The following is a 57671-nucleotide window of genomic DNA, read 5'->3' on the forward strand; positions in this document are numbered from 1 at the left end:
GTTCGCCTTCTTGCACCGCTGACGCGAGAAGACCGACTCTTTCTCTTGGAACAACTCAAGGTCTGGGCGGCAAAACTGCGGGCTCGATAAGCCTTTTTTCTTGGTCGGTGTCACTATCGACGTTCCAACGGCTTCAAGTTTGCTGTTTCGTGGCCGTTAACGGATTTAGATATCTGGAAGCTCCAGATTTTTGGATTTGAAATTCGCGCGTAAGGATAAAGCTCGCGCACGCAATCTGGTCAAGTTCTTCAGATTGTCGTAGAAAAGTCAGCCCGCTCCCATTGATTTAAATGGCGAATTGATAACTATGCCCCCCAGCCTAAATTCTGTTTTTAGATTCGGAAAAATGTCAAACTATTATTCCGAAATCGGATTGGTTGTCATCTTTCATCTATTGGTCGAGCGAGCAGTCGATAAATTTTTGTTGGATGGAGGAGAGACTCGCGACCTAAATAAGTTTGCCGTGAAAATCGCCGAAGCAAAGAAAATACATTCTGGTGGCGAGGATTGGATTTGGGCGGCCGCTGAGTTGCTGAACAAAGGACGGAATCGAGCTGTTCACGTTTTGATTGATACAGATGTCGAATGTCCCACCGAGGCGGCAGGCTATTTGCAGAATTTTGTCGACCTAGTGAGAAATCATCTTGACGTGGAGGCATGGGTTGGTCCAGCGCTTAAGCTCAATGGCTGTTTTCCTAGGGCAGCATTTGCATACTTCGCCTTTTTGGCTGATAGGGTGAAACTGCATGAAGATGCCGGACCCTCTCTGCTTCGTGGTTTTACGGGGGCGGGTGAGACTCCAGCGCTTGATTCTTGGCAATTGCTTTTTCAAGAGTAGGAACTAAATCTTTCGGCTATCGGTAAGCGCCTCGCCTTCAGTATGCTGTCGATGGCTTGGCTATACATTATGCGGCGCGATGAAAAAAAGAGACCAGTGGCGGTGACCACTGGCCTCAAGGTTACTACGCCGTCAATCCCGTATCGGTTTCGAGAGCGATGTCTCACAGCCGCATGCTAGCGAAACCTGTCGCGAACACACCTCCGGGCTCATGTGCCGAGGAAGGCTTTGACGGCAAGGCGCTTTTCACCGGATGGGGGGAGATGCAGGCAAGACGCTAAAGAATTCGGATTGTTGACCGTATACCGATATACCCCCCTAACAAGGCAGCGAACCGGTTGACGACCATCTGATGAACGCCGCAATTCTCAAAATCGAAGATTTAACAAAGGAAGAAAGGGCCGCTATTGCAAAGGCGTCAATCCTACAACCATCGGTCCCGGATGGACACCTGTACGTGTACGCCGCTGATGTGCGGCGGTTATCAGAATGGTATGCGTCCAGATGCGTCTCACTGCCATGTCGCCTATTGAGAAACATATTGCAGTTTCCCGATGAACTTTGCTCGGGAGACTTCCTTCGAAGCCTCGCGCGAGAACATAAGGCGACGACGATTTTCTATCTGTGCGTCGCAGCGGTTGGGCTATTCGTCGCAGTTTGCCTCTTTGTAAAGAAAGATGCGAACCCCGCCAACTTCTTTGAGGCCTTCGGAACACTCGCACTATTTTTCGGGGCATTTTGGACTGCAACGGGAGTTACCCTTTCTGCACGCGAGTCGCAAAAGCTCGTGTCATCTGATGACCAGACGCTGGACCACGGCGAGGCATTAAAGATTCTTGCAAGCGCTGCACGTGCCGCCTCCGGTCGGGCCTGGAATGGTGTGTTCCTCCTTGGGCTTGGTACATTCCTTATACTTGTCAAAATTCTAATTGCACATGATGGGTAAGTGTCATTTTAAAAATTCATACCACATTATGAAAATAAAGGAAACTGCCAATAGGTAGAGCGGAGCGTTGCTGAATTCTTTGTTCCACCGCCTCGTAAATTCGACTTCTTTGAAATCCTCTTCCGTCCAGTTGCGTGTTAGCCATGTACGCCTCCTTGCCGGAGAGGAAGTTGGGCACCGTTCTTTATCGGTTTCTTGATTGTCGGCCATGGTGAACTCCTCGTCGAATTGGTATGAATGGGGCGCCCCAGATTCTGCTGGGCATCCGTTTCGCCGAGCGCCTCTGGTTACCGAATGCGATGTATAGCGGAGGAATTTTATCCGCCTCGATGGATGCGCTTTTGGCGCAGTTGTTGGCTCGACTCGGCGCGTAGCCGAGCGCGGTTTTTTTTTCGGCGAGGGAAATCGTGAGCAGGCGAACAGGTCATGTTTTTTCATTGATTGTCATCGTGCTTTTCGTGTGCTCGCTCGGGGACTACATTGCGTACAGTTGGGGCACGCAGCTTGGACCACCCAGACGGCAAGCATGCGGTCCGACACCGACACCAGGGACAGCGGCTCACGCATACTTCAGGGTTAGCGGCGGGAGATACGGTGTGTTTAACGCAGACGCGAATATCATCATCCCTGAGAACATTTGGCCGAAGACGAGAATCTCCTCCACTTCCGCTTGGCTCGACCTGATGTATGCCTCCAAGGGAGGCTCCACATTGCCTGGATTCCCCATCCCGATACAAAACATCCGTAAGGTGAGCATTCCCGGTCAACCTGACTACTACCAACTGGACATTGAATCTAGGCCGATTGGAGGTGGACCGGGACTACGTGATTTTCCTCTAGACCACTATGACGTTGGTTTGGCGTCGCCGGCGCTCACTGTAGAGGGCATGGATGGCAAGGTATACCGCATCCCTTTAGGTTTCGACGTTCAATTTGAGGGCGACACCGGATGGGATGCGCGGTTGGAGTTCGGAATGCCACATGTGCCAATGTTTGTCGGCGTTCCACGTGTCGACGACCAACGCCCACGCAGCGGTCGAGAGGCATGCGGATTAGTCATTTCTCGCAGCTATTGGCAGATAGGTCTCGCGGCCTCGCTCATCCTTCTTCTATCCAGTCCTGTCTTCTATGTTTGGCGACGGCCCGGCGAGACGTCGGGACTCGAGCTGATTGCTGCCATGACTGGCTTGGGCGCGATACGATGCTATCTCTTGGGCTCTCCATCCTCTATCGGAGACCTCTTGCCGTTTGATTTTTATTTTGCGCTCATCGTCGGTGCCGTCGCACTCATTCCACTCTTGCGCTCTGACAGAGGTAAGGGGGCGTGAGGGCTTTTTGTTGTGGCGTGATACTCGCGACAAAGGTAAAGACGCTGCACGCTGAGAGATGACGCGCAGCATTGGCATTGCTAGTCACGAATGCACTCGACGGGGGAAGAGACCACGTATGTTTCAAGAAGGCTTTTACGAGAGCGGCTGCGCACTGACGCCCGAACACGCGCGGCAATTGGTCTTGCTGCGAAACGCCTATGACTATCCTCGTGCATATATGCGAAAAACGAGGACCCCGACGCGCTACCCTCTGGCGCCGGGACTTTGGGCTGAGCCGGTTTATCCGTCGGCGGGTGAGGTCACAGACCGCGTTCTCGACCGATATCATTCCATGCTCCTAAACTCGAAGGACCCCGTAAACAACCTGCTGGGAACCACGTCGGTCATTTTTTGGGGCTTCTTCACCATGGGTGGCCGAGCGCCTCTACGCGCAGAGAATCACCTCACGGGCTTTAAATCGAAGCCAGCGACGACCTCTCAAGCCGCCGGGCTGGCACTTGCGGCGGTCCGTGCAGAGCCGGACTCGGGAAAGGCTCTTGGCCATCTCGCGCCGCTTGCGGTACTAGGGCAGATGCCCTTTGCCAGCAAGGTGGTCGCGCATAGTCGTCCATGGCTTGCAGGTGTGATGGACAACCAGCTACACGATGGTCTTCGCTCTGCCCCGTGGGCGAGGGCAACACCGTTCATCGGCATCATTGGGCCGGTCGACGTTGTTCGCTATCAAGTTCGGTACGAGCAGTGGTGCAAATTTCTGGTTGCGTTGGCGGACCAACTCAACGCGGGCGTCGCGGGCTGCCGTCCGTGGGGATGGACCGAGAACGGTCGGTGTCATCGCTGGCGAGCAATCGATATCGAGCGTGCGCTCTTTCAATATTACAGATGGAAAAAGAGCAGCCCGGCAAGCTTGGCAAAATTGCTTGGGCGAACGCCAGAGCCGCTGCCGCCGGTCGAGGTATGAAAGTCCACCTTCCTTGGCGGAATCCGAGGGCGTTTTGGCGTTAGTGAATCAATGAACCGGAAAGGCATGCACTACAACAACCCGTGCGTCACTCACGTTGCTGTCGAACCGCTTTCGCGCTTGGCTCCGTGGTGCCAAAAACTCGTACAGAGGAAGTACGCGATAGACGCATGGCGCTCCGGACTCGGGCGGCCGACCGAAATTGACGAGTTCGCAAAATCCTTCCCGGACCAATGGGTGCGCAGTTGGCAAACGGTGGACCCGTGGAGCTTCGTCCGTGTCGTCCTCCCCTTCTTCGACGTTGCTGAACGCGAGAACAAGGGTGGAGGCAAAGAGAATGGGCTTCTATGGTTGGAACCGTCCGTCGTCGTCGGAGATAGCGGCGGATGGCGGGTTACCGACCTTGATGAGCGCGAACGTGTCAAAGCGTTGGAGTGCTGCGAACGACAAGTCGCTCTCTATCTCGAGACCGGGGAATGGTCATCCCACGTAGGAGGAACTCGAGGTTGGGACTCGCATCCACAAAGCATGCATATCGCACCGCTCGGGCTATATCTAGCGCACGAAGGGAAGAATCGGGTTGCGCTGTATCAGCAGTTTGAGTTGCCTATGCCGACTGCGGTTTGGGCAAACCAATACATTGAGCGAGACAGACTTACTCTTATCCGAACCGACAATGGCTGGGCGGTGCAGCTTGACCGACACGAGACCCGCACAATTCGCTATTGTGCGGACATCATTGTTCCCATGTTGACCGAGTATGGAGTTGAAACGATAGAAGCTCGGCCACGGCAATCAACCGCTGTCGGCTTCTGGCGCCGAATACTGGCGGGCTTCACGGAGCAGTAGCCTGATTGCGCACGGCGACTCGTTACATCATCAGTGACTGCATGATTGAGCGGTCAAGGTGTGGGGCTTGAAATGTCGTTATCCCAGGAATTCTCGTCCTCGTCGCTTGTAGCAAGGAGGCGTGTGACGGTCGGCGTCAGTTGCGACCAGAGGATGCGATAGAGCTCATAAACGGCATTATTCTCGATAGTCTTATCGAAATACGCAGTAAACTCGACAAACTGGGTCAGGTCAGCGCACGGCCAAACGAAATTGTCCAATTCGTCATCTTCCCCAGCAGACGTGACGACGACTTTTATCGGGTGGCTCGCCGTGCCTCCCTTATGTACGGTCGAAAGCGCGTTAAGATAGGCTGCCATCTCATGAAGACGTAGACCGAGTTCTCGGCGATTCCACAGCAGGTCGGACGCGGCAATTGGCTCTGCTGCGGCGGCACCATGCGCGACAGCATCGTAGTAAGTCCGGGTCGTCAGGATGACCCGATGTACCGGAAGAAATCCAGAGGGACCCGAGTTGCTGGCAGAGTCCACGAGTGGGTACAGGAAGTGATGACCGCGCCTCGACAGTTCGAGAAGCAAACGGTCCTCTTCGTTCTCGGGGTCGACTGACGTTAGGCAGGCATATACGAATTTTTTCTTTTCTGACTGCAGCGCCGCTTCCGACGCCTTCAGCTCTAGCAGAAAGAACCTTTTTTCTACGGACGTCAGAACGTCGCCACTCGCGCTCTCGGCATTGCCATCTAGCTTGGCAAGCAGCGCTGGGGGTGCAGGCAAATCGTCCACTTTCGCTCGAATTGCGACTTTGTCCGCATCTGTCATCGCCTTTCCGTAGCGCCGCATCTCATCAAGTACCGCCTTGTTCTTTCTTATCCACTGTAGGTCGCGCAGCGCCACGATTAGTGAGTCTTCCCATGGATGGGAAACAGGCGCAGATTTTGTCTTCGATTCGGATGCCATGCTTGGTCGTGAGATATGTGGCGGCATCGCCTCACGATGCCTCTGAGTGGCCTGCGTTCGCCGCAGGCGGTCGGGACTTAGCGGAACTATAAAAACAGCGAGGATGCGATATTCCCTGCAAGCGCTCCTTGCATTGACTCGAGCGGCTGAGCTTGTTGCCGCCACTCCTCAAAAAGTAAATTTGCGTCCGGCGCGGACTTTGTCCGCCCCATTAACGACGTGAGTACGCAGCGCCGCAGCTTGACTAGGTTTTATCAATGTTTTTCCCATAAATGTTTGCATCTAGTAGTGCCGACACACATCCCCGTTCTGCTCAAAACCTGCGTCGCAAAACCATCCGTGACCGGGGGCATCGAGATGGGCATGAGGGAGCACGATAAGATTGCTACATGCACCACCTCGTTCGGCGTATCCGGGGTTGCACTGCCAGTCATATCCATTCGGCTCGTAGTGCGCGTTGACTGGTATCTTCGCCTTCGGCGGAAATGTGCCGTCAGTAGCCGACGCTGTGCAGCCGATACGGCCGACGCCAGGTGGACAATCGCCACGTCGGGTGGACGCCTGTCGTATCGCCTGAAACGTCGCAACAGGTTCGGGGGAGGAGCCGCGAGCCATCGGCGACGACTCAGTATGTGAAATGCTCTCATGCCATGGCATAACGGTCACGATGAGCACCGGCCAATCTTGAGTTCCTCTCAGCGCGGGCTGATGCGCTGCGTTCGCGCGATGTTAGACTACCAGCGATACCGCTCGTAAGAAAGACAGAAGGTATGACAAACATGGACATGGCCTCGCCAGTTAGCGGACGGTACTGGGCACCGCGTGGGCAATCTATCCAAATCGACGAGCATGGATACACGGTGTTCGCCGGCGGGAAATGGCGTGAATACTACAACGCTCATATAAAGCAGACGCCCGAGCTCCATGAGACGTCGGACGTTATCATCCTCCTCGGCGAACCTGGCTCCGGCAAGTCTTTTGAACTCAATCTTCTTCGGAATATTGCGCAAGCCAAGGCGAGTCGGCAGGTGCTAAGTCTGGACCTGGGAAAGTACCCCGACGCGGTGCTTCTAGACACAGCGCTACGCCGCCTGTTGCAAGGCTGCATGAGCACGGGGATTCCTTCGGTTCTCTTTCTCGATGCACTGGATGAATCTCGAGTCAACATAAAGTGCGCAGAAACAATACTGGAAGATGTGTTTCGTGACGTCTCTCCTGGCGCGCTTCAGCTAGTTATCACCTGCCGTACGCCAGCGTGGCCGAGTTCGTTCGAAGAGTTCCTACAAGCGCATTGGGACGGTTCGAGAGCATCTCCACTTTCCGTCTTTGAAATCGCCCCGCACTCTCGACAGCAGGTTTCTAGACGTTTGAAAGAAGAAGGAATCGACGAGGACAGATTCTTCGCAGCCCTTGACAGTTCTGGCGCGCACGGCCTCGCTCTGCAGCCGTTGGGACTCAAACTCTTGATGTCTCAGTTCGAAGAAGGCTCCAGATTCGCCTCTAGCAGGTGGGAGCTATATGAGCGTGGGTGCGCAGCCCTTCTGAAGGAAAGTAGCAAGCGCCGCGTGGAGGGGCGGAGTCTCTCACTTTCAAATGTGCAGTCTCGAATGCAACTCGCCGGGCTGCTAGCGACACATGCTTTGCTAACAAATCACGCGGACATGGTGCTGGACAGCACAGGCGACTTTACGCCGGAAGGCGCGTTGTATTTGGACGTCGCTCGCTTACTGAACCTTCCGCTTGCCTCCGCCGGAGGCGACTGGTATGCGTCAGCTGAGCAGTATGCGGAAACGCTACAGTCTGGGGTGTTTGCAGTAAAGGAGGACGGCGTGTTCGTTTTTTCACACAGAACATACGCCGAGTTTCTCGCCGCACATTTCATCTCGTCGCTCGGCGCGCCAGCCAAACAAATAACGACTCTTCTCAGTTTGGCAGATGGCTCGGGACGGCTAGTACCGCAGCTCATGGAGCTTTCTGCTTGGCTGGGTCATGCCAATCCACAAGTGCTCGCGTTAGTGCTGCGTGCCGAACCTTCGATGGTGTTTGACAGCAGCGTGTCACTCGTAGACGAAGAGGACATTGCTGCTGTCTTCGACGAACTGACAACCCTTGTCGAGCAGCACAAGTTCCCCATATACGACCGCCGACTAATCCGCGCATACAACAAGCTACGTCATCCAACTTTGCGCGACAAGCTGCACAGCATACTTGCTGACCGTTCACGCGTCGGTGCGCTGCGCCAGTTTGCAGCAGATATAGCCCACGTGTGCGAACTGGTTGACGACATTCCGGAACTGCTCAGCATAGCGCTGGACCCAAGCGAGAACTATGAAGTGCGTCAAAGCGCAGCTAGTGCCGTGCATGATGGCGGGGCCGAGACGTCGAAACTGGCCTTGCTACCTCTTATGGTGGGCGACCACCCGGAAGACCCTGACGACGAATTGAGAGGTATCGCATTACTTTGCGCGCTGGAAGCTGGTGTGCCCGTGTGCGACATCATTGGTCATCTCACCAAGGAGCGACGCTTGAACTTCACGGGGATGTACGCATTGGCTCTGCGTCGCCTCGAGAACGCGGACCTTCAGCCTCCTGACGTAGCACCGCTCCTATCTTGGTTGGAGACACAGCTCTGCAAGGAGTGTTTGGACGCTGCATGGGAAGACTTTGTAGTCCACATGTTCAGCAAGGCAGCGTTCGCTGTTATGTCGTTTGACGAGGGATGGGATACCTTCGGAAAAGTTGCCTGGTTGGCAATGTCGAACAACCATAGACTTTCAACATCACGGGAAACGCGGGGCTTCGACAACGGCCTCGAGCTCCAGACGCATCCTGAAAGACGCTTAAGACTGCTCGATTCTATCCTAGATGCCGCAGAAGGGGACCCGCGCATCGCCGCTGGCCAATTGCTCTACGGGACCGGCTTGCTCACGGATGCGGATGCGCAGTCCGTTACGGATGCCTACCAGCGAGAGGCGGGCAACGCCGTAAAAAAGCAAATACTAGCAAACCTAACTCTCTGGTACGTTTTCGACAACGATGTTGTCCGCGAGTGGTTGCTTAACTTGGCGGGACCGAACGCCGAAAATCGGGACTCCCTATTGGCCGAAGTCGCCGCCGAGCACATCGACTCGGTGCCTCTGGATTCTCCGAGAGCCGACAGCCTGAAAAAATCGCTAGCTTTACGGCTCCAACACAGTATGCCTCCTGTGCCAGACGTGGGCAAAAGTCGGTCAGTAGACCTCCTGTTAGCCGCCATGACAGGAGCTGAGAACGGGGACACGTGGCAGTGGGTCAATATCCTCTCATACCTCCGTTATGACGGTGATTTCGAGTACTACCTCTTTCCCTTCCTAGAAGTAACGAAATCGCCGCTGTGGCCAACACTTGACGCTGGTGTTCAGTCACGGCTAGCTCGCATTGCATTCTCATACCTACGCGACATGGGACCCGCAGCTACCCTCGCGTCAAACGAAACAAACAACTTTGAAGACGCTGGCATCGCAGCGCTGGTCTTCCTGCACTCGACCGGACATGGCAACTCTGATGCATTCGATGAACTGGTCGTAAAGTGGGTTCGAGGTCTCGCGCGATACTTGCCGGAAGAGCAGCCTCGCTCGATTATCAATGAGCTACTCCGGCGAGCGTTCGCCATAGCGGAAGCCGCTGTGCTAGAGATGCTATCGGAAACTTGTGAGCGGTATTTGTTAGGCGGTGGCCTTCCCCGCTTGCCGGATTTCGCTACCGGCTTCATGCCCGAGCCACTTCTTCGCGTACTTGAAGCGATGCTACCTGGCATGCAAAGTGAGCAAGCCTTCCTAGTACTCGTCTCGTTCCTCATTGAACAAAATAGCCGACGTGCAATCGAGAGTCTGCTTCAGCGCGTCCAATCGTCGACAGACCTGGCGGCCGCGCCTGCTGTCAAGTTAATGGCACTGCTTGCTAAGCACGCCCCCGACCAACTGATTGAACATGTCTGGGATAGACTACGAGCACTTCCGGATGCGATGACGCAGTTGGCGGCTGAAATGCAAATCATTGTGGCCGGACAGGATGTACCTCTGCTACGTGTTAACGCAGCTGTCACTGAGCAGTTCTTTGAAATTCTCGAGGAGCGGTATCCAACGTCGACTGATGTGAAGACTAACGGCATCGTTACGGCCCGGCACCATATCCAGGATTTCAGAACTTGTTGCATTATCAACTTGCGCGACCGAGCGGACGCAGCGAGTATTTCAGCGCTCGAGAGAATCTCTGCGCGGCATCCGCAGCTACCCTGGATTGCACGAATGGTATATGAGGCGGAACAGAAGGCTGCCCGTGACTCCTGGCTCCCCTATGAAGTGTCCGAGGTCGCTGCCGCTTTGGGCATCTCGGCCGGTCACGTTATTAGAACCGAAACTGAGTTGCACGATGCCGTCCTCGGTGAACTTCATCTGATTGCTGCTAAGGTCTCGGCAATCTCGGCGTTGCCGGCCGTCTACCACTTGTGGGACGAAACGTCTCAGCGCCCAAAGCACGAGCCACGATTGTGCGATTGGATTGCGAGCGAGCTAAAGGACCGCCTATCGAACAAAGGTGCCATCGTAAATCGTGAAGTCCAAGTGAGGTCGCATAATCCGAAGGGCATGGGCGAGCGAACCGATATTCTCATTGAACTATCCACACCTGTGAAGGCCGGCAAGCGCCAAAGCATTCTTCGGCTTGTAATTGAGGTCAAAGGTTGCTGGAATGCGGAGTTGCTAACTGCTCCGGCCACACAATTGCGCGATAACTACATGAAAGCATACGACGCTACCTTCGGCATCTACCTCGTCATGTGGTTCATGTGTAATAGATGGACTAAGGACGACCATAGAAAATCGGACACGCGACGACTCGTTCCCGGCGAGACGTTCGAAGCATGCGTCAATGCCGTCGCTGATGCCTGCAGTACTGCTTCGGTTGACGCAGCGTCAATAACTCCGTTTGTCATTGACTGCGCGTACTAGACCGCGACGTCGCGCATCCGAGTTGGCTGGCCGCCAATCACCTCAGTAAGCACCGCTGAGCTGCGGCGTCGAGAACACGCCCTGTCCGATACACAGTCGGCGCAGGGCTTGCGTTGCATCGAATGAAAGGAGCGACCATGAAACGAGCCGTCGAAATCGCTGACTTTGTTCTCAAGCTGCTCTCTTGCATCGCCATCTTGTGCGCCGGCGCATGGGCGCTGTGGGTCTTCTGGCTCGGTGGTTCTACCGATTGGCAGGACAACATCACGCTGGAAACCCAAGTACTCCCGTACCACAACGACCTCCGACTGCTAGTTGTCCACGCGAAATCAAAAAATCCTAGGACTGCGGCATTCGAGCTGGACGCTAGCAACCACGACTCTTATCAGCTTCGTATTCATAGGCTAGCCCCCGACGCGAAACTGGGCACTGTCTTCCATGAAGACGAAGGGCAACTGCTCGCGAGCGTTGACCTTCTGCAACTTGCTGGAGGTAGCTACGAGTTCCTGCCAAACGCGGAAATGGATGATATGCAAACGGTTGTCGTCCGTGCTGGCGATACGGTATCCGTTATCGCTGAAATGAAGATTCACACCGGCAAGCGCGACGAACACGGTCAACCTGACATCGACGCCAACTCCACATCGACAGTGGTTCATGTCGTACCGTAGCCTCGTCACGGCGAACTGCGCCGGCGATGCCACTAGCGTGGCATTATCGGAGTCAGTCAGGACCCCGTGGCTTTGTCCTCATTTTCTTGTCATTCGGCTAGCAGTCGGACGAGCGGTACAGTTGAGTCGTCGCGTTACGTTCCATCCTCGGTCTCGCCCGTCAGGGCAACATTTCCGACCAATAGGTAATGTTGTCGCTAAGCGAGGCCAACATCTACTTGGAGTAGGCCTCGTTCAGGAAATGCTGTCGTCGTTTGAAGTCGAAAGTTTCTCTCGTGCTTATCGCGCAGGGGGCATAGGTCTTACAACACGGAGGCTCACGCCTTACGCTCAAACTCCCAGAGAGCAGGCTGCGAACGGTATGCATCTGACCGGTCCGGAGCGAACACTTCCGGCATGCGCTCACCCTGACGGACCATCACGCCCGGCACATTATGTCCTTCGGCCTTCCATACGCCGGTTTCTGGGCAGACGTGGCCCGTACGCACCGTCTTCGGTCCGCTGTCCCGATGTACCGGCGTGTTAGCCTCCTCTGCTTCGAAGTTGCGTGCGAAATCGGCGAGGTCCTTCGGATACAGCACGTGGTCGCGGAAAGCGCTGTCATCCAGCTTCAGCAAGTAGGCGGCTGCGGCAGCTTCAATTGCCCAATACCCGACGTACGCCCCTTTGCCGCCCTTCTTGGCTTCGAGGTGACCATCGTGCCAAGGTGCGTTGGACATTCCCGGGTACCAGGCCTCAAGGTATTCGTTGATGTCGGTGATGCACTCGTCTTTTGTCTCTCGATAAAAGGAGAACACGAGAGGGCGATAAGGGACATCATGGAACCAACTGTCCACGTCGACGCGTCCTTTGAACTCGTACGACAACAGGTCCTCGTACAGCGTATCTTGTCCGCGATAGGCGGGGTCGAACATGTCGACTATGCGGGGCAGCAGGTCACGTCGGTGCATGAGATAGCAACAGCCAATCAACTGCATGACGTTCTCGTAGTCGCCGATGACGCTAAATGCGAGCGGCGGCTGCTCAGCATCTTCTTCCAACAGCCGCTTGGCTTTGGCATACTGCTCGAAGGCGTCGACAACCGTTTCGAGTTCGAGACGCAGTAGCCCAATGTCTGCTCCGCCCGTATACATAAGCAAAAACTGGCGGTAGCAATAGGACGAGAGATACAGAAACGTCGTCGCCTTACGTTCATTCTCGGTCTCGCCTGCCGGGGCAACATTTTCCGACCAGTACGTAACGTTGTCGCTCAACGAGGTCAGCAGCCACTTGAAGTAATCCTCGCCCAGGAAATGCTGTCGTCGTTTCGAATCAAATTCATTGCTCATTTCTGGCTGGGTTCCTGGAACGAGCGCGCGAAGTCCACAAGGTCCTTGGGATAGACGATGTGTTCGCGCAGCAAAGTGTCGTCGAGTTCAAGGATGTAGGCCAATGCCGCTGCCTCGATAGCCCAGTAACCGAAATGCAGGCCCCACTCGTTCGATAGGTTGAGATGACTGTCGTGCCATGACACGTCCGACATCGAGGCATACCACTGGTCCAGGTACGCGTTCATGTCGGTAAGGCGCCCGTCATCGTCCTCACCGTAGATGCTATTCAAGCAGTCGAGATAGGACTCGTGTATGCACGTGTCGACGTCGATGCGTCCCTTTATGGCGTAGGCCAACAGGTCCTCATAGAGTCCGTCCTTGCCCTCGTAAAACGGGTCTTCCATGGCTGCAATTCGTGGCAGCAGGTCGCGCCGATGCAGCAGATGACCTAACCCGATAAGCTGGACCGTCCTCTCGTAGTCTTCCAGTTCGCTCAATCGCAACGGCGGCCAACCGGGGCGGTGCACCGCCGCCTGACGCTGCGCATACTCTTCGTAGGCGGCGACAACTCCCTCGACCTCCTCACGCAACTCCGCAATGGGCTCACCGGCTGTGTACCGCAGCAACATTAACTCAAAACGGCTCTGGGCCCTTCTTGCGGCAGCGTGCGCCTGCTTCTCTTCTTCAGTGCCATTCTTTGGCAACTGCGTTGACCACCGCACGAGGGCTTCGCGGTGGTAGCCTGACCAAAAGTCGTAGTAGGCCTCGCTGATAAAGCGCTGGCGGCGTCGGTGCGAAAACTCGTCCATTACTCAAGCCTTGCGTTCGAACTCCCAAAGTGCTGACTGCGGACGATATGCACCGCTCTTGTCCGGTGCGAAGACCTCGGGCATGCGCTCACCCTGTTGCACCAGCACGCCGGGGACGTTGTGCCCCTGCGCCTTCCAGATGCCAGTTTCTGGGCATGTCTGCCCGGTTCGCACCGCCTGGAGCCCCATGGCGACTTCCGATGACTTCGAAGGCTCTTTGAAGGTCCTCGCAAATTCGACGAGGTCCTTCGGGTAAACGATGTGCTCCTGCAGTGACGTGTCATCCAGCTCGAGCAGGTAGACGAGAGCAGCGGCCTCGATGGCCCAGTAGCCGAAATAGAGGCCGCGCTCCTCCGAAAGGTCGAGGTGGCTATCGTGCCAGTCGAGGCCACTCATGGACGAGTACCAGTTCTCGAGGTAGGAATTGAGGTCGGTCAGGCTCTCCTCATCTGAATCCCCGTACACGCTGTTGATACAATCGCGATAGGACTCATGGAACCAGTCATCAACATCGGTTCGACCTTCGAGACTGTAGGCCAGGAGGTCTTCATACAGCGTGTCTTGGGCCCGATAGGACGGGTCCTCTAATGCGGCGATGCGAGGCAACAGGTCTCGCCTGTGCAGCAGGTAGCAAAGCCCGATGAGCTGCATCGCGCGCTCATAATCCTTGAGTTCTCCGAGAAGAAAGGGTGGCCAGTTCGGGCTCTCGAACTCCAGGCTCTGGAACTTGGCGTACTCCTCGTAGTCGGCCAGTATGTGGTCAAGCTCACTGCGCAGCGGTGCAATAGGCTCGCCCGCCGTGTATCGAAGCAGCAGCAGCTCAAAGCGGTTATCGGCCCGGCGCGACGCCGCAATTGCACGCTTCGAATTTTCCGTTCCATTGGCTGGCAAATTTTTTGACCACGTGTCGATGGAGCCAGTGAGGAAATCCGAAAGCCATTTGAAGTATTGCTCGCTGATGAACCGTTGACGTCTGCGAGTCGAAAAATCATCCATTCCTTACGCCCTTCCATATTTCGCGTCCAATCGACGCTGCTTTTCCTTAGCGGCTTCAGCGACTTCCAATTCCGTGTAGTGTAGGGGAATTTCGTGGTTCGGGTGGTCGTGTTCTTTACCCGTCAGCAGCGCCTCTTCGTGCTGAATTGCACTCGGCAGGTAAAACGGCACATAGAGAATGTGCCGAGCATAGCCCTGCAAGAGAATGGTGTTCGACATGGGCGGGCCAACAGCGGCGTCCAGGCTCTGATTCACCCACACGTCGGTCATTTGCGCAATTTTCTTGCCCTTTGACCGTGTCTTCCCATCGGCCTTTCCATCCGTGGCTGGAGGAGCGGGTTCGGTTCCCGAAGAGGGAGTCGGCCCAGTTTTCGACGGCCCTTTTCGACCGCCTCCCTTCTTGCCGCCGGCTTTGGGCGGAGCGGGTGTGGCGCCGTCATCGTCGAGGGGCGGCTCCAGCAATTCTTCGGGTCGAGGAAGCACCGTGTCGACTACTCGCGTCGCCTCGCCAAGCTTCGAGACCATGCTCGGCTTGTCGTCCTTGTTCTTTGGCGCCGTCCTTACCCTCGATGACTTGGCTTCGACAATCGCAAAGGGCTTCCCGTGATTGTTCATCGGCGTCGCGCGCCAGACTCCGTCGATACCCTGCCCGTGGGCCTTGGGAGCAAAGAGCTTGTTGAGCTGCCCTCCTTCGTTCAGCTTGCCGGGAACCGTGGTATCCGGCTTCTTCGACCAACGGCCGAGTGCGCCCTGGTCATGCTTTGTCCACCCCGAGCCCCACTTCATGTGCTCGTAGCAGTAATAGTCGGCGATGTGCTCGCCGAGCAGCCCTGTGAGTTTATTCGTAATGTCGGTGACGGCCAGTTTGGCATTCACCACGCCCGTCGACGGCGCGGAGGTCGACCGGTTGTGGCCCTGCTCCGACTCGACACCCACCTTCCCCGGTTTCTCGGTCTCTTTGCGCAGAGCGACCGAGCCCTCCGCCGACGAGTTGGGTTGCCTCTTCCGCCAGTGCATCAGCTTGCGCTCGACGAACTGCGTCAGCCAGAAAGGTAAATTGGTTTCGACGAATCCGAGCGCCTGACTGAAAGTCGCCTGTCCCGCCGGCGGCATCTCGCGGTATACCCAGGACTTCTCGATGTGTTCGCGAGACTCGGTCAGCAGCTTCTTCAGACCAGATGCATCAAAGAGTTTGTCGACCAGTTCTTCGGGACTGGTCGGACAGTGCGCGCGCTGGAGCACGAGCCGCAGAATATCGAACAGCAGCGGCCCGTAGATTTCGGACTTGTGGTTGACAAGCCGGAAGGTCCGCTTGACCCCGGCCCCGACCACGGGCACCCAGCCCACGACCGCGAACACGAGGTCGATGCCCGTTTCGATGCGGGTCATCTCGTCGGCGCTATTGCGCGCATTCCACACGTTCAAGACGCTTTCCGAAGTGTCGTAGATGTTCTGCGCGACATAAAAAAGCGGAACCGCATTGACGGCCATCTGCAGACCAATCTGCTCGACCGCGTCTTCAATGGCTTGCTGGTCGGTGTTGTTCATTTGAGGTCGGGGCGGCCGGAAAATTGGTTAAACAGACTGGCGAGGTTTTCCTCGGTGATGCCCTGATGGCCGGCCGCCTGCAGTTCCTTCAGCACATCGTCCTGCTCGAGCGCTTTCGCCGCCGGCAAGGGCTGCCGCACGAATGGCCGCGTATCTTCGCCGAAGAAGGCCTTTGCGGTGCCGTCGGGCACGTCGCGCAGCACGGCGTGCCCGTTTGCATCCAGCTTGCCAGTAAGGGTTGTGCCATTGTCGAAGACGACCTTGTAGGGCGCGCCGGGCACGGGCTTCAGCCTGTCGTCCGTGAGGTTCAGCTCGAGCTTGTTGTGCAGGTCGCCCTTCGGCAGCGCGGGCAGGTCGTAGGGGGTACTCGTGGGGCCGGCGAACGCATGCTGCGCCCCCTTGATGTCTATCTTGCCAGGAGCGTGAATCTCGATATTGCCGCCTTGAATGCGGATGTATGCTCCACCGGAGGTCAGCAGGATGCCCTGGCTTGCCGCGACTTCGACCTTATCGCTGGCAGAAAGGACCTTCACCGTCTTCTGCGCAGTCACCTCGATGTCGTCCGACTGCGCCTGGATTTCCACCTTGCCCTTCGCAGCGAAGAGCTTCATTCCAGCGTTCTGGACGAACAGGCTGATGCGCTCCACTACGCTCACGAGGAGCGACTTGCCGGTAGCGACATGCGTGCTCTGGCCGCTGACCACGTTGACCTGTTCGTCCGCGCTCAGGTGCACTGACTGCTGCGTCGACAGCGCGATGCCCGCCGGGCTGGCAGCCAGGAGAATGGGGGTTTTGAACGCGTTGGCCGAGCCAGTGCCGCCACCCGCAGTGCGCCCACTGCTTGCTTGGCCTTGCCCCTGGACGCTGTCGGTCGTGGCGTCCGTCAAAGCCTTGAGCGCGTCTTGGCCCGCTTTCAGGCTTTCGGCCTGGTGCTGAGTGCTAACATCGGAAAGCGACTCGACCAGGTTGTGTGCGCCGGCGAGTTGCTGCTGGGCCTGTTGGACCTCGAGCTGTTGGTTCGCCGCGCCCGAACCAGGATGTGTCGTGAGGAAAAGCCCCCGATTGGCACGAATGGCGCCGTAGGCGTCAGTGCGAAGGTCGAAGCCGCTGCCCAGGTAGTTGCCGCGAACGTTACCGTCCTGGGCAATCAGGTATCCCAGATGCAGCATAGAGCTACCTTGCGACGAGAAGAGCTGCAACCGGTTCTGGCCCGTCGCGTCGTCCATCACCAGTTGGTTGTAGCCTCCACCGCCATACTCCTTCGAGCTGAAACCCGACAGCAGGCCGTTCGAATGCCATTGAGGCTTGGTCGCGCCGTTGTATACGCGCCCAGTCACTACCGGACGGTCACAGTCGCCGCCCAGCCACGAGACGATGACTTCTTCTCCGATACGCGGAACATGGACGCCGCCATAGCCAGCACCAGAATCGGAGTGGACCACGCGCACCCAGCATGATGCACGCTCGCCATCATTCAGTCGGTCCCAGTGGAATCGCACCTTGATGCGATTCAGGTTGTCGGTGTAGACCTCCTCGCCTTCGGGCCCAACGACCGTTGCCGTCTGCAGATGCATGACCGGCTTATGGTGCTCCAGAGGGCTGCGGAACGGTACAGCGCGTCGTTGCGCTTCGAATTGAACCAGGAAAAATCCTTCGCTGCCGTCCCCATGCGGCACCCGAAAGGCGTCGCCGTCGCCTGCATACGCTGCGCGGACGTCGTTGAGTTCGCGTTTCAGGCTATGGGGGAATTCGGTGGCGACATTCGAGACAGGGAGGTTGTTCTCGATGTACCACGTTGCCTCGATAATCAGAAACTGGCGGTCCTCCTCGCTATCGAGGTCATGTTGTGGATGGTCTGCGAGTTGGAACCATCGCCCGGCGTCCGCACCTCGTAACGCGCCCGCTCCGTGGAAGCGCTTCGCGCGCGATTCCCATTCCTCCACGCGGACTTGCGAAAGCTGGTCGCCACGCGCCTGCTCGCCAAATGTATACGCCCCCGTGTACTCGTACACTTCGGTCTGCTGCGGCAGGTCGCCCTGATTGCCGACCGTCGGCACGCTGGTGCCCTTCGAGTTCGCCACAGACGACGGTGACTTGTAATCGTACGTGGTGGTGGTGAGGGACGAACTTTGCAATGTCCGGGTCCCGCTCCACTGCACCAGCGCGTCTGCCTCGCCGTTCGTCTCGGCTCTGTAAAACGATACGTGCTCCGGCGACAGCGACGTCAGCGAGAATGCGTCGTCGGTGACCACGAGAGTGTGAGACTTGCCGTCCGGAGCCTGCTCGAACCAACCGAACAGGCCTTCGCTTTCCATAATACGGTGGACAAAGGTCCAGTCATCTTCATACTGGATACAGAAAGAGCGCTTCGGGAGTTCGTTTCTCAAGGCTAAGCGGAACGCCCCTCGTGCCTGCGGATGCTGATTGAACACGTCCACCAGAATCTCATCCGAGCTGCGGTCTTGCCAGATGCGAGCGTCCTTCCGAAATCGCAGAAAGTGGAGCCATGAAGTGAAAGCTATTTGATAGCTTACCAAGCCGCCATCCGCTCCGAGCCGCCTCGCGGTGTGCACGTAGCCATGGCGAGGGAGATGCGAGCCGTCCGACTGCTGAATCCGGAGGGTGACCGGCTGTGCAATAAGGGATTTCAGCTCGACAGTATCTGAGGTCGACACGACGTCAACCACAAACTCGAAATGCCGGCCAAGGCGCGACTGGCCCACTGCCCGTTGTGGCAGAAGCACGTTGCTACCGAGCGGCGTGTCCAGCGTCAGGAGTCGGTCCTGCTGAAATATCGCCCCGGTGACGCGTGTGATTACGTCTGGCCCTCTCATATGCTTTCTTCTATGGCTGCGCAATATTACGCACGCGCGATTTTACAAAATGCGCACGAAATCGACTACCATACAATGTAAAACATCGCAAATCGCGTCGTTCGATGACGAGGATGCAAGGCTAGGTTGCTAATACAACACACCTGTTATAAATGCCAGACTCGAAATTATCCCGTCAAGAGTGAATTACAAAGTAAACGATAAATGAGATGAGCCCTGGAAGAAAGCGCAGCATTGGGGCTATGAAGATGTTATCGATGGGCCCGTGAAGTTCCTATGCTTTCCGCTCCAGTTCCCACAGTGCAGACTGGAACCGCTCAGGCAGTGCTGATGACTAGCGTCGTCGCTTCCGAAATGGACTCAGTTTCCGAGTACCACGCCCGGCGCGGTAGGGAGCTTCAGATTGAAGACCCCGCAGTCCCGTCAATGGCGCGCAGGCTCACAAGCGCTAATCCGAGCAATGTACCTCTCAAGTTGCGAGGGCGGATGCCGATAACTGGATACCTAGGTCGGCTAACTTGAAAATGGAGGCAATGAATGTCTGACGTGGAAAGCAGCAACCAAGGCGGGATGAGTCTGATTCGGGCTCTTGGCATCTATATCGCATGCTTCTTTGGTTTGCTCCTGCTGTTCAGCATTACGCACAACGTTCACGAGGTCCCGAGGTGGATTGGTATCATTGGTTACGTTGTCGAAGGAATATTCCTCAGCCGCGTCGTTTTGAGACGACTGATTGAATGGCACCCTATGTATAACACCATCAGTAACGTAGCCTCTGCGAAGCTGTCAACCATCGCCTTCTGGCCCATCAGCTACCCGATTCTTTTCTTCAAGCTGTTTGTTACGAAGCACCTGTAAGATTGCTTGATGGACTCCGCAGATGGTTTAGTAGCTGGTGCTCAGTAAGGTCGTCGTCAAACCTGATTTGGGGGTTCAGTCAGCCCTACGGATATCTGCTCAGAATCGAGCCGATACTGAGCAAAATCTCAGGGAGACCACCGCGCCAAGTCCCACGTGGCCGACTGTGCAGAACAGTTGCCGGCGCAGAACCTGGCATCGAAATCAATTTCGAGCAGCGCCAACTGCGAGGCTGCTCGATTCGACGTTATCGGGCGCTGCGAAGGCCAGCGCTTATGCGGTAGCGGGTGTAGTAGCCGACGCCTCGGCCGCCTGCACCGGCTCGACCGCGCCCGCCACGTTCTTGGTCGCTATTTTCCTCGCTTTCTTTGCCACGAGCTTCTTCGCCGTCCCCGTCTTGGCGACTGGGGTGCCTTTCTTTGCCGCTACTTTCTTGGCAGCTACCTTCTTGCTGGAAACCTTTTTAGCTGCTGCTGTCTTTTTTGCCGCTTTTGCCTTCGGCTCTGCGGCGGTTACATCTGCTTTCGCAATCAGGAATTTGGAGCGGTCCTTGACGTCCGCAAGCCAAGCCGGCGCGCGGCCTCGACCACTCCACGTTGCTCCAGTTTTCGGGTCACGGTATAGAGGCGGTAGCGAGCCCTGCAAATGGCTGCCGTCCATTGCGGACTTCTTGGCGGCGGAGGTCACCTTGGGCGACACGTCGCCAATCAAAAACTTACTCCGGTCCTTGGCATTCGCAATCCATCCCGGCGCGCGGCCATGACCGGTCCACGTCGCCCCGGTCTTGGGGTCGCGGTATTTCGCTACCGAAGTGGTGGGCTTTGCAGCAGCTTTGATGCCGGTTCTCCGGCCACGCTGTTTTCCGCCAACATGCGCTTCGATGTCGGCCGTCGTAATTCCATGCTTCTCCATCAGCCCACGGATTTTTTCCAACACTTCGGTCGACTTCTTCGCGACCAACGCTTCGGCCTGAGCCTGTAGCCTTTCGATTCGTGTTTGTATGCTCTGTAGCGTAGCCATAGCCTCAACCCTCCAAAAGAATATTCGCACTATGCCACACACGCTTTCCACAACGCCAGAGCAACAATGGCGGTTTGGTACTCCCATGAACAACGTATAGCCACGCTCGTGTGTTTGGATGGGTTGTCCGCGCGGAGCCCAGTAGCGTCCGTTCTCTGTCAAAGCGATTCCCATATTGGTCTCGGGTGCTCCCCCGCGTTCACGGTACTAAGACGCAGACTGCGACGCAATCAAATAGTGCGCGTAAGCATCGCCAAATCGCTCGTAGTCGGCAGTACCGTGAGTCATCCCCACAAGCATTGCATCGCGATATCGGCTGCTATTCGCTGTACCCTCGCCAAGCCTGTCCAGGCTCGCGCAGCATACGGCCATCGTCTGGATTGCTTCTCGTTCGCGTTGTTCATCCATCCGGTTACCATGCTCCAGTGCCGTGACTTCGGTGTACACGGACCAAAGTCGCCTCGAGAAATCCTGCGAGGAAGAACTCGACTGGCCTGCGGCTAGTGCGATTAGCAGCGCCAACCGCTGAATAGGCGTCGAGTCTCCAGCATCGGTTCGCAGCTTTGCCTTGCCAAGCCATAAGCCGACTATTGCAGATATTACTTTGAGGTCGTTCGCCTTATTGGCCGCGAGGTCGGAAAGGAGCGACGCCGCGTGAGCTGTGATGTCCTGATATGACTTTCTTATGTTCCAAATCCCCTCGAAAATCGCCGCGCATTTCTCTACGACTCTGATTGCATCGATTGCACTGCTGACATCTGCGGCTTCGCCTGCGGTGGGAGGAATGCTCGCGAGCAAATAGCGAGGTGTAACAGCAATCCCTACGTTCCACGAACAAAGAAGACCGATTTTTTCGCTTACTTGTTGCGGCGTCAGCAACTCCATCTCGTCGGCGACAGCGAGCAGGTCAAGCGTGCAAAAGCCGCGAGCAGCCTCTTCCGAGTCGGTTGCATAGATTCGGAAAAACGCGTCGTCGGAGTAGACCCAGTACTTACCCGACCGTGCGATGTCACGCACGTCATCGGCAAGCATTCGCCCCATGGGACCGGCATCTTCAATGTGGCTCTGATGTACTGGTTGCTGAATGTTTCCGAATCTTTGCTTCAGGGCTTCAACCAATCGTGCAAAGCGTGGTCGGGCCAGCGAGCCGATGATTGGAGAGGCGCACCGCTGCATTTCAAGCAGCGTTGCCTGACTGACCGCTACTGTAGGGAACACCTCAAAGAGGACATCAAGCAAATCCAGGTCTTGGAGGACAAATAGTGCGGTGAAGTCCAAGATGGGCACCACGGATACCGTATCGCGGCGGGTGCGTGGTGACCAGGGGGCTGCAACCATTGGCAGATGGTACTGCTGCGCGTCCTTTTTCGCGCGCTTTCCAATCTCCCAAAGTTCGCCTACATCGCGAACATTCACGAGTATGGCTCGCGGGCGCCAGATGTACGGAATCGGCAATTCTCCGCGACTGAGTTCGTTCTCGACCTTCAGTTGCCAGGCTCGTCTTTCTTCGAAGTCTCCCAGTACTTCGCGTAGCATGCGTTGGAGGTCACCAGCTGTGGCATTTTGTGGCAAGTTTCCGCGTCGGAGAAGCCGAGATTCGGGCCAGCGGTCGGTAAAAGCCGTCATCCGATTTTGGAACTCCGCTATCCGTTCCGGTGGCGACGATGCACCATCGTTGCGGAGCGTCGCCGCAAGGAACGTCGAAAGGAATTGCCCTTCAGCTTCTTCGTCATTCTGGTCGACGAGGCGACCAATCTCCCAGGCAACTTCCACCGCCCTTGAGCTCCCAGGTTCTCTTGCATGAAGCAAGTTGAACAGGAGTCGCAAGCAATCTATGCGACGTGTCGTTTCGGCTTCCTCCGTGAGAAGCTGCTCCGCGAGTTGGAGCGCTTCGTCTGTGAACCCGCATCGAGTAACAATGTTGACGTATGTGTCGACCGTCAGCCTGTCTGATGAGTGGCTAACTAGCAGCTTGCGCAATTCTGCCAGTGCCTCTGGGGTCCGACCTAGTTTGTCGAGCGCAAGGGCGCGGATGGCAAAGAAGCGACCAACGTGGGGGAACTTGGCTGTTGCCCTGTCGGCTAGGTTAAGTAGCTCGTTCCATCTCGACAGCGTGGCATAGGCCTGGGCGAGAAGGCCTTCCCCTTCAATGGATAGCTGTTGGAATTCCTGAATTCGGGCGGCGACGGTGACGCAAACTTCCGCCTCGTCCTGCTCGCTTGCGTCAAGGACGTGAAAGAGTTGCAGCGCTATGGTTCTAGGCCTGCCTTGTACCTCATAGTCGGATATCAACTGCTCCAGGGCTCCATCCCTTCCAAGGACGTTGCGGCCGGTGGCGCGGAAGTACCGGAGGACGGCTACGTGGGGGCCCCATGCCGGATTGCTTTCTAGTATTTCAACGAGCGCGTGTGCGCGGTCAGCTAAAAAGAGAACGTCTGCCGATAGAATGCCCAGCGCGAGTGAGACGGGATAGAGTTCATGGTCAATGGGCAAGCCATCGCAAGCGGCCTCCGCCGCTTCGAGACAAAGGCGATGCCTCTTCGCTTGATGCAAAACGCCAATTCTTCGAAACGTACGCGGCGCGGATTCCGGCTGACGGGCGTTCGCCTTTAGTGCGACATCGTAATCCTCGACTTGGATAGCCAATGTTTCGAGGGCCCACTGCACCATAGGCAAATGCGGCCGGGTGGCTGCCGCTTCTTTGGCAGCATCGAGGGTTTCCGCCGCGCGCCCAAGCATGACTGCAGCGGCGCACCACACGTCAGCGAGAATTTCGACGTTGTTTGGCCAACCGGCTTGTCGGAGCAACGCCACGCTTGCCAGCACATCATCCCAGACGGTCTGCAATTGTGCGACATCGAGGTCAGCGGGCCCGGTTGCAGATGCAATGACAATTTCCGATTCTCCGGGTGCGTCCTGCGTCGCATGTATCGCCAGCATGAAGTTGGCGCGAGCTCGAAGTACGTGATACAGCTGCGCGCTCCGTGAGTCGTGCAGTTCGCTCGACAGACCTTCATTGCAAATTCTCGCGACTTCGTCGTGCTTCCCCTGCATTCCGGCGACAATGGCGAGAGTCTTGAGTGCGTCACTGCGAGGCAGTACGTTCAATATGCGGTAAGCACTATCAAAGTCGCCCTCAGTTGCGGTGAGGCGGGCCAGCATCGTTTTTATTTCGACGGTATCTGCCAGCAAGCGCGTTTTCAGGTCCGATAGGTCGAGTGGCTTTCCCGGCCGAAAACGAAGTACAAGCTCGGCTTCCACCCACGCTGTCAAATGTCGTGGCATGTCTCCCGAGTATTCACAGGCACGGGCGTAGTCCGCAGAAGCTTGGATTTCCTCAGACCTGCGCGAGTGGGCTCCCCCCCGGCAATACCAATATTCCGCCTTTTCGAGGGACGTCATCTTTTCGAGATTAGGTTCCAAGTCGTCCAAGATGACCACGGCCTTGTCTACCGACCCTGTCGACAGGTGCCTGCTTGCCTCATCTAGCTTGCCGGCAAATGAATCGCGGGGGGCCGCCGGCCAAGGCGTGGTCGCAGGTGCTGCCATTACTTGCAGCAATGTGCCACTGTACTGGGAGAGCCCTGTGGAGACGTTCTCCAGCAGGCTGGCGCGCTCGTCTGGCGATATTGACGGTAGTTTGTCCTCGACTACCCCATCCATAGCGACAGCGACTTTGTGAAGGCGGACGTGAGTCTCCAGGTCCGAGCGTAGGTCTACCTCCTCGGTTAGGCGGTTGCCGACGGGAACGCGAACGACGAGGCTATCTGTTCCGGAGCTATCTCGGCCTTCTTCTCGAAACCGCTTCAGCTCGTCGTGTATCCACACGTAAAATGCAGGACAGGCGGTAGTGCGCTCGAGGTCTACGCTGAGGTCGCAAAACACGAGAAGAATCGGGTCGGCGACGCGGGCATAGTAGTTGACCGTGCTTCTACTCAGAGATATCGAGTAGAACTCCCTCGTTGCGTTCAGGGTCGGCGATTCACTTCCCTTTAGTTGTACCCGGAAGATACCAACGTAGTTGCCTTCGGCTACAAGCTGAACTTGGTAGTCAAATCCAACGTCGTCGGTGCCTTCAAGCGAGTGAGGGCGCCAACTGTCGGGGTGATGTGCGGAGAAGCATTTGTTCGCACGATGGCCGATGCGTTGGCTGTCGTTTTCCTTCGGAAGGACTGCGTCGTCTGACATGGTTTCTCGCAGATTGGTTTTTTGTGGCGCGACCGCGCGGATGTCATTTCGGCGCTACAAGTTCTAAGGCAAAGCGCCGGAAGGTCGCAAGCTCAAAACCGGGCTCGTCCCCAACTCGAATCAATGGACAACGCGCTGCCGCATGAAGGACGTTTTTGGGTACGAGCGCGACGTCGGGCTCATTGGATTTCTCCATCCATACCGCAAGTGCGCCATCTTCAATGAGACGGCTCAGCGCGGTCATACGAGTCATTGCGGTATGCGCGCGGTGTGCTGAATCAGGTTTCCCTTTAAAGACTCGGATTGAAGCGAACGTCGCTGCCTCCCAGCCCGGCTCCTGACCGTCGCGACGTGCGCGCGCGACCTCCTCCCGGAGGGCAATCAAGTCGGTGACCGTTATCTCGACCGAGTTGAACCTTGCGAGATATTCGTCGTCAATCGCGCTCCACGGTTGGCCGTCATTGCCGTTTCCACGAGTCGTCGGCGGCCCGAGGCTCTCGATTTCCTTTCTGTCCCAGAAGGACAAGTGCCCGACCATGGCCAGTCGCTCGCGGAGGACGGGAAGGTCCGAAACGAAGCGCTTCCCGATGGTCACGCAAAGCCGAAGCCCTGCTGATTCGGCTTCGGAAAGGACAGTCTGCAGCGCTTCAACTTCCGCAGACCGGCGATGCAGCACCGTCAACTTCTCAAGGCAGCGTTGAGCTAGCGGCGCGATTTCCGCAATACCGGACACAGACAGATGCAGATGGTCGAAATTCCGCATCCAGAGTGCGATTTCTTCGCCGTCTTTCACTGGCATCCAAACCGGCTTGCGTGAGTCAAAGTACAGGTCGTTAGCCGAGGAAAGCCGCAGCGATTCTGACAGCTTGAGCACGGCGTCGCGTGGCGCTTCCTCGGTTTGCATCACGGCATTCCACTCGACAAGACCCATGCCAGCCATCGACGCCGCTTGCTCCTCCGAAATGTTGCGGGCCGCGAGCACTGCTTTTAGCCGTTCGGTATCGATGCCATCCTTGTCGAATCGTCCTTCCTCTTCCTCCTCCCGACGTCGGGACAAAAACCAGGAGAAATCTTCGTCGTTGAAGCGATAAAACGCCTCCAACCGGCGCCACATGCGCTGAAGAGGTGTGTCGTCTATCGGCGCCACTTCGTCGTTATCCGCAGGTACCCAAAACACCTGATATCGTCGCGTTATGACGGGAAGCCGCAGCAACGATTCGGCCTCAAGCACAAATTCGTTGTCTCGCTCGCATGCAGCAAGAACATCGGACTCACGACCATCAGCTAGTGGTTCGCCATCTTTGAGAAGACGGAGGCGGGCTCCGTCTTGGAGAAAAATCTTCGTTGCTCCGTCGAGCCATCCCCGGAACTGGCCTTCAATAACACGTCGAACCCGTTCCACGGCACTTAGGACGTCATCGTTCCCGATTGCTGCAGCGGAGCCGTCCCGATTCTTGCAGGCCAAAATGTAACGTGCGCCGGGCTGTGGTTCTCCGATGAAGACAAATTCAAGGTAGTCAGCGTTATACAAGACGTTTGCGTACGGGGACTCTTTGGCGCCGGCGAGGTCCCCGACCAACCGTGTGCAGATGTCAGCCGTTGCATCAGTGCTTTTGCGATGCCGCTTCACCTTGGGTGTAATAGCGGGTGCATCGAATGTGTACTGGGCAACTACCCATTCGAGCTTGGGTCGAGAAACGTGTCCATCGAACCCGTCCATAAGCGCGAGGGCCTTTAGACAGGACGTGTGTTTGAGCTCTATATTCCGACCAGCCAGCGCGGCTTTCAGAAAGCGTGCGGCTGGTTCTTTGGCAGCCCGCATCGAGCCGCAAATCTCGAGCGCAGTCTCGAGTGAGAGCGAATGTTTTGCCTGAGCAAGAAAAGACACCAAGGCAGAGGCTTGTGCCTCCAAAGGAATGGCAATACGGGAAGACATACAAGTCTCCGGTCAGCAGAGCCATTATCGACGGTGTGCATTGCCGGGCTCCGGGACGGAAACTCGGTATTGAGGTACTGCGGAATCTGCCTTTGCCGTACTCCCCGAGGAGGGAGTGCACACGCTGACGGGCGGCAACTAGCCCATTGAATGAACACTACGAAGATTGGCAGGCACTGTCAAGTCCCTTGAATGGCGTGACCTGTTTCAGGTTGACATGATTGCGGGTGTCAGCTTTTCGTAATTCGCGATGTACGTGGGCAGTAGGCCGGTCGCTGATGCGGTGGACGCTAGAAGGTACTCCCAGCTATATTGGCAATCGGGTCGCACGCTCCGGACGGTCATAACGGAGCAGCGAGGAGAACCAGGCGCAAAGGGGATAGTTGCAAGCCCACAATTTCGGCGAAGCGACATGGCCGTCTTGCTGCCGACAATGCCATGAGAGAGTCTGCGATGCGTCCAATGCCGACGCTGCTTACCGACGAGCCGTCAAACGTTGACGAGTTGGGCGGTGCACATGCGAAGATTGCAAACACCATAACCACCGTAATTCGGACATCTCCCGGCGGGCAGACGATACGGCTCGACGGCACTTGGGGGGCGGGGAAGTCGACGGTCATAAAGATGGTCGCCGAGTACTTCGACAACGTCCAGCCAGCGATGGTAGACGAGGCAGAATCCGGCCCGACTGATGTCGCTGTATTTCAATACGACGCATGGGTGCATGTCGGAGACCCGCTTCGCCGCGCGTTTCTCTCCGCACTTGTTGGAAAGCTTGCCGATAAGGGCTGGCTAGGAGAGCCCAATGGGCAGGCAAGCGTATCCCTTTGGAAAACCAGGCTGGATGGGTTGAGTCGACGGCTAAAAACGACATCGCGGAAAACGACGCCGTTCTTTTCCACCACGGCAAAAGTTCTCTTGTCAGCGCTTGCAGCACTGGGAATCGCTGCGCCGCTGATGTCCGAACTTGAAAAGCGTCTTGTACGCGACCTCCACACAGCCCCGCTATTCGCTTCAATAGTAGCCGTGGGAGTCATGGCTTTCGCGCTGATTCACCTGCTCTCTAATGAGGCGATGGGCGTCATAGTCAGGCGTAACTCGGATGAGGAAACGGTTGAGGTCCGAGACGAACCTGAGCCGACGTCTATCGAGTTCCAGGACGCATTCAGCGAACTGATGAGAGCCGTTCTCTTACACGATGCTCGCCGGTTGGTCATCGTTGTGGATAACCTGGACCGCATCGACTCAGCAGACACAAAAGCAGTGTGGGCGCTGCTGCGTTCTTTCCTAGACAATCCGCAGTTCAAGTCGCGAGACTGGTTTAGTCGTTTGTGGGTCATCGTGCCCGTGGTGGACGAACGCCGAGTGCTACAGTCATCGGTGCCGGGCTTATCCCAAACCGTGGATGCGCAAGCCGGATGGCCCTCATTTCTTGAAAAGGTCTTTCAGCTTCGCTTCACGCTGCCACCACCAATGCTTCACTCGTGGAAGAGCTACTTCAGCACCAAGCTGTGTGCGGCATTTGGTGAAGACCTGCTTGGCGACTACGACGAGATTTTACGGCTATATGAAGATAGAGAACTGCGCCCAAATGGAAATGTGACACCGCGCGGAATCGTGTCGTTCATAAACGAACTCGTGGTACTCAAGTTGGAATGGGGCGACAAAGTCGCACTTTCTACATTGGCGGCCTACATTCTCTCGGCGAACGGCTTCATAAGCGAGGGTTGCTCCCCCCCCAAAGCGGTGAGTCGCATCCTGCATGATGACTCCCTGGTCGACACGTTTTCGATGTTGCACCATCGCGCCGCAAGCAGGGAGGAAACATCCTACATCTCAGTCCGGCCTCGGCTCGAGGCTGCGATGGACAGTGCAGATAGTGAAACCATACGTAGGCTCTTTAAAGAAAGCCCCGCGTTCGGGTACGTTCTCGATGCATACATTCGCCAAGACATTGCAGGTCTCGACGGACAGCAGCCACGCCTTCTGCAAGCAGTGAGAGCCCTACGACCGTTTATAGTCGAGCAGGACCTCATATCACCGGGTACTGCGTCTCACTTCCGCCGCGTGGCGCTGGAGACAATGGGCGCGACCAAGAACTTGCAGCTCTTCAATGTGAATCTGGCGCCGGGATTGCAGGCGTTACTCGACATATCAGTTTCGCGCGACAACGCGACTGCACTGATTGTTGATATGCTGAGAAATATCGACCGGTCAGCGGCGGACCAGGCGGGCGCCTTGGATAAGCAAATCTCCGATGGCTGGACAACATGGATATCTGTGCTCCAAGGCGTGCTGTCACTCCAGTCGGTGCGCGAAGCTATGATGGTCGAAGGGTTCGAGCGAATCGTGCTGCCAATTGGTGCGCAACTTTGGGCGCGCGTGTGTGTCGAGTTACCCAGAACTGTGCGCACGTCAGTATTAAATTCGTGCACGTGCAGAGGTGGCGAGGACGCGCAGCTTGCGTGGCTTACCCAGAGATTCATTTTTGATGGCCCCGGGCCTGAGGAGATAGCGCTACTCGAGCATGCTATAGAAGCTGGTCATACCCGTTTCATTGACGTCGTTGCAGAGGCTGTTGTTAGCGAGCGCGTCAAGGGTATCAAGGTAGAGTTCCGGAGCAGCACAGACCCTCTTCTCCCTTCTCTGATTGCTCTGTTTAGGCTCGGTAGGGAGCGTTTGAAACCGTATCTTCAAAGCTTGTCTAAGAGCGGAATTCTATACAGGGAGCTTGGCGTATCTCGCGCCCCAAACAACTGGAGGGTAGCCGCTCTTATCTATCTGATTATCTTCTCGACTGATGCTGCGTTCGAGGTCCAGGCTACTGACTCAGAGGCAATACAAGGCCTACAGATTGTTCGCTCTATGGCGGAAGGAAAAATTGGCCTGAATTCCGAACAGGCCAAAGTGTATGCGGAGGTCCTTGTGGACCTCGAGGTCTTCGAGGTAGTGCGGCTGATTGCGAATCGGTGGGGCAGCAAGGGGCTGGCGAGCTTTATAGTGCTCGCGCTGGCGGAAAACGAGCGGTTCCTTCAGTTCGTTCAAGCGCGTGGCGACTTTAAGACCAATTTGATAGCTTTTGCAAGCGAGTTCCTTTTTGACCTGACGTTGCGTGAGCAGTTTGTTGCTGCGGCGCGGCAGGCAGAAGCAGTGGCGGGCCCGAATGCATCGTTTGACGAGCGGCGCAGCTTGAGCGAGCGGTTGCAGGAAACGCAAATTCCAACGTGAAACGCGAGTCAGCGCGTTGCTTCCGAAACTGAAGTTGTTCAGACGAGGCTGCGGAGCATCGCTTAACGGAAATCTTGGAATGGAACAATAACGGATGGTAAGCGAGACATCGGGACCAGTTCTTTGGCCTACGAGGAAGGAAGAATCGAGGCACAATTTCGCTTGGCGGCTGTTCCGCGTTCGAGATGAAAAGCGAGACCGACATCACATGCTTTTGGTCGGCGTGCAGGAATCCGGGGACGCCGGGCGTGAGCAAATCGACCTTGTCGCATTTCGTGTCGATACCGACCGATTTGGTGATTCGAACGCTCGAGAGGAAGTATGCGAGATGTCAGCGCATCGTTCGTTCGGAGTGACGCTAACCAATGGCTTCGTCGTCGTCGAGCAGGAATCCCTGCGAAGCCTGAATATTGGAAGCCTCTGCTTTAACGAAATTGTGAAATGGGCACGCCGTGTTGCACCCGACGACTCGGTAATGCCTATTCAGTTGCTTGCGAGCCATGTGGGTGCGTATGGAAGGAGCAACCTCGAACGTCGCCATCGGTTCTACCGGCAGTTTGGCCTCGTGTTCGAGTTTGAGAATGGGGAAGCGCACCCGCTGGCGAGCGGCGAGTCAAAGGAGCTCAAGGGACGCGAACTTGTTAGTCATTCGATGACCAAGTTTTCGAACATCGTGGAAATTGACTTATTGCCCGTGCTCCAGTGTCTGGCGATGAAGCAAGAAGAGCTGGAGGATGAGGTACGTGGCCTGAAACTCGGCGTCGCCAGATTGCTTGATGAGCGGCATCGACGCAGCGAGGTGGTCGCGCGCGTGGCGAGAGTGCTTCGGTGGCCGGTCATCTGTATCGCATTTGCAGTCGGAGCGATTCTCGCGCGTCCGGGACACTTCGGGTTCCCTCTTTAAACCTTCTCGGGCGCCACAATCATAGGCCCGTGGTGTCCCCCGAGACCAGATGGGGATGATTCATAGCAAACAGAATGATTGGAAATCGTGAAATGGCAGATTCCGTAAACACTTTGGAACGGCAAAATTGCTGGATTGCCATGTCCGATGTCTTCGTCGACAACGAAATCGATTACCGCGATGTCGCCGTGTCGCTCATGCGGAATTGTCCCAACATGTCGCTACCTCTGCTGCGAGAGGCCTTCTTCGAGGAAGTGGCACCGGCACTCGCATCGAATGGCATGACGCCGGCGCCTGAGGTGTGGACCGGCTTTGACAGCGATAAGGTCGTGGAAAAAATAAGCGAGATGCTAGTGCGTCGACACCGTTCCTGGGTCTATCGCGCGGGCAACTGCCTGTGGTGTCTTATTTGTAGATGGCTGTGTAGCGAGATGTGGCAGAAGCTGGAGAGTGAGTTGCGCTCGGTCCGCCATTCGTGACGGCGAGGTGGGGCGAACCATCGGATGCGGGATTTCGCCACCATCGGCGGCGGCTTTCCAACCTAGAACCCCACTGGTGTCTAGTCCACTGCAAAATGACCTTGCGCCAGAGGGGCTAGGATTTGGGACCACGAATCTTCCATACCATTCAGTATCCCTTCCGAATACGCAAACCTCTCTCCTTGGCGTCTTCTTCAAGACGCTGCCACCCTGTGCTCGTCGTTTAGTACTCTGCCTCATTGAGCACTGAGGATGCCATATGTGTTCGATGGACTCAATATCGGGCGAGTGTCGCCTACTCCGGAGCGGTCGGGAGAACCTTGTTTCTGCTTCGAGGAATGCGGTCCGCGTGCGGTTCGGCATATTGGCTAACGAGAATCACGGCCTCTTGTTGCGATTATACAACGCTAGCCGAAAAATATTTCGGACTTTCAACTGCGCCCTTTGCTGCGACGAAAAATTTCGAATAAGACGGTCCTGTTATCAATTAAACCATCGGCCTTTTTCGCTTAATTTAAGGGCGTTCGCAAAAATATATGTCAGTTGGTGATACTGAATGTCGCGTTATCAATCTGGATTGATAACGCCGGCGCGGGCCTTTTCAATTCTTTTTTGTGGCATCTGACGCCAAGCTTCAGGCGTTAGGCCGTGTTGCGCATCCTGAGAAAGTCCGCCTAATATCCGTATCGCCTGACAAACAGCGATGTCTTGGTGCTCGAATAAATCTTCGGGTGGTCGCACCAGCTAAAGCAGAGAGCGCGATATGTCGAGTCGACGAAACTCAAGCTTGCTGAATGAGCCGTTCGGGTTTCGAATATAGGAGAGTTCGTTGGTGGATACGTCGTATGCTGAAAATCAGCTGTTGGAAAAAATTCCAGAAGTCCCCGACCGCGCGTCGGCTTTCACGAAGCTGTTGACGGTGCCCGAGGACCGGGGGAGTGACTTCTTCACTTGGTCCTACACAATGCGACGCGAGTGGTTGGAGCGGAACAACGAAATTTTTATCCCCAACGACCAGCACATTGACGCGCTGCAAGATATCGTTAGCCTTACTCGCCACTGTTTGCACCGACGTAACCCCGCGAATCCGCAAGTTCAAAGACATCTCATGCGTGTGTCAACGCTACGAGAGGAAGATTGGCGCAGCAATAGAGCAGCATCAATACTGATGCGCACCAGTCCGTCGGGTGGTGGCACCTATGGTCGGACGGTCATTGGCCCCACCGGGGCCGGAAAAACGAGTTTCGGAGACCGAGTACAGGCCGCATACGGCGGAGAGAGGGCTATCGAGCTCGACTATCTCGGAGGCCACCGGGGAGCTTGGAAGCTGTTGCCGATGTTGAAAGTCGAAGTTAAGCGAAAAGACGGATTGAAAGCCCTTTTCGAGAGCATCCTCGAGAGGGGAGACAATTTACTCGATAAAGACTACGGCCTATCCTCCCGTCTTACCGGTACTCCGCTGTGGCGGCTAATCTCGCAAACGTATCGGATGGCGACAAATCATTTCTTAGGCCTTCTTATCGTTGATGACCTGCAGCGGCTGAAGGAGTTCGATGACCACACCGAGGACGTACTTCAACAGTTGACAGCGTTTATGCAGGCTTGCGGGGTGCCTGTTGTATCGATGGGGACGTATAAGCTGACCAAGCTATTTGCCGCTCATCAGCAAGAAGGAGCTAAGCTGATGGCGCAGGGGATATCGCGAATCGACGCCTTACCTAACGACGCCAGCTGGCATCGGCTATGCAAGATTTTCTGGAGGTATCGCATCAGTCATAGGGACCTGGAGCTGATGCCGCCGTGGTTTCCCGATGCATGTCATTTTTGGACTCAGGGAATTCCAAGGATGATGGCGCTGCTTACCAGCCACCTCTTCAAGCGCATGGCAAAGGACGAGGACTCTAACCTGTCCCGCACTTTCGAAAACCAGCGCCCCGAGACGATTGACGAGACATACCTTGCTGTCAGCGGGCAGGAGGCGCTGGAGCAATATCAGGACGGGCTTAATGTCTTGAGGTTGCGCGCGGTCGGCACGCGAATCGACAGCGCGACAGCGGAGAAGTGGGAACATCTTCTCCCTCCACAAGCACATGAGGCCGTCAAGCCCGCCACGCCCCAGAAAAAGAAATCGCAGCCAGCTAGCAGTGATGACTCTCCGACTGCTCCGAAAGAACCCTCGGCCAATTGTGCTGATGGGGGTACTAGCGAGCGAAAGCCCGGCAAAAAGCCCAAAGCAACAGCGCGAAAGAGCTCCAAAAAGCCGGCCGATTTGGCAGAGACGATAGCAACGGCCAAGGACCCCCTGGAGGCTGCTGCAAAGCTCGGCGTGCTGGGAGATTTTCAACTGTGACCTATATCCTCTATCCCCCGCCATTCCCGGACGAAACAATTGGTAGCGTCGTACGAAGGAGCGCCATCGTTTCGCCTCGTCAATGCGAACGTAGGTTTCGCCGCGTTGTTCTCGGGCAGCCCTGGCGTGGGAATGACGAGAAACTTATCAGCCCGATGTTGTCGTTCTACAGAGTACTCGGCCGTGACTTCATGTCGATGCGGGATTGGCTCGAACACCACTCCTTCTTTGCCTACTACTCTATTGGGTTGGATGTCGCCGGACGACGAGAACTGCTGCGCCGCGTCCTCTACGGATGTAAGGGGCCTCTCTATCCCGTACGGGAGCCGAACAGCCTCTGGCCAGTGCCCAGAGTGGTCAGAGGCTGCCCCGAATGCGACCTCGAATCAGAGTTGAGGGACGGCATCCTATACGTGCGCCGCGCTCACATTTCGCCATTTGTCACCCGCTGTCCGTGGCATGGAGCTTTTCTACTCGACCCATCGCGAGACGAAGCGGTAACCGCAGCGGTAGGCGTGCGGTGGAGCGCAAGCAATGAGGGAGCGCGACTGTCCAACGCACGGCGCTACGCCGAGGCTTCAACAAACGCAATTCAACGCGGCGTTACAGAGGCGGCTGCCTTCGATGTTTGCGAAGTGCGGATGCGAGAACTTGGGTACCTGGCGCGGGACAATGTACGCCTGCAGCGACTCTCTGTCGACGTCTGCAACTACTACTCGGCCGGATTCGAGGACCTGGCCATGTCCTCGCTTGTTAGCACCCCACAAGCGGTGGCGAAATGGCTCGGGAGAGCGTTCGGACGGCGAAGAAGCATCCACCCTGCATTGGCGATTCTCCTGGAGGGGTTCATCGAACAAGCAGAGCCCTTGGCACAGGTGAGAAAGAACGGAGCCCCAAGGCGTGCTCCCCAAATCACTGATGCGCAATACAGCGATGCCCTTAACGTGAATCCGTCGTTCTGTAAGGCCGCCAATGCGCTCGGCGTCAGTGTTGCAACGGTGTCTGCTGCAGCCGCTCGGCTCGGGTTATCAGAGCGCTTACGCAAGAAGACAAATGACCTCATCGACGACGAACTGCTCGCTGAACTTCGTAACGCACGTCCCATCGCGGAACTCGTGACGTCCTCCGGTCGGTCGCAGGCATACATCTACAGGCTGCTCCGGAAGAACCCTGATGTTGTTACTGAGCGGAACAGCAAACTGGAGAGTGCGATACGTAACAGGCACCGTGACCGTTGGCAATCGCACTGCGCAGAGCATCCGGGCATTTCTCCCACGCAACTGCGCCGAACTTGCCAGAAATCCTGGACATGGCTGTACCGCAATGACAGAGACTGGTTGAAAGCAAGTAGGCCGAAAACTGCGCCGGCGGCAGTGGTGAAAATTCGGCGAGCGGACCGAGAACAACTTGAAAGAGCAATGACTGCCGCTACGTCAATCTTTGAATATTTGCTTCGCGAACGCGGGCGCCCGCGTCAAGTCACGCGTGCAAGAGTCGCCTTGCTCGCGGGGCTAACGGACCAATCACTTCGCAACGTCAACGGAATGCTGAATCGCCGGGGGGAACCAATCGGTGAGGAGCGCGCTGACTTCGCCAAAAGACGGCTGGCATGGACTCGACAGGAACTGCCGCCCAATCAAAGGATTGTCGTCTGGCGACTGGTTCGAAAGGCGTCACTGCGCAAGGCGTCAATCGACCGACTGCTCGGCGGCTCATCTAAGGCAACCAAGGACACAGGACTATGACGCGCTTGTTCTGGGGGCCGATTCTGGACGACGAATCAATCGTCGGCTACATCATGCGGATTGCACTCCTGAATGGACTTCCATTTTATAAGGTTGCTAACGAGTTGCTGGCGTGGCATGGTGCAGGAGCAATTGCGCCGGCTAAGAAGGCGGTTATGCTATGCCCGCCGCTTTGGCTCCCCTATGGCCTCGATTCACTCGCGGCGGCGACCGCGCCGATGTTCGAGTCCGCAATCGAGCCAATATCAGGCCACACCCTGTTTCCTGTGGTCGCACCGTTCCTGGAGTCGTCACGCCAGCCCAAGGTGCTAAAGGCGCTTGCAGGACCGCGCGAAGAAGTCGGGCCGTACCTAACCACGCGGATTGTGGCCACGGCGGAAAATGTTCGGATGATGTGGTGTCCGGCGTGCGGCGAAGAGGACGATGCCAGAGTTGGATTTCGATATTGGCGTCGCTTTCACCAGTTGCCAAACTTGACATACTGTCCCGTGCATCGAGTTGCGTTGCAATCGGTCTGTGGCGAATGCGAGTTCTCGGTACGTTCGCCACACCATCAATTCCTTCCCGGCAATTGCTGCCCGTGTGGGCACCCCGCAAAAAGTGCGTTGGACTCCGAGTGCAAAAACGTATCGGAAAGATTCGCTCCGAAGCTGGCGACGACGTTGCTGGAATTGACTCGAGCACCGCTCGCAGCAGACATCTGCTACGAGGACATATCGCTCGCATATCGAACGCGGGCAGCTGAGCTTGAACTCTGCAACCACGGAGTGGTTGTCACCGAGCGCCTGCACGAACTGCTGCAATCTCACGACGCGCAGGAATTGTCGTCTGAGCGGGCATCGCAGTATGGGAGCACTTGGCTGGTACGAGCCCTAGAGTCTAAGAAGCCAGTAGCAACGACCTACCGCAATTTGGTCATGGCCACTCTTCTGTTCGATGACATCGACCATCTTCGTACCGCCATCGCCTCGGTGCGACGTAATCGCAAGGGGCGCTGCGGCGGTGTAAGTGAAGGCAGGGTAAAGAGCCGGGCTAGCCGAAATAACGTCGAGCGCGCCAAAGAGTTACTGAATGAGTACCTACAACGAAATCCCACCGGCACGAGAACCGAATTCACACGGCTATACGAGCGTTATGCTCGAGCCTTGAAACTGTTCGCTCGGGAATGGTACGAGGAACAAATACCGAAACTCTCACGCGACATGAGCGCAGCACACCTCGCCAATTCGACGCGGTTGGGAACCCGCGTGAAGGCACGCGACAGAGAGGTCGCAGCCCTTATCGAGCTGCGGCTCAAGTCATGCCAACAGAATGTGTCTAGGAAGCGGCGGATTACGTATGGAGGGCTTCTGTCAGGTATCCCCGACCGTGAGGCGATACGTCGAGGAGGCGAGACAGCATATCCCCTCACTTACGCGCTACTGAAGCCGTACGCGAAACATGAGCAGGTGTCGAGCAAAGGCGGCGCGACTACAGTGAAATGATGAAGAACCAAGTCAAGAGTGACGATAACCTACGGAGCGCGAATGGGCGACGCAGCAAGAATCTTTGAGGCAAGCGAAATTTATCGAACGTCTCCAACGTTTGAACACAGTGGAATCCAGAGAATCCTGTGCCCGGACATGCCCTGTTACGACGAGCGAAATATACCATTGGGGCGGATGTATCGACCATTTATTGAGGCGAAGGACACGACCCTCGGCGTGGGCTTTTCCGTGCCAGGCGTGAAGACTGGTCGTACCCACGAATATTTATCGCTGTTGGAGCGGAAGCTGCATTTTCTTCTTGAATTGAGGCCTGAAGTCGTCGACCTTAGAGAGCAATATCCTCTCTACGATATCGATAAAATTAGGTCAATTCTCGCCAACAATCCAAAACCACTGCGCACTTCGGTGATGACCATCGACGTTCTTGTGACCGAGACGAGGTCCGGGTGGAGAGAGCATCGCCATACCGGCCTATCGCTCAAATACAGCAGCGAACTGACAAAGAAGACTACGTGGCGACGATTGATTCGGGAGAAGGAGTTTTGCCTGAAGCAAGGATGGGGATGGTCGCTTGTTACTGAGCAACACATCCACGAGATGAAGTGGCGCATGTCTCGCCGTATCTGGCGGTGGATGAAAGATTCAGACGGAGGAACTCTCGCGGACGACGCGGCAAGGATTGCCTCCATTCTGAATACGGACAACCTCCGCTCGTCCACTGCGGACACGCGGCTGTCGGCTGCTGCCGCAAAAATGGGAAGCGACCTTAACCATGCATATCGCTTGTTGGGTGTTGCGGCAGTTCTTGGTTACGTGAGTGTTGATACTACGCAGCACCTCGGTCCGCGATGGCCGCTAGCGATTGCAGAGGGTACGGCATGACACTGACCGTCGGCACACTGTTGAAAGAAAAACTGCCCGGCGGTGGCGTGCGGTACCACAGAGTCACTCGAATCGTAGCAGCGGCTGACGACGTGTTTTTGTTCGAGGCGTCCGAGAAACCTAAGGATTCGACAGGAAAGCCGGTAAGATTCGGGCTTCGTTGGCTCGAGGGTCAAATGAGCGGCGGACGTCGAAAGCGATTTTGTGTCGTCAAAGACCACATTCGGCTTGCGACCATGAAACTTCGGGACGACCAGCTCAGTGATGAAGTCAAGGCGAGCCGGGATGCACGTTGGAAACTGATAAGGCCATTTTTCGGACCGTGGTGCGACGAGAAAGGCGTCAGGCAACCGGGTCGCGAGTCGGAGTTGTACGAAAGGAAAACATTCGCTAACGTCGTGCGAGAGATTGCCGGGAAAGGCAATTTGAGCGAGACAGCAGCGAGAAAGTTATTCGCACATGTTTGGAACTTCGGCTGCGACCAAAGCGCGTGCATCTCCCTCCATGAGAGATGCGGGGCTCCGGGAAAAGACCGTATCGGCATGGGGTTTAAGGTCGGGCGAAGGAGCAGTCTTGAACTGCGGAGAGACTTTATCGGGCGGCCCTCGCAATTCGATGACATCCGCATTTTCGAAGTCGCATTGACCGAGTACTGGGCAACCAGAGGACTATCGCTTAACGAGACGTACCGCCGTATGAAGCAGGACCTGTACGTCGTAAGCAACGGGATGCGCGATACCGACGGGAATCTGCTCAAATTCCCGGTCGATGGTAGGCTGGTTCCTACCATACATCAGTTCACACATCGGGCGTCGGAAATCATAGAGCGCTTGGATTTGCTCGCAATTCGCCTTGGTCAAAAGGCGATGCGAGAGCTGTACGGTGACCGCGTTGGTCATTCATCGGACCTTGCTGACAACGGTCTTGATGTGTTTGACCTCGACGGGACGCTCCACCAAATGCACCTTTTAGGAGGATGGGACGGATGGACCCACGTCAATAACCCGACGGTTATGCTGGCAGTTGACAGGGAAAGTCATGCAATTGTGGGATTCTACGATGGTCTTACACATGAGAACTGGGATGCATACCGTTTGTGTCTGTTCAGTGCGTTCACCCCTAAGAAGGAGCTGCTTGAAGAGCTCGGTCTGCCCCCTGATGCTTGGCCGCTTCATGGACGTTGTGCAGCCGCATATTTTGACAGAGGGCCGGCGATATCGGACGCGGCGAAACAGGCACTTTGCGATGAATTGAAAATTGAGCGTGCGCTTGCGCGCCCCAACACGCCAACCGACAAGGGATTGGTAGAGTCGATTTTGAAAAGGGTTCAGGAGCTCATGGCGGAACATCAAGGCTCCGTGTCAACGAGCAAGGACATACGAAATCGGGAGCAACGGAGAACGCTCAAGAAGCAAGCGCTCCATACGCCGAGGGAGTTCCGGTATTTTCTCGTATTAGCCATTATCGAGCACAATACGCAAACCACGCTTCCCCAAAGAATGTTGACCGACGACATGAAACGTGACGGATGTGTTCATACGCCCCAATCGGTATTCACTTGGTATTGCGATGAGCGCCGGGGAGACCATGCAATGGCGATGTCTGATGAGGAGATTTATATTAAGCTCCTTCCTCGAAAGGAAAAGACTGTGCGTCCGAATGGCATTCAAATCGAAAGCGTCTCCTACAGTAGTCAGGCGTTGCGAGAGTTTCGATATGGATATCGGAGTCGCGCTGGACTTAAAGCTAAAAATCCGACAGTTGTTGTATTGCAGGACCCCATCCGTCCGGGTGTGATTTATTGGGCTCGCGAAGATGGAAGTCTCGAACCTCTTTATCCATCGCGCGGCTCTGCGCATCTGTTGCAGAACCAAACGTGGCTGGACGTCCACAACGGTCGGCTCGACTATCTCGCGGAAGCACAAGAGCGAGACAACCAACGCCCTGTCGTGCGACGCGCTGGAAGACTTAAAGCGAAGCAGCAGGACTTGCTGTACCGTTACACGGGGATGAAGCGGCCGGTCTCGAGGCCTCCGCGTCCAGGAGAAGTATCGATGGCTCGTGCATTCGAGCAACAGGTCGCTGCGGCCGCTATGCGCGAACGGACGTCCGGGTTTCTTCCCGACAGTCCGATTCATCCTTTGGCACCTACATCGCCCGATGGGTCTGCCGACAGACCCATCAAACCTGAGGGCAATCTGGAGCGTTCGCAGAGTGGCTCCGACGAGTTGGACAGTCTATTGTCGAAGCTGCTAGGTGGGCCGTGAGGCCCAACGGTAGTGGGCATATATGTGAAGGCTCGATTCGCGTTATGTATGTGAATGTCGCCCAAGCGAGGATGCAATGAACCGCGAGGGCGAAAAGCCCTCTCTGACCTACGTCACCGATGCTCTCGGGCAAGATAGTTGGGCATGTACTTGGTTGCGGCGCTACGCAGTTCGGTATTCAACGTTCCCTTAAGGCGCTAGGGGTAGCCGTTGACCGTCTGGACACGGAATGACGGGTTCTGCTCCGAACCATGTTTCGAGGCGCTAAACCTTTTCAATGTAACGCCCAGTTCGCGTGTGGTGGCGCGTAGTACGCAGAGTCGCTGTCGGTTGTTGGTCGAGGAGGCCCTTGCCGAAGCAATGATGCTCACGGGAGGGCGGCGAAATCACCACGTCCTGGGCGGCGGCCGTATCGCTCACAGCCATCCCAGCCGCCATGGCGGCGTTCCGAGGAAGCCCTTCCTTTTGCCGGAGCTTTGCGAGGGACGTGTTTGTCGTCACGATTGAAGTGCGATTGCAGTCCAGGCAGAAGTAGTGCTGCAAGCCATGCGCACGTCCGTTCTTGACTACCGAAAGACGGCCGCAGTGACGGCGGCGTGTTGGGCCATGCGCCGGTTCCAAGTTCCGATGACTCGTCCACACAACCACCGGTGTTCGATGGCTTGTGCGAGCGCGTTGAACTGGCCGACCATCAGGCTTCTCATCCCGCGCATGAAGTGGTGAGAGCGGCCGACTAGCGTGGCTGCCCCCGTGTGGGCACAGCATGGACGAAATCAACGCGTCAGGCGGACAGAGCCGCATCACCGTATGCAAGCCTGTCCCGTGCGGAAAGCCAACAAGGGAACTACAGGCGATTGCTGGTCCACCTGTGCTTCGATTGCTTTGTGGGGGCGGTAAGCGCCGCGAAAATTGCGATTCCTATTTCACCGTCGTGTTCTCGTTTCCCCACCGTCACGTAGCATCATTTGCACGGGGCGATGAGGTGTTTGCTAGCACGGGAGCTGTACGGCGGATGTGAACAATTTCCAGGCGTGATGGGGCTACCAGCCGATTTTTTGCGATTTCGATACATACAAATTTGCGATATCTATTGCTCCATCCCATATTGTTCCGACCTGACGCCGCCTACACCGCACTCGCCCTTAATCGTGGAGAGAACCGGCGTCCAAGCGCGGGACACGCATGCCCTCCCCGAAAACCGATCAGCATCACCGCCCCGCACAAGAAAACCCTACTTCGACAACCGCAGCTTCTTCGACAACACAACCCCACTCGACGGACTCACCAGCGAGATCGAATCGAGATCCATATGCAACCTGGAGATCCGGGTCGTAATGTCCGTCGGCTCATCGATGCTCGGATCGACATGCTCGATTTGTTCGGTCAGATAAGGCCGAACCAGGCGCCCGGAAAAAACGAGCGCGAAGTCACCATGCGCCTGCGCGTACACAGCAGGCGAAATCCGCATGCGGCCACGAACCGTGGTCTTTTTGCCTTGCCCGGACTCGAGTTCGATGATGTCGATCTGCTGGATGTACCCTTTTGCCTTCGCTTCGGGGGCAATCACGAGTCCACGCCCACGTGGCCCCGTCGTGACCTTCCGGAGCAGGATGCCTGTCCGGTCTTCGTGCTCCGCGTCGAACAGGTCGACGTCCAGCGTCAACAGGTGCCGCTGTGACCGGTACCTCAGCCCGTACCGCACCGGCACCACGAACGTCACGACACGATCCAGGTCGAGGGCCGCCAGGTCGGGATTCGGGCCATGCCGATCGGTAGCGTCGGAGACCAGGCCACGAACCCGGTCGCTCAAGGAAGGCGGGGCGGCGCTGACGTGCAGCTTCTTCAGGGCATCCCGAATGACAACCGGGTCATCGCCGACAATCGGTCGTGCGGGTGACGTGTCGTGACTGGCAACAGGCGCGATGCGCGTCGTGCCGACGCCAGCCTCCGCCTCGGCACGCGCCGCGACGGGCGCCAGCATCATCGTCAGGGCGACAGCGCACACGAAGCTCGAACGACCCAACCTGGATTTCCGGTAAAACACGACGCGCTCCTGATTTTCTTGCAGATCGATCAACGACGAGCACTATAGGGCGGAATGATCGGCAACGCACCCAGAGTTTGAAATCCGCCGATGGCCTGAGCCCCCATCGCAGGTTCATTGTCGGCCCGAAAGCACGTCAACGCGCACACGAATCCCCACTCTCACCCCTGCCGATCCTCCCGCCGATACTCCGCCGGCGCCTTCCCCACCAGCTTCCGAAAATCGCGCGTGAAGTGCGCCTGATCGAAGTACCCCAACGACTGAGCCAGTTCCGCGAGATCGACCGGCTCGCCACCGGCAAGCTTGTCGGCCGCCTCATGCAGGCGATAACGACAGATCACCCACTTCGGCGTCACGCCCACATAGTTGGAAAAGAGCTGCTGCAGCGTGCGCTCGCTCAACCCCGCACGCTCGGCCAGGTCACGCACCTGCGTGAGCCCGAGGTCCTGCTGCAGCATCTGCAAAATGGCATGAATGCGCTCGACCTGCGGATCGGCCGGCGGGAGCACCCGCAACAGCAGCGCCTCCGCAGCCGCCACCATCCCGGCGTCATCCTCGGCACCGAGCACGGCGGCTTCGGCCTCCGCATCGCCACAGTCGAGCAGCGTCGACACCGGCAGCACCTTGTCCGTCGACCAATGCACCGGCTTGCCAAAGAACGCCCGAAACGCCCCCGGCCGAAACCGCAAGCCGATCACCCGCCCCGTCCCGGCCAGCGTCGTCTCGAACGCCCCCGACACCACGCCGAAGATCCCCGTCCGCCGGCGGTCGAACACCAGATTCACGCACGGATACGGCAGCGTGCGCTGCACATACGGAGGCTGGTCGCGCAGATCCCATTCGACGATCCAGTGGTGATCCAGCACCCCGGCCAGTTCGGCGCACGGATGGTAGCGATTCAGGCGAAAGCGCTGATTGAAGGCTTTCGGGCCGACGACGCCTTTGGGCGTGTCGGACACGTTACGCAAGTCGGCCATGGTGACGAACCGTTGAGGAGACTGCGTGATGATGCACCGCCACAGCGGATTTTTCCAAGACGGCGCCGCGCGACCGTCCTACATTGAAAACCTGTCCCGAACGCACACCGGAGCCCGCGATGCCGCAAGACCGTCACCTGACCCTGTACCACTGCCCGCGCAGCCGATCGGCCGGCGCGCGCATGCTGCTGGAGGAACTGAGCGCCGACTACGAACTGCATGCGTTCGATCTCTCCGCCGGAACACACCACGAAGCCGATTACCTCGGCATCAACCCGATGGGCAAGGTGCCCGCACTGCGCCACGGCGACGTGATCGTCACCGAGCAGGCCGCCGTCTACATGTACGCGGCGGAACTGTATCCGGAAGCCGGCCTGTCGCCGGCGCCAGGCGATTCGCTGCGCGGCCCGTATCTGCGCTGGATGACGTTCTACGGCTCGTGCTTCGAGCCGGCCATCGTCGACCGCTCGATGAATCGCCCGCCCGCGGCCTACTCGACGTCGCCCTACGGCGACTTCGATACCGTCATCAACGCAATCGATGCCCAACTGGCGAACGGGCCCTACCTGCTGGGCGAGCGCTTTACGGCGGTCGACGTGCTGTGGGGCTCGGCGCTGAACTGGACCACGATGTTCAAGCTGGTGCCCGAGACGCCGCGCATTCGTGCCTATATCGATCGCGTGCTCGCTCGCCCCGCCATCCAGCGTGCGCAGGCGGCAGATGCGGCGCTGGCGGCGGAGCAGGACAAAGCCAAGGCGGCAGCCGCATCAGTGAAGTAATCACGTGCAGGGCGGAACTCGACGCACGTTCCGCCCGCCGCCCGCTCAAAACATCGTATGCACCCCGACCCGCGCGACCGCCTGACTCGCTGAACTCGACGCCCCGTTCGGATCGAGCACGCCGTTGATCTGCGCGTTCGCTCCGCTGTTCGCGCGTTGATAATCCGCGGACACATAAACCATCGTCCGCTTCGACAACAGGTATTGCAGCGCAACGCTGACCTGATGCGCATGGTTGTCGTTCACGGCCTCATTGCCCTTCATGTACATGTACTTCGCGCCGAGAAAGACGTCCGGCCGAATGCGCCACACCCCACCGGCTTCGGCCATCCACACGCCGGCGTCGTTGAACGAATTGTGTACGGTGGTCAGCAGCGCCTTCGCGGTCACGGCGCCGAAGTCATAGTGCATCCCGATGCCCCAGTTACGCACGCTGGTCGACGGTGTAGCAGGCGCCGGCCCATACTTCTCGTTCGTATAAGCCGCGCCGATACCGAACGCCCCGACTTCGTAGTTCAACCCGGCGCTCACGGTGTTGTCCGCACCGACGGAACCGGCCACGCCGCCGAACGCATACATCACGCCCCCGGAAAACCCGGCAACCGTCGGCGAACTGTACTTGACCGAATTCGCGACCGGCTTGCTGCCCGCCGTGCGGTCCCAGTCGAACGCACCGGTCGGATTGCCCGGCAGCGCAAGACGCTGGAACGGGCCGTTCCTGAATCCGTACAGGCCCGTGAGGTCCATCGAAATCGCATTCCCCTTCGCGAACAGGGAATCCACCATGAAGTCGTACTGGTTCCCCAGCCTGACGCTGCCGAACCGGTCGCTCTCGATGCCCACGTATGCGTTACGCCCGAAGATCCCGGTCCCGATGATGCTGCCGTTCGCCATCGAGAACTGGTTCACGAGCGCGAAGGTCGCGCGATATCCGCCGCCGAGATCTTCCGTGCCGCGAAAACCGAACAGGTTCGGCGTGAAGATGCCGTCGTCGAACTTGACGTTCTTCCCGCCGCCCTCGTTGCTGACATACGAGATGCCGCTGTCGATCAGACCGAACATGGTCACGCTGCTCTGTGCGTACGCACCCTGCGCGATGGCAAGCATCGCGACTGCTCCAAACCTCAGCTTCATTGCGTCTCCGTCCTTTTTTGTCAATTCGAACCGGTCGCCCACTGTCTCGCGGGTACCCGCCCGGTGCTTCGTGAAACAACGACTTTCCCAGCCCGGATGCGCTTTCATCCGGGTTCAATAAAATGACTTATTTAGCTTTACTGAGTTAATGGGAGGGATGAAATCCGATAAATTCTCCATTTCATCCAGCTTGAAGCGATTGCCTCGTTATCCGAATACCCTTGAGCAATCCCGCCTTCCGATTCAAGCGCCCCGACAAATCACCCACGCCGCCGAATCCACCTCGACACTCACGGCTTCCAGCCCGGCACCCGAACACGGCCCGTCGATACACACACCATCGTCGAACCGGAACAGCGCGCTGTGATGCGCGCACATCAGCACCTGAGACCGATAACAGGACACGCTGCCCGGCACGAAATCGAGCGGCACCGAGAAATGCGGGCAACGATTGATATACGCCCACACCTGCTCCCCGCGCCGCACGACGATGACAGGGCGACCGATGCACGCCTCATCGACGACCCGTGCCCCACCGTCCGGCACATCGGAGAAGCGACAGAGTTGCGTGGCGCCCATGACTCACGCTCTCCGCTCGGGATTGCCGAGGCTCCAGTCCCACGGACGCACCTCTACCCGCGAGAACAGCCCTTCCTTCACATACGGATCGTTGCCGACGAACTGCATCACCGCATCGATGTCGTCCGCCTCGACGACGAGCAGCGTGCCGTTCATCGCATCACCCTGCGGATCGAGCGTCGGCCCGCCGAGCCGCACAACCACGCCCTGCTGCGCGGCGGAACGCAGGTAGGTCCGATGCGTCGACCGCACGCGGTCGCGCACCTCGCGCATCCCGGGCTGGTCCGTCGCAAACACCGCAAAGAATCGCGCCATGTCGGTCAGCTCCGGTCGAGCACGAAGTCATACGTCGCTTCGCGGTACGCGCCGCCCAGCCCGACCCGGCGCGCGAGCGCATCGCCCGCCGCACGCGGACGATAGGCGACCATCAGCGACGGCTTCACGCCGAAGACGGCATCCGACTTCAGGTACTCGTCCGCCTCGTCGAACAGATGCGTGACGAGCTTGCGATACCCCGGCGCGTCGATCATGAAATGCAGGTGCGCCGGCCGCCACGGATGACGGCCGGTGGCATCGAGCATCTTCCCGACCGGGCCGTCGGTCGGAATCGGATAGCTGACCGGCAGAATCGTCGTGATCGCATAACGGCCTTCGGCATCGGTCCGGTAGCGGCCGCGCAGGTTGCCGTGCGGCTGCGCCTTGTCCTGCCCGGAATACATGCCGTTGTCGGCGGTCTGCCACACGTCGAGCACGGCGCCCGGCACCGGCGCGCCATCGGTGGTGAGCACGCGACCGTGCACGACGACCGGCGTGCCGGGCGTGAACGCCATGTTCTCGCCATACGCGCGGTCGGGCATGCCCTCGATGTAGAACGGGCCGAATACGGTCGTTTCCGTCGCGCCGGTGGCGAAGCGATGGTTGATCGCATCGACCAGCATCGAAACGCCGAGCGTGTCCGACAACAGGATGAATTCCTGGCGCACAACGTCGTCGCACATCTGCCCGGTTTCGGTCAGGAAGCGAATCGCGGCCATCCACTCGGCCTCGGTCAGCGCCGTTTCGCGAACGAACGCATGCAGATGCCGCACGAGGCTCTGCATCAGCGCGCGCAAGCGCGGGTTCGGCGTACCGTCGAAGCTGGCGACGACCTGCTCGGTCAGCCGGGTGTCGCCGTCATGATGATCGTTCGTCACGTTCGTCTCCTTTGATGCGGCCGGCCGCTTACTGCGGCTCGCGCCCTTCCCACGCATGCTGAAGCAATTCGCGAATCGGCGCACGCTCGATCGGCCGCGGATTCGCATACGGATTCCGGCAGGCGAGGTCGGCGGCTTCGTCGAGGCCCGCTTCCGGCATCCCGATGTCGGCAAGCGCCGCCGACAAGCCCAATTGCCGATTCAACCGGAACAGCAGCGGGCCGGCATCGGCCGCGTCGGTACCGCCCAGCGCTCGCGCGACGCGGCGCAGCGCGTCAGGCGCCGCCGCGTGGTTGTAGTGTGCGGTATGCGGCAGCATCGCGGCATGCGTCTGCGCATGCGGCAAGTTGAAGGTCCCGCCGAGCGTATGACAGAGCTTGTGGTGCAACGCCATCCCGACGGCGCCCAGGCACGTGCCGGCGAGCCACGCGCCATACAGCGCGCGGCTGCGCATCTCGCGGTCGTCGGGCGCACGAACGATCGCAGGCAGCGCGTCGCCGAGCGCACGAATCGACTCCTCGGCCATCAGGCTGATCACGGGGTTCGCATCTTCCGCATAGAGCGCTTCGACCGCATGCGCCATCGCATTGACGCCGGACGCCGCCGAAATCCCCGGCGGCAGCGACACCGTCAGGGACGGGTCGTAGAGCACCGTACGCGGCAGCACGCGCGCATCGCGCCCGGTGCGCTTCAGCCGGCCTTCGGTGAGCCCGAAGATCGGCGTCATTTCCGAGCCCGCGTAAGTCGTCGGCACGGCGAGGATCGGCAGCGACGACTCGAGCGCGATCGCCTTGCCGAGCCCGATCGTCGAGCCACCGCCGATCGCGATGCAGCAGTCCGCGCCCAGCTCGGCGGCCATCTCGCGTGCGGCACGCGCCACCTCGACCGGCACGTGCATCACGGCCTGCGCGCACACGCCGGCCGCACGCTCGCCGAGCACGTCCCTGACCCGTTCGGCGAGCGGCTGCTGCTCGGGCGTCGACAGAATCAGCGCCCGCCGCGCGCCGAGCGCGGACAGCTCGTCCGGCAGCCGATCGAGCGCGCCCCATTCGAACACGACGCGGGAAGGCGTTCCCTGATAGACGAAGCGCTCCATCGCAACCTCAACGCTTGAAATGCGGCGGCACCTTGCCGTCGACGTTGACCCACACCGAGCGCGCTTCCGTGTAGTCGTGCATCGCCTCGAAGCCCATCTCGCGGCCGTAGCCCGACTTCCCGATGCCGCCGAACGGGCTGCCCGGATTGACGCGCTTGTAGCAGTTGATCCAGCACATGCCCGCGTCGATCCGTGACGCCATCTTGTGTGCGCGGGACAGATCGTTGGTCCACAGGCCGCTGCCGAGCCCGTATTCGGTCGCGTTGGCGATCGACAGCGCGTCCTCGTCGCTACCGAAGCGCAGCACGGTGACGAACGGGCCGAACACTTCCTCCTGCGCGACGCGATCGGCGGCGCTGTTCGCTTCGATGACGGTCGGGCGCACGTAGTAGCCGCCGGCGAGTGCCGCATCCTGCGGCGCGCTGCCGCCCGCGAGCACGCGGCCGCCCTGCTCGCGCGCGACGTCGACGAACGACAGCACGCGCTCGAGGTGCTGCTTCGACGTCAACGGCCCCATCTCGGTGTCCGGGTCCAGCGGGTTGCCGACGCGAATCGACGAAGCCAGCGACACGAAGCGTTCGAGGAATTCGTCGGCGATGCGTTCGTGCAGCACGAGACGCGAACCCGCGATGCACGCCTGCCCCTGGTTGTGGAAGATCGCCCACGCGGCGCCGTTGATGGCGGCGTCGAGGTTCGCATCGTCGAACACGATGTTGGCGCCCTTGCCGCCCAGTTCCAGCTGCACGCGCTTCAGGTTGCCCTGCGACGCCTCGACGATCCGGCGGCCCGTCGCGGTCGAACCGGTGAACGCGATCTTGCCGACACCGGGGTGTTCGGCGAGCCGCTGGCCGGCCGTATGCCCGTAGCCGGCGACGATATTGACGACACCTGCGGGGAACCCGACCTCGGCCATCAGCTCGACGATGCGCAGCGTCGACAGCGGCGTGATTTCCGACGGCTTGAGCACGACCGTGTTGCCTGCGGCCAGCGCCGGGCCCATCTTCCAGCTCGTGAACATCAGCGGGAAATTCCACGGCACGATCTGGCCGACGACGCCGATCGGCGCGCGCTGCACGTAGTTCAGGAAGCCGGTTTCGACGGGAATCACCGAGCCCTGCAGCTTGTCGGCCATCCCGCCGAAGTAGCGGAAGCAACCGGCCGTGCGCGGCACGTCGAGCGCGCGCGAATCGCGGATCGGGTGGCCGGTGTCCAGCGATTCGAGCTGCGCGAGTTCCTCCGCGTTGGCTTCGATCGCATCGGCGAGGCGCAGCAGCAGCCGGCCGCGCTCGGCCGCCGGCAGCGCCGACCACCTGGGGAACGCACGGGTGGCGGCTTCGACCGCCAGGTCCACGTCCGCCGCGGTGGCAGCGGCGATCTTCGTGATCAGCGAGCCGTCGTGCGGATTGAGCACGTCGATCGTGTCGCGGTCGACGGCGTCAACGAAGCGCCCGTCGATGAAGAGTTGGGTTTGCATGAATCGTCCTCGAATGTGTGTGCAAGCGCGGCGCTCAAGATCACGCCGCGCCGCCCCGGGTTTTCCGCGCCGAAGAAAGTCCTCTCGGGGGCCTGGCGCGAAGCGACCGGTTTGGGGGCGCTTAGAACGCGATCGGGTACGGCGCCAGCTCGCCGCGCTCGTATCGCTGCGGCAGGTCCGGCGTCGCGTTTTCCCAGACCAGCAGCATCGAACGCTTCGTCGAGTAGCCCTGGTGCCGGATGTCGGCGGGCATCGCGCAGATGTCGCCGGCCCGCATCGTGATGCGCGCGCGCGGCGCACCGGTGTTCTTGTCGCCGATGTCCCACACGATTTCATCGGACAGTTGCAGGAACCATTCGACGCGGTCGTTACCGTGGAACACCGGCAGGATGAATTCCTCGGTGGTCGGGCAGAACAGGCTGCGCCCGCACACGGAGGTAACCGACGGATTCCACGTCACGTCCGAACGCGACAGGTACTTGAACAGGTTGAACGCGTGCAGCTCGCCTTCGAAGCCCGGTTTCACATGCACTTCCGGCTCGTCCTGAGCGACGTCGAGGAATGCGCGGTTGACGGGCAGTTCGTCGCGCAGCGGCGAGTCGCCGTCGAGGCCCGGCATGCGACGCGTGGCGATGCGCGTGCGCTCGATCGCCGAGCCGTTCTCGCCGTGCTTGCGCCCGAACGCCGAGCCGGTTTCCTCCGGCGCCGCGAACGGATCGAAGCCTTCGTTGGTCCAGTCGTGCAGCATCGCCTTGAAGGTCGCCATGATGGTGGGCGTTTCGAACGTCTCGGTGTAGTCGACGCCGGCTTCCTTCAGGATGCCGTTGAAGGTGCCCGCATACATGTCGACCTTGCCGTAGTGATTGCGCGTGCCGAACACGTGATCGAAATTCACCCAGCCGTAGAAGAAGCCCCACGCGACGTCGCGCATCATCGCGCGCAGGAACGCGTCCGCGGGCATCGCATGCGTGCGGGTCTGGCCTTTCGCGGGCCAGCTGATTTTCACGAAATACTCGTCGCGCTGGAACGCGAATTCGCCGAGGTGGAAGCGGCGGTAGCCGGTGACGGCATCGGCTTCCGTGGCCTGCACCAGATCGGCGGCGAAGCCTGCGGAAAGATCGAGGGTCTCGAGGGTGGCCATGACGTGTCTCCTGGAATAGTCGAATGGGGCAGTCGGGTGGGTCAGTGCAGGCAGATGTCGGCCCACTTCTCGACGGACAGCTCGCCGAGCACGGTCTGCACGAGCGCGACGCCCGGCTTGCCGGCGGCGAAGCGATACGCGCAGCCGGCCGGCAGCAGTGCCTGGTGCCCCTTGCGGAGGACGACGTAGCCCATCTCGCGGCCCGCCGGCTGCGTGCCGGCGCTCACGGTGCCGCGGCCGGTGGTCGGCGGGTTGTCGAGCTTGATGAATTCGATGCGGACTTCGCCATCCATCTGGATCGCGAACTCGTCGTGCGCGCACGCGAACCACGGCGACTGGCCGTCGGTGCGCAGCACTTCGATCACGTATTCGAGGTTCTTGCCGGCGACGACCTTTTCGTAGGGGGCCGACTTCGATGCCACGTCGAAGACGTTCGAGAAGGCGTAGTGCTGGGCGCTGCCGCTGGTGATTTCGATCTCGCCCTTGGTGTAGCCGTCGAGCGAGCCAAAGACGGTGTGGAATGCCGTGTCGGTCATTGCTGTCTCCTGAGTTGAACCGCTTGTTGGATTCAACTCTAGGGGCAAGGGGGCCCCTCAACAAGGCAACGGACCGCGACTACGGCATTTGCGTTTCGCGAATAATCGCCCCGCTCAACGGACCCAGCCGCGCTCCAGCAGCGGACGGTCCCACGGCGACTCGTCGCCGATGTATTCGACGAGGAATTCGACCAGGGCCTTGACCTTCAGCGCCTGTCGCTGCGTTGCGGGATAAACGGCGGCGAAGCTCAGCGGCGCGATCTGGAAGTCGGTGAGGATCGGCACCAGCCGGCCCGCGACGAGCGCCTCGCTCGCGACCAGCGTGGGCAGGCAGACGACGCCGCCGCCCGTCAGCGCGTACTCGCGCAGCAGGTGCACGGAGTTCGAGCGGATCATGCCCGGCAGCTCCATCTCGACGACCTCGTCGCCGCGCGTCAGCGTCCAGCGGTTGCGCGACGGGTAACCCGAATACAGCGCCGTGGTGTGCTGCAGCAATTCGCGTGGATGTTGTGGCGCACCATGCGCGTCGAGGTAGGCCGGCGACGCGCAGAAGAGGCGCCGCACCACGAACAGACGCCGCTCGATCAGCGATTCGGAGATCGGCGGGAAGATCTGGAACGCGATGTCGAACCCTTCTTCGACAGGGTCCACGACGCGGTCGTTGACGATGATATCGAGCTGGATGCCCGGGTAGCGGCGATTGAATTCGGCAAGCGGCACGCCGAAGTGATCGAGCGCGAAACCGGGCAGCATCTGGATACGCAGCCGCCCGGTCGGCGTCGCGCGCAGTTCGCGCATCTGGTCGGTCAGCTCGTTGACGCGGCCCACCACCTCCGCGCATTCGCGGTAGAAGGTCTCGCCCACGTCGGACAGGCGCACGTGGCGCGTGCTGCGGTGAAACAGCGGCGCGTTGACGAACTTCTCCAGTTGCTGGATGCGGTTCGTCACGACCGAACTGGTAACCCCAAGCTGCCGCGCCGCTTCCGCAAAACTGCTCGCCTCCGCGACCCTGACGAACGCCTCGATGCTCAGAAACCGGTCCATACCGCGCCCTTCCCGAAAGCGAAACTGGCAGTCTAACCGCACCTGCCGGCCGGTTGGGTCATGCGGAACGCGTCACATTGTCAACCGACAGGTGTCAATCCGGGCGACCGCCGGGGGCGGGTGCGACCGGTGGACGCGTTACGGCTGATCGCCCGCCGACAGCGCCGGCTGCACGCCCACGCGACGCTGCAGCACGGCCGGTGCGGTTTCGCGCAGCAGCATGCTGACCACGATGCCGAGCAGCACCGCCCCCATCGGCAGCCACAGAATGTTCTGGATCCCGAAGTGTGCGGCGACGTAGCCGCCCATCGCCGGCGCGATGCCGCCGCCGAAGATCTCGCCGCAACCGACCACCACGCCGATCGACGTCGACACGAGGCCGACGGGCGCGGCTTCGGTCGCCACGGGGCCCGACAACAGCGACACCAGCCCGAGCGTGAAGAACGACGCGACGAACAGGACAACGAACAGCACGACCGGCTGCGGGCCGAGGCCGCGGAAGATGTAGAGCATCACCGCCGTGCCGGCGAAGCCCACGATGCTCGCGAGGCGCCGGCCCACCAGGTCGGACAGGCCCGGCAGCCCGAACTGCCCGAGAAAGCCGCCGAAGCCGATCGCCGACACCACGAGGCCCATCTTCTGCGTGCCGAGCGACAGGTAGTCCGTCAGGTACAGCGGCAGCAATGCGCCGAGCACGAACACGCCGGTCATCGCGCAACACAGCGCGGCCATCGCGACGAGGATGTTGCGGCTCTTGAGCACATGGCCGAGCGACGCGGGCGCGTGTTCCGACACGACCTCCGTCGCGCGCTTCGGTTCGCGGATCACGAAGAACATGATCGCGCCGAGGATCAGCCCGGGAAGAGCCACGAGCGCGAACACCCAGCGCCACGACACGACGTTGAGCAACTGGGTCGCGATGATCGGCGACAGCGCCAGCCCGAACAGCGCGAAGCCGCTCTGCTGCAGCCCGAGGTTCAGGCCGCGCCGCCGCGGGTGCGACGCGTCGGCGGTGGCCGCGAAGCTGGTCGGGCAGAACGAGCCTTCCGCGACCCCCATCAGCCCGCGGATCGCGATCAGGCCGAGCAGCCCGCCCGCGAGCCCGGAGAAGCCCGACAGCAGCGAGAACGCGATGATGGCCGGAATCAGGACCTTGCGGCGACCGACCTTGTCGGAGATGCCGCCCATCAGCGCCGCGAAGATGCCCCACGACAGGCCGAGCACGCCGATGCAGTTGCCGACGTCCTGCGCGGTCAGGTGCAGGTCCTTCATGATCGAAGGGAACAGCGGCGCGATCAGCCAGCGGTCGAGGCCGACCAGCCCGAAGCCGAGCGCCAGCAGCGTCACCGCCTTCCACTCATAGGAGGTATCCCACTCGTTTGCTTTCATGTCTGTCTCCGTGGATTGGTCCGCCTGCGCGCGCCGGGGCGTCCGTGCATGGGCCAGGTCCGTTGTCTTGGGTGTGCGATGCGACGCGAGTCGCGAGGAAGTGGCGGCCGCCTTTCCGGCTTCTTTCCGGTTGCAGGCGTCGAATTCAATCAGCCGACGCCCGAACGATAGGGGCGCGGATGCGGATCGGGTATGGAACAACCGGCGAACGCGCCATTCGCGAAACGCAAATAATCGGCGGATCGGCGCGGGAGGCGTCAGCGGGCAGCGCGGAACGCGCGGCGGCCGGGGCGAAATGGTGCGAATGCGCGCGTCACCGGGGGAATCCCTCATGGACATCGGCGGATCGTTGTCGGGCGCCATCCGGCGACGAAAGGATCCGGTTCCATCCAAGTCGACATGGAGAAAATATTTTTCTACACATCAGCAAACGACCAGCCAACTTTGGATCCTTTTTCCCCGCTCCCCCTCGTATCATTTCTCCCGTTACGAAGAGAAAGAGCCAGAGAAGGACATGAGCGATACCACCCCGCTGCACTACCTCGACTACGCAGCCACCACCCCTGCGGATCCGCGCGTGATCGAAGCGATGACGGCCTGCCTCGGTGCCGACGGCATCTTCGGCAATCCCGCATCGAGCTCGCACGCCGCCGGCCGGCTCGCGAAGGAAAAGGTCGAGCACGCGCGCGCGCAGGTCGCCGCGCTGATCGGCGCGGATGCCGACGAGATCGTCTGGACGTCGGGCGCCACCGAATCGAACAACCTTGCGCTGAAGGGCTATGCGGAGACCGCGACCGACAAGCGCCACCTGATCACGAGCCGCATCGAACACAAGGCCATCCTCGACACGATGGCGAACCTGTCGAAGCGCGGCATGACGGCGACGTTCCTGACGCCCGCCGCCGACGGCGAAATCACCGTCGACGCCGTGGCCGCGGCAATCGGCGCCGATACGGGCCTCGTGTCGCTGATGCTCGTCAACAACGAACTCGGCACGCTGACCGACATCGGCGCGATCTCGCGCATCGTGCACGCGGCGGGCGCACTGCTGCACGTCGACGCCGCGCAGGCGCTCGGCAAGACGCCGATCGACGTGCGCGCGCTCGGCATCGACCTGCTGTCGATGTCCGCACACAAGGTGTATGGTCCCAAGGGCATCGGCGCGCTGTTCGTCCGCCGCGAGATCGCCGACCGCATCGCGCCGCAGATCCACGGCGGCGGACACGAGCGCGGCCTGCGCTCGGGCACGCTCGCAACGCATCAGATCGTCGGGATGGGCACCGCGTGCGAACTGGCCGCCGAAAAACTCGACCGCGAAGCCGTGCGGATCGCGGCACTCAGCGCACGCCTGAAGGACGCGCTGCTCGCGCTCGGCGACATCACGCACAACGCGGCAGCGGCACGCCGCATCCCGCACACGCTGAGCCTCACGGTGAACGCGCCGGGCTTCTTCCCGTTCATGCTCGGCGATTCGCTCGCCGTGTCGTCGACCTCCGCGTGCAACTCGACCAGCGGCGCGCCGTCCCACGTGCTGACCGCGCTCGGCCTCGACGAGCAGGCCGCGGGCCGCACGGTGCGCATCAGCTTCGGCCGCTTCACGACGGAACAGGACGTCGATTTCGCGATCGCGTGTTTCGAACGCGCGCTCGAGCAGTGCCGGGCCGCGACAGCGACCGGGTTCACGGCGTCGCGACAGATCACGCCGGCGGACCTGAAGGCGATTCGCAATGCCGGCTTTCGCGCGGTGATCTGCAACCGGCCGGACGGCGAAAGCGCCGATCAACCGGCATTCGAGGCAATCGCCGCCGCCGCGCGCGAACTCGGCCTCGACGCGCGCTATCTGCCGGTCGAACGCGACCGGATCGGCGATGCGGAAGTCGATGCGTTCGGCGCGCTGGTCGATGCGCTGCCGAAGCCGGTGCTCGCCTATTGTGGAAGCGGGAGCCGCGCCGGGATGCTGTGGAATCGGCTGACGGCGCGGCGGACGGCAACGGTCTGAGCGCAACCCGCATGTAACGCAGCATCGCCCGCGTCCGCGTTCACGCTCGAAACCGACGTTTCGACGCGTGGCCGCCCGGGCGTCGCGATCAAACGCCGAATGCAAGTCGGTGGAAAGTGCGCGCGATGTGCCGCGCGAATGTCCGCCGGCACAGGCCGGGCTCGTCGAGCGGGGCATCATCCCGCGCGGGCCGTTTCCGGCGCGGGAGGCACTGTTTGCGTCGGACAACGAGCAAGCCCGGCAGCCGCTATTTCGCATACTCCAGTTGCAGCGCCACCCAGTCCGACGTCGCGTCGCCGTAGCGCGCCGCGACGTCGCCGAGCACCCCGGGCAGCACCGCTTCGCCACGCCGCCCGGCCGGAATCGTCACGCGCGCGTGCCCGGCATCGGCCGGCCGCGTCAGCAAGCGCAGCCCGTGCTTCGATTCGACCACGCGCGCGTCCGCCGTTGCGACGACGTCGCTGCGCCACGTGCGCGCCCACGCATCGGCGGCGAGCGCCACCGGGAGTTCGTCGAACCCGCTCGCGACGGGCAGATCGAAGGTCCGATGCCGCCAGAACGCGACGCGATTCGTCAGTGCGGTCGCCACGGCGCGCGTGGTCAACCCGAACCGGCTGCCGTCGTGAACGTCGCTCCATCCGTGCGCGCCGACGTTGCGTGCCGTTTCGCGCGCCGCCACCGGCCCCGCCAGCGCATTCACCAAGGCAAGCGACGCGGGAATCGACGCCGACACGCCGCTCGTCGTCATCACGTTGCCGTCCATCACATAGCGGCGATCGTCGACCCACGCCGTATCGGCAAAACGGCGACGCAGCCCGTCGCGCGAATACCAGTGCGCGGTCGCGATGCGATCGCGCAACAGCCCGGCGTTCGCGAGCACGGCCGCGCCATCGCAGATCGCCACCATCGTGGCGCCGGCGGCGGCCTGTTTGCGCAGCCACGCGAGCACGGCCGGCCGGTCGTCTCGATGCAACGCCGGCACGATCACGACGTCCGCGCCCGAGGGCACGTCCGCGTCGAACCGGTCGAACGTCGTATCGGCCAGCATCCGCAGCGCGGGCATCAGTTCGACCGCGCCGGCGTCGGCCGACACGGCCACGACATCGGCCGCGCCCGACGTCTTCAGAATCGCGTACGGGACGATGAAATCGGTCGTCTCCGTTCCGGCGTTGTCCGCGACGATCGCCACGAGCGGCCGCGTGCGGCCCGCCTTCGGTGCGTTCACGGTCAGCGTTTGCGTGACCGTTCGTGCGCCGTGCGCGGCCGACGGCCCGGACTGCCCCGACATGCACGCGCCCAGCACCACGCACACGATCAGCGCAACCGCCACGCGCGCCGCCCCGCTTCTGTTCCGTTCCCGCATCGCCCACCCGCGTCAATCGATTGCATGTGCGGAAAATTACAAGGATCATGCACGCGGTCACAAGGACAACTCCACCGCACTTTCCGCCATGTCCCAGTCATCCGGTTCGGCACGCGACATCGTCGTCGTCGGCTTCGAAGGCGTCCAGTCACTCGACATCACCGGCCCGATGGAAGTGTTCGCGGTCGCGAACCGCCATCTTCCCGAGCATGTCCCGCGCTATCGTCTCACGCTCGCGTCGCAACACGGCAACGACATCGTCACGCACGCGGGCCTGCGTCTTGCCGGCCCGACCGCGCTTGCAGCCTTGCCCGAGCACATCGACACGATCATCGTCGCAGGCGGCAACGAAGCGTCGCTGCGGCACGCCGCGTCGAACGCCGGCGTGCTGCCCTGGCTGCGCACGCGGATCGCGAGCACGCGGCGGATCGCGAGCATCTGCACGGGCGCGTTCGTGCTCGCCGCCGGCGGATGGCTGGACGGCAAGCGCGCCACCACGCACTGGAATCAGTGTGCGACGCTGCAGGCGCTTTGCCCCGACGTGC

General features: G+C 59.2%; 44 protein-coding genes (2 of these 44 only partly in view). 20 read left to right on the plus strand and 24 right to left on the minus strand.

Annotated elements, in window-relative coordinates; translation table 11 throughout:
* The 3 genes from U5771_RS13065 to U5771_RS13075 form a co-directional block, all read left to right on the plus strand.
* On the plus strand, positions 1 to 90 hold the end of the coding sequence (locus U5771_RS13065) for a helix-turn-helix transcriptional regulator (RefSeq protein ID WP_322024363.1). Its footprint begins 246 nt before the window's first position; 90 of the gene's 336 nt are visible here — the last part of the coding sequence; the start codon falls outside the window, past its left edge; its stop codon occupies positions 88 to 90.
* A 256-nt stretch (positions 91 to 346) separates the two neighbouring features.
* The gene (locus U5771_RS13070) at positions 347 to 838 is read left to right on the plus strand and encodes a hypothetical protein (RefSeq protein WP_322024364.1); all 492 of its coding nucleotides are present in this window, start codon (positions 347 to 349) and stop codon (positions 836 to 838) included.
* Positions 839 to 1190: 352 nt separating this feature from the next.
* The gene (locus tag U5771_RS13075; RefSeq protein WP_322024365.1) at positions 1191 to 1784 is read left to right on the plus strand and encodes a hypothetical protein; all 594 of its coding nucleotides are present in this window, start codon (positions 1191 to 1193) and stop codon (positions 1782 to 1784) included.
* A gap of 3 nt (positions 1785 to 1787) precedes the next feature.
* Here the strand turns inward: U5771_RS13075 and U5771_RS13080 are convergent, their stop codons facing one another.
* The gene (locus U5771_RS13080) at positions 1788 to 1994 is read right to left on the minus strand and encodes a hypothetical protein (RefSeq protein ID WP_322024366.1); all 207 of its coding nucleotides are present in this window, start codon (positions 1992 to 1994) and stop codon (positions 1788 to 1790) included.
* 386 nt (positions 1995 to 2380) lie between these two features.
* On the opposite strand from U5771_RS13080, the gene U5771_RS13085 reads away from it, so the two are divergent.
* The 3 genes from U5771_RS13085 to U5771_RS13095 all read left to right on the plus strand — a co-directional run bounded on the left by U5771_RS13085 (position 2381) and on the right by U5771_RS13095 (position 4922).
* A complete protein-coding gene (locus U5771_RS13085; protein WP_322024367.1) occupies positions 2381 to 3112 on the plus strand; it encodes a hypothetical protein in 732 nt (243 codons plus the stop codon).
* Positions 3113 to 3230: 118 nt separating this feature from the next.
* A complete protein-coding gene (locus U5771_RS13090) occupies positions 3231 to 4073 on the plus strand; it encodes a hypothetical protein (RefSeq protein ID WP_322024368.1) in 843 nt (280 codons plus the stop codon).
* Positions 4074 to 4139: 66 nt separating this feature from the next.
* On the plus strand, positions 4140 to 4922 hold the full coding sequence (locus tag U5771_RS13095) for a hypothetical protein (RefSeq protein WP_322024369.1): 783 nt from the start codon (positions 4140 to 4142) through the stop codon (positions 4920 to 4922).
* Positions 4923 to 4975: 53 nt separating this feature from the next.
* On the opposite strand, the gene U5771_RS13100 is transcribed toward U5771_RS13095, so the two are convergent.
* Positions 4976 to 5878 carry a hypothetical protein gene (locus U5771_RS13100; protein WP_322024370.1) on the minus strand — a complete coding sequence of 301 codons (903 nt, stop codon included), beginning with the start codon at positions 5876 to 5878 and terminating at the stop codon, positions 4976 to 4978.
* Between the two features lie 770 nt (positions 5879 to 6648).
* Between U5771_RS13100 and U5771_RS13105 the strand changes: the two genes are divergently transcribed.
* On the plus strand, positions 6649 to 10866 hold the full coding sequence (locus U5771_RS13105; RefSeq protein ID WP_322024371.1) for a hypothetical protein: 4218 nt from the start codon (positions 6649 to 6651) through the stop codon (positions 10864 to 10866).
* 137 nt (positions 10867 to 11003) lie between these two features.
* A complete protein-coding gene (locus tag U5771_RS13110; RefSeq protein WP_322024372.1) occupies positions 11004 to 11537 on the plus strand; it encodes a hypothetical protein in 534 nt (177 codons plus the stop codon).
* Between the two features lie 317 nt (positions 11538 to 11854).
* On the opposite strand, the gene U5771_RS13115 is transcribed toward U5771_RS13110, so the two are convergent.
* From U5771_RS13115 to U5771_RS13135, 5 genes are read right to left on the minus strand one after another with little or no spacing between them, the layout of a single operon-like run.
* Positions 11855 to 12865, minus strand: a complete 1011-nt coding sequence (locus U5771_RS13115) for a PoNe immunity protein domain-containing protein (RefSeq protein WP_322024373.1) — start codon at positions 12863 to 12865, stop codon at positions 11855 to 11857.
* On the minus strand, positions 12862 to 13656 hold the full coding sequence (locus U5771_RS13120; RefSeq protein WP_322024374.1) for a PoNe immunity protein domain-containing protein: 795 nt from the start codon (positions 13654 to 13656) through the stop codon (positions 12862 to 12864). Before U5771_RS13120 ends, U5771_RS13115 begins: the two co-directional genes overlap by 4 nt.
* Before the next feature lie 3 nt (positions 13657 to 13659).
* Entirely contained in the window at positions 13660 to 14652 is a 993-nt protein-coding gene (locus U5771_RS13125; protein ID WP_322024375.1) for a PoNe immunity protein domain-containing protein, read from the minus strand.
* A 3-nt stretch (positions 14653 to 14655) separates the two neighbouring features.
* A complete protein-coding gene (locus tag U5771_RS13130; RefSeq protein ID WP_322024376.1) occupies positions 14656 to 16200 on the minus strand; it encodes a hypothetical protein in 1545 nt (514 codons plus the stop codon).
* Complete coding sequence (locus U5771_RS13135; protein ID WP_322024377.1) at positions 16197 to 19034, minus strand: type VI secretion system tip protein VgrG; 2838 nt, start codon at positions 19032 to 19034, stop codon at positions 16197 to 16199. The genes U5771_RS13130 and U5771_RS13135 overlap by 4 nt, the downstream gene beginning before the upstream one ends.
* Before the next feature lie 537 nt (positions 19035 to 19571).
* On the opposite strand from U5771_RS13135, the gene U5771_RS13140 reads away from it, so the two are divergent.
* A complete protein-coding gene (locus tag U5771_RS13140) occupies positions 19572 to 19892 on the plus strand; it encodes a hypothetical protein (protein WP_322024378.1) in 321 nt (106 codons plus the stop codon).
* A 273-nt stretch (positions 19893 to 20165) separates the two neighbouring features.
* Here U5771_RS13140 and U5771_RS13145 read toward each other — a convergent pair whose 3' ends face one another.
* From U5771_RS13145 to U5771_RS13155, 3 genes are all read right to left on the minus strand, one after another.
* A complete protein-coding gene (locus tag U5771_RS13145) occupies positions 20166 to 20912 on the minus strand; it encodes an H-NS family nucleoid-associated regulatory protein (RefSeq protein WP_322024379.1) in 747 nt (248 codons plus the stop codon).
* Between the two features lie 207 nt (positions 20913 to 21119).
* Positions 21120 to 25100, minus strand: a complete 3981-nt coding sequence (locus tag U5771_RS13150; RefSeq protein WP_322024380.1) for a DUF4365 domain-containing protein — start codon at positions 25098 to 25100, stop codon at positions 21120 to 21122.
* A 43-nt stretch (positions 25101 to 25143) separates the two neighbouring features.
* Positions 25144 to 27036: a hypothetical protein gene (locus tag U5771_RS13155; protein ID WP_322024381.1), complete on the minus strand. Its 1893-nt coding sequence runs from the start codon at positions 27034 to 27036 to the stop codon at positions 25144 to 25146.
* A gap of 462 nt (positions 27037 to 27498) precedes the next feature.
* On the opposite strand from U5771_RS13155, the gene U5771_RS13160 reads away from it, so the two are divergent.
* The 8 genes from U5771_RS13160 (at position 27499) to U5771_RS13195 (ending at position 40378) form a co-directional block, all read left to right on the plus strand.
* Complete coding sequence (locus U5771_RS13160; RefSeq protein ID WP_322024382.1) at positions 27499 to 30264, plus strand: P-loop NTPase fold protein; 2766 nt, start codon at positions 27499 to 27501, stop codon at positions 30262 to 30264.
* A 208-nt stretch (positions 30265 to 30472) separates the two neighbouring features.
* A complete protein-coding gene (locus U5771_RS13165) occupies positions 30473 to 31168 on the plus strand; it encodes a hypothetical protein (protein ID WP_322024383.1) in 696 nt (231 codons plus the stop codon).
* A gap of 92 nt (positions 31169 to 31260) precedes the next feature.
* Positions 31261 to 31647 carry a hypothetical protein gene (locus U5771_RS13170; RefSeq protein WP_322024384.1) on the plus strand — a complete coding sequence of 129 codons (387 nt, stop codon included), beginning with the start codon at positions 31261 to 31263 and terminating at the stop codon, positions 31645 to 31647.
* Between the two features lie 832 nt (positions 31648 to 32479).
* Complete coding sequence (locus tag U5771_RS13175; RefSeq protein ID WP_322024385.1) at positions 32480 to 33997, plus strand: AAA family ATPase; 1518 nt, start codon at positions 32480 to 32482, stop codon at positions 33995 to 33997.
* Positions 33994 to 35742: a TnsD family Tn7-like transposition protein gene (locus tag U5771_RS13180; RefSeq protein WP_322024386.1), complete on the plus strand. Its 1749-nt coding sequence runs from the start codon at positions 33994 to 33996 to the stop codon at positions 35740 to 35742. The genes U5771_RS13175 and U5771_RS13180 overlap by 4 nt, the downstream gene beginning before the upstream one ends.
* Positions 35739 to 37226, plus strand: a complete 1488-nt coding sequence (locus tag U5771_RS13185) for a TniQ family protein (protein WP_322024387.1) — start codon at positions 35739 to 35741, stop codon at positions 37224 to 37226. The genes U5771_RS13180 and U5771_RS13185 overlap by 4 nt, the downstream gene beginning before the upstream one ends.
* A 42-nt stretch (positions 37227 to 37268) precedes the next feature.
* Entirely contained in the window at positions 37269 to 38111 is an 843-nt protein-coding gene (locus tag U5771_RS13190; RefSeq protein ID WP_322024388.1) for a TnsA endonuclease N-terminal domain-containing protein, read from the plus strand.
* Positions 38108 to 40378 (plus strand): hypothetical protein, encoded by a 2271-nt coding sequence (locus tag U5771_RS13195; RefSeq protein WP_322024389.1) that lies wholly within the window; start codon positions 38108 to 38110, stop codon positions 40376 to 40378. Before U5771_RS13190 ends, U5771_RS13195 begins: the two co-directional genes overlap by 4 nt.
* 264 nt (positions 40379 to 40642) lie before the next feature.
* Here U5771_RS13195 and U5771_RS35585 read toward each other — a convergent pair whose 3' ends face one another.
* The 3 genes from U5771_RS35585 to U5771_RS13205 all read right to left on the minus strand — a co-directional run bounded on the left by U5771_RS35585 (position 40643) and on the right by U5771_RS13205 (position 43399).
* Positions 40643 to 41179 (minus strand): transposase-like zinc-binding domain-containing protein, encoded by a 537-nt coding sequence (locus U5771_RS35585; protein WP_415859404.1) that lies wholly within the window; start codon positions 41177 to 41179, stop codon positions 40643 to 40645.
* Between the two features lie 430 nt (positions 41180 to 41609).
* On the minus strand, positions 41610 to 42422 hold the full coding sequence (locus tag U5771_RS13200) for a hypothetical protein (RefSeq protein WP_322024408.1): 813 nt from the start codon (positions 42420 to 42422) through the stop codon (positions 41610 to 41612).
* Between the two features lie 161 nt (positions 42423 to 42583).
* A complete protein-coding gene (locus U5771_RS13205; RefSeq protein ID WP_322024390.1) occupies positions 42584 to 43399 on the minus strand; it encodes a DUF6597 domain-containing transcriptional factor in 816 nt (271 codons plus the stop codon).
* 119 nt (positions 43400 to 43518) lie between these two features.
* Here U5771_RS13205 and U5771_RS13210 point away from each other — a divergent pair, with 119 nt between their 5' ends.
* The gene (locus U5771_RS13210) at positions 43519 to 44178 is read left to right on the plus strand and encodes a glutathione S-transferase family protein (RefSeq protein WP_322024391.1); all 660 of its coding nucleotides are present in this window, start codon (positions 43519 to 43521) and stop codon (positions 44176 to 44178) included.
* Between the two features lie 45 nt (positions 44179 to 44223).
* Here U5771_RS13210 and U5771_RS13215 read toward each other — a convergent pair whose 3' ends face one another.
* The 10 genes from U5771_RS13215 to U5771_RS13260 form a co-directional block, all read right to left on the minus strand.
* On the minus strand, positions 44224 to 45312 hold the full coding sequence (locus U5771_RS13215) for a porin (RefSeq protein ID WP_322024392.1): 1089 nt from the start codon (positions 45310 to 45312) through the stop codon (positions 44224 to 44226).
* A gap of 243 nt (positions 45313 to 45555) precedes the next feature.
* Positions 45556 to 45891, minus strand: coding sequence for a Rieske (2Fe-2S) protein (locus U5771_RS13220; protein WP_322024393.1), 336 nt, complete (start codon positions 45889 to 45891; stop codon positions 45556 to 45558).
* Positions 45892 to 45894: 3 nt separating this feature from the next.
* Entirely contained in the window at positions 45895 to 46206 is a 312-nt protein-coding gene (locus U5771_RS13225; protein WP_322024394.1) for a YciI family protein, read from the minus strand.
* Positions 46207 to 46211: 5 nt separating this feature from the next.
* Entirely contained in the window at positions 46212 to 47084 is an 873-nt protein-coding gene (locus U5771_RS13230) for an intradiol ring-cleavage dioxygenase (protein WP_322024395.1), read from the minus strand.
* Between the two features lie 28 nt (positions 47085 to 47112).
* Positions 47113 to 48180 carry a maleylacetate reductase gene (locus U5771_RS13235; RefSeq protein ID WP_322024396.1) on the minus strand — a complete coding sequence of 356 codons (1068 nt, stop codon included), beginning with the start codon at positions 48178 to 48180 and terminating at the stop codon, positions 47113 to 47115.
* Between the two features lie 7 nt (positions 48181 to 48187).
* Positions 48188 to 49654: an aldehyde dehydrogenase family protein gene (locus U5771_RS13240; protein ID WP_322024397.1), complete on the minus strand. Its 1467-nt coding sequence runs from the start codon at positions 49652 to 49654 to the stop codon at positions 48188 to 48190.
* Positions 49655 to 49775: 121 nt separating this feature from the next.
* Entirely contained in the window at positions 49776 to 50795 is a 1020-nt protein-coding gene (locus tag U5771_RS13245; protein ID WP_322024398.1) for a hydroxyquinol 1,2-dioxygenase, read from the minus strand.
* 41 nt (positions 50796 to 50836) lie between these two features.
* Positions 50837 to 51331, minus strand: a complete 495-nt coding sequence (locus U5771_RS13250) for a hydroxyquinol 1,2-dioxygenase (protein ID WP_322024399.1) — start codon at positions 51329 to 51331, stop codon at positions 50837 to 50839.
* A gap of 114 nt (positions 51332 to 51445) precedes the next feature.
* On the minus strand, positions 51446 to 52375 hold the full coding sequence (locus U5771_RS13255; protein ID WP_322024400.1) for a LysR family transcriptional regulator: 930 nt from the start codon (positions 52373 to 52375) through the stop codon (positions 51446 to 51448).
* 138 nt (positions 52376 to 52513) lie between these two features.
* Entirely contained in the window at positions 52514 to 53764 is a 1251-nt protein-coding gene (locus U5771_RS13260; protein WP_322024401.1) for an MFS transporter, read from the minus strand.
* 514 nt (positions 53765 to 54278) lie between these two features.
* Between U5771_RS13260 and U5771_RS13265 the strand changes: the two genes are divergently transcribed.
* Positions 54279 to 55763 carry an aminotransferase class V-fold PLP-dependent enzyme gene (locus U5771_RS13265; protein ID WP_322024402.1) on the plus strand — a complete coding sequence of 495 codons (1485 nt, stop codon included), beginning with the start codon at positions 54279 to 54281 and terminating at the stop codon, positions 55761 to 55763.
* A gap of 247 nt (positions 55764 to 56010) precedes the next feature.
* On the opposite strand, the gene U5771_RS13270 is transcribed toward U5771_RS13265, so the two are convergent.
* A complete protein-coding gene (locus U5771_RS13270) occupies positions 56011 to 57126 on the minus strand; it encodes a DJ-1/PfpI family protein (RefSeq protein ID WP_322024403.1) in 1116 nt (371 codons plus the stop codon).
* Between the two features lie 88 nt (positions 57127 to 57214).
* Between U5771_RS13270 and U5771_RS13275 the strand changes: the two genes are divergently transcribed.
* Positions 57215 to 57671, plus strand: partial view of a GlxA family transcriptional regulator gene (locus U5771_RS13275; protein ID WP_322024404.1) — the 5' portion only. Its footprint extends 554 nt past the window's final position; 457 of the gene's 1011 nt are visible here — the first part of the coding sequence; it begins with the start codon at positions 57215 to 57217; its stop codon lies off the right edge, out of view.

The organism is Burkholderia sp. BCC1977 (assembly GCF_905339595.1).
In the GTDB taxonomy this organism is placed as follows: Bacteria; Pseudomonadota; Gammaproteobacteria; order Burkholderiales; family Burkholderiaceae; genus Burkholderia.

Coding starts and splice junctions, on each gene's coding strand:
- U5771_RS13070 (WP_322024364.1), top strand. CDS start 347: ATGTCAAACTATTATTCCGAAATCGGATTGGTTGTCATCTTTCATCTA.
- U5771_RS13075 (WP_322024365.1), top strand. CDS start 1,191: ATGAACGCCGCAATTCTCAAAATCGAAGATTTAACAAAGGAAGAAAGG.
- U5771_RS13080 (WP_322024366.1), bottom strand. CDS start 1,994: ATGGCCGACAATCAAGAAACCGATAAAGAACGGTGCCCAACTTCCTCT.
- U5771_RS13090 (WP_322024368.1), top strand. CDS start 3,231: ATGTTTCAAGAAGGCTTTTACGAGAGCGGCTGCGCACTGACGCCCGAA.
- U5771_RS13095 (WP_322024369.1), top strand. CDS start 4,140: ATGCACTACAACAACCCGTGCGTCACTCACGTTGCTGTCGAACCGCTT.
- U5771_RS13100 (WP_322024370.1), bottom strand. CDS start 5,878: ATGGCATCCGAATCGAAGACAAAATCTGCGCCTGTTTCCCATCCATGG.
- U5771_RS13105 (WP_322024371.1), top strand. CDS start 6,649: ATGACAAACATGGACATGGCCTCGCCAGTTAGCGGACGGTACTGGGCA.
- U5771_RS13110 (WP_322024372.1), top strand. CDS start 11,004: ATGAAACGAGCCGTCGAAATCGCTGACTTTGTTCTCAAGCTGCTCTCT.
- U5771_RS13115 (WP_322024373.1), bottom strand. CDS start 12,865: ATGAGCAATGAATTTGATTCGAAACGACGACAGCATTTCCTGGGCGAG.
- U5771_RS13120 (WP_322024374.1), bottom strand. CDS start 13,656: ATGGACGAGTTTTCGCACCGACGCCGCCAGCGCTTTATCAGCGAGGCC.
- U5771_RS13125 (WP_322024375.1), bottom strand. CDS start 14,652: ATGGATGATTTTTCGACTCGCAGACGTCAACGGTTCATCAGCGAGCAA.
- U5771_RS13130 (WP_322024376.1), bottom strand. CDS start 16,200: ATGAACAACACCGACCAGCAAGCCATTGAAGACGCGGTCGAGCAGATT.
- U5771_RS13135 (WP_322024377.1), bottom strand. CDS start 19,034: ATGAGAGGGCCAGACGTAATCACACGCGTCACCGGGGCGATATTTCAG.
- U5771_RS13140 (WP_322024378.1), top strand. CDS start 19,572: ATGTCTGACGTGGAAAGCAGCAACCAAGGCGGGATGAGTCTGATTCGG.
- U5771_RS13145 (WP_322024379.1), bottom strand. CDS start 20,912: ATGGCTACGCTACAGAGCATACAAACACGAATCGAAAGGCTACAGGCT.
- U5771_RS13150 (WP_322024380.1), bottom strand. CDS start 25,100: ATGTCAGACGACGCAGTCCTTCCGAAGGAAAACGACAGCCAACGCATC.
- U5771_RS13155 (WP_322024381.1), bottom strand. CDS start 27,036: ATGTCTTCCCGTATTGCCATTCCTTTGGAGGCACAAGCCTCTGCCTTG.
- U5771_RS13160 (WP_322024382.1), top strand. CDS start 27,499: ATGCCGACGCTGCTTACCGACGAGCCGTCAAACGTTGACGAGTTGGGC.
- U5771_RS13165 (WP_322024383.1), top strand. CDS start 30,473: ATGCTTTTGGTCGGCGTGCAGGAATCCGGGGACGCCGGGCGTGAGCAA.
- U5771_RS13170 (WP_322024384.1), top strand. CDS start 31,261: ATGGCAGATTCCGTAAACACTTTGGAACGGCAAAATTGCTGGATTGCC.
- U5771_RS13185 (WP_322024387.1), top strand. CDS start 35,739: ATGACGCGCTTGTTCTGGGGGCCGATTCTGGACGACGAATCAATCGTC.
- U5771_RS13190 (WP_322024388.1), top strand. CDS start 37,269: ATGGGCGACGCAGCAAGAATCTTTGAGGCAAGCGAAATTTATCGAACG.
- U5771_RS13195 (WP_322024389.1), top strand. CDS start 38,108: ATGACACTGACCGTCGGCACACTGTTGAAAGAAAAACTGCCCGGCGGT.
- U5771_RS35585 (WP_415859404.1), bottom strand. CDS start 41,179: ATGCGGCTCTGTCCGCCTGACGCGTTGATTTCGTCCATGCTGTGCCCA.
- U5771_RS13205 (WP_322024390.1), bottom strand. CDS start 43,399: ATGGCCGACTTGCGTAACGTGTCCGACACGCCCAAAGGCGTCGTCGGC.
- U5771_RS13210 (WP_322024391.1), top strand. CDS start 43,519: ATGCCGCAAGACCGTCACCTGACCCTGTACCACTGCCCGCGCAGCCGA.
- U5771_RS13215 (WP_322024392.1), bottom strand. CDS start 45,312: ATGAAGCTGAGGTTTGGAGCAGTCGCGATGCTTGCCATCGCGCAGGGT.
- U5771_RS13220 (WP_322024393.1), bottom strand. CDS start 45,891: ATGGGCGCCACGCAACTCTGTCGCTTCTCCGATGTGCCGGACGGTGGG.
- U5771_RS13225 (WP_322024394.1), bottom strand. CDS start 46,206: ATGGCGCGATTCTTTGCGGTGTTTGCGACGGACCAGCCCGGGATGCGC.
- U5771_RS13235 (WP_322024396.1), bottom strand. CDS start 48,180: ATGGAGCGCTTCGTCTATCAGGGAACGCCTTCCCGCGTCGTGTTCGAA.
- U5771_RS13240 (WP_322024397.1), bottom strand. CDS start 49,654: ATGCAAACCCAACTCTTCATCGACGGGCGCTTCGTTGACGCCGTCGAC.
- U5771_RS13245 (WP_322024398.1), bottom strand. CDS start 50,795: ATGGCCACCCTCGAGACCCTCGATCTTTCCGCAGGCTTCGCCGCCGAT.
- U5771_RS13250 (WP_322024399.1), bottom strand. CDS start 51,331: ATGACCGACACGGCATTCCACACCGTCTTTGGCTCGCTCGACGGCTAC.
- U5771_RS13255 (WP_322024400.1), bottom strand. CDS start 52,375: ATGGACCGGTTTCTGAGCATCGAGGCGTTCGTCAGGGTCGCGGAGGCG.
- U5771_RS13260 (WP_322024401.1), bottom strand. CDS start 53,764: ATGAAAGCAAACGAGTGGGATACCTCCTATGAGTGGAAGGCGGTGACG.
- U5771_RS13265 (WP_322024402.1), top strand. CDS start 54,279: ATGAGCGATACCACCCCGCTGCACTACCTCGACTACGCAGCCACCACC.
- U5771_RS13270 (WP_322024403.1), bottom strand. CDS start 57,126: ATGCGGGAACGGAACAGAAGCGGGGCGGCGCGCGTGGCGGTTGCGCTG.